Raw genomic sequence first — 57,671 nt, forward strand, 5'->3', positions numbered from 1 at the left:
GGCTGTCCAGGTTGGGTAGGCATAGGCGGCGGTAACCGGCAGGGTTTCGCCGGGAATTATAGCAGCATAACCCCAGCCTGTAGCGGTATATAAAGGTGCAATAATGCCCGCCTTAACAGCAAGCGCTTTCAGTGTACGCATGTGATCATTGCCCAGGTTTGCGTAAGGATTGTCTTTAGAAGCTATCCCTACCCCCTCCTGCGTGGTGCTGCGGTCACGATCGGCAACGGTAAAGTCATAGGGCTGACCGGGATAGGTAAGCCCCCAGGGCGAGGCCGCATGCTGGTATTCATTTTCCAGCTGAACAGCAACAATTGGCCCGCCGTCTTTGTAATACAATCCTTTTAACTGTTTACCTATTTCATTGTACAGCAACTCTACATAATGAAGATATAGTGGATCATTGGTTCTTATAGTTAAAGGTTTGCCCAATAACCAGTCCGGAATTCCCCCATTACGTATTTCCCCGTGGTCAAAAGGCCCTATCCTGACAATTACCTGTATGTTATTGCTGGCACATAGTTCAATAAATTTTCGCAGATCCTTGTCCCCGCTCCAATCAAACTTACCCTCTTTTTCCTCATGTATATTCCAGAAAACATAAGTGGCAACCATATTGATACCGCCCGCTTTCAACTTTTTTATAGACTCATCCCAATACTGATTGGGATACCGGGTATAATGCATTTCGCCCGTAATTGGAATTATCGGGATCCCGCCCCTGGTTATATATTCGCTGTTAACCGTTATGTGTTCTCCATTTGGATTGATCCCTCCCATCTTATCAAGATTTACAGGCTGGCTTTGCAGGCCTTTGCTAATATCTATCATGTAATTAGTTACCTGTGCGTAACCTGAACGGGTAACTATTAGCAACGTAAAAAGCACTAAACAAACCTTCCATATAGGTACACACGGATATCTTTTAATGAAGTAAATATTCATGTTACATAAATTAAATTGTTTATAAATGATTGGCTCCTCCTCGCAAGGGCACAGTAAATAGCGCACGGCTATTACCATGTCCCATAACGCGAAAGGTGTGGAATTGTAAGAAAGTGATAGCAAGCTGCCAATTGTCATTGACAGCTGTGCTATTTTAATTGTACAACGAGGTTATTTTTTCAATATTGATGTCCTCTTTGGGAGCAAACGCTTCGGTATTCATATAACTTTTCAAACTATAAAGTAACTGCCTGGCTTCCGGTCGTTTTTCCTCGCCTGATAGCAAATCTATTCCTGAAACAATGAGTTTGCCCTTTCCTACTTTACATTCAAATACGAGGCCCAGTGGTCTGGCAGTAACCCAATCATCAATAACCCTTACTATTGGCTTTATATCTTTTGAAACGGCATCAAGCTTAATGGCGTTTGAATGTGCCATACCATCCCACCACTGCCAGTTGCTGTATGCTTGTGTAGGAAATTCCTTTAACGCCGGATTTTTAGGATCGCACAGTATGCCTAATGTTACCGGTGGTTGTTGTTTAGTCCAGGCGGTGTTCCAGAATATACTTGAAAAACCAATGGCAATATCACCACCCTTATCTGCCTTAAGCGATCCTTTTTTCAGCGTTAATAAAACCTTTCCACCGTTAGCCAAGGTTTCAACTGCTTTTTCATTGAGCGTTTGCGTTACAACAATTTGCTGATCGGTGGCTGGTAATGCAGCGGGGTAAACAAAAATATCCCATGAGTTTTGATGATCTGCAACATGCACAGTAATGCTAAGCCTCGAAGGTCTTTCAATGGTACTTAAGGCTACATTGATTTCCCCAAGTTTTATTCCGTTTCCGAACTTAATATTGGTTTTATCCAACTTACCCTGAAATAGGACATCGCCATTTTCATTCCTGATGTCCCATGCGGGCACCACATCATTTAATACCGAGGCACCAAATTGTGCTATTTCAACCGGTGCAATTAAATGCTCATTATTCAGATAAACCATTTTGGGTAGCCTTACAAGTGGCACTACCGAATTACAGAATTCACTGTATTCTTTCCCGGTAACATAGCCCTTGTCTCTCCAAAACGGGTTAAGCACACCTACCAGCGCAGTGCCCTGCCCGGGGAAGTCGTATAAACCTAATAATTGGAATCCGCCAAAACCAGGTGTGCGCAGGGCAGCTTCTATATCTGCTTTATAACACAACACCTGTAATTTTCCAGATGCCTGCAAAAAATCTTCGGCCAATGAGCCCATACCATTTTCTTCGAGCTGATCTTTAAATATCTCAAAGTTTTTAGCTTTCAAAACACCATCATACTGGCTTATTTCCTTAAAATCAGGATATACACACCACTGGCCTATTTCATGACTTACAGTAGGGTGCTGCCACTTTTTAATAATATCGGCCCAATCATAGTCAGACCGCGGCGCTTCGCCATTGATGATACTTTTAAGTCCCTGGCCCCATTGTTGTATTCTTGGTAAAGGAGTACTGTTATAATTAGCCTCATCAACTATCGGCCAGCCTGAACCGGTTGTATATAACCTTCTGGGGTCGCGTTTTTTCCAGTATGTTACAAAGTCGGTAAGGTATTTAACCATATTCTTACCTGCGGGTTCATTACCATAGTCCATCATACAAAAAGAAGGGTGATTGCCATAAGCCTTAACAATCCTTCTGCTTTCTTCATAGATGTACTTATCCAACGGTTTCCCGTCGCCAATGGTAGCGCCCTGGTTTGCCCATGATGAACATTCAATATGCAAGTAAAAGCCCATGCGGTCGGCCGCTTCAAAAGCCGCATCCGGCGGGCACCAGGAGTGAAAGCGCAAATGGTTAAGTCCGTACGATTTGCATATTTTAAAAATCCGCATCCACGAATCGAGGTCAGTTGGGGGGTACCCTGTTTTCGGGAATTCGGCACATTCCAGGGAACCCCTTAAAAACGTAGGCTGCCCGTTAATACTGAATTGTGTTCCGTTGGTCGAAAACTCTCTCATACCAAAAGTCACTTCCTGCCGGTCAGCCGCTGTTTGCTTTGAAGAAATGTTTACCTGCATGCTATAGGTATCAGGTGTAAATTCGCTCCATAATAAAGGTTGGTTTCCCATGGGATAGGCTATCTCCACTGTTGCATTTTTCTCAACAAGCCGGGTAACAGATACTTCTTTTAGCTTCTCTGCATCGGGACGATCTGTTGAAGCCAATAACTTGAAACTTACATTTGCCGCTTTACCGGTCATATTGTTAACTGATATCCGCGCAACAACCTGTTTGGCCTTGATATCAGGGTAAAGTTGCACATCGCTGATGGATATGGAAGGCTTTGCACTTAGCAACAAGCGACCCACCATCCCATTCCAGTTACTCTGCGTATGGTCGCTGATGCTGTGTGAGTTCTGGCCTACGTTAAAATCTTTTACCCGGTTATCAACACGCACCGTAATTTGATGCCTGCCGGTCTTCAATAATCCTGAAATATCAAAAACATGGGCTGTAGCAAGGCTATTCTGCATTCCGGCTGGTTTGCCGTCAACCCAAACAGTTGTTTCCCAGTGGCTCCTTTCAATATACAATTCTACATGCTTGTTTTGCCACGATGCAGGTATGTTAACAGTTTTCTGGTACCAGGCTGCCCCTTTATAATATTTATCGGGCTGTAGCCAAAATGGTACCTTAACCTGTCCGGGTACACGGTATTTTGCAAATTGAGGATCACGGAACCAGGTAGAGTCTTCTATACTGCCTGTCCAGGGGGTATTAACAGTAATATCGTCGCCCTTTCCATTGGTGGTCATGGAACCGGGAAGTTTAATTTCTTCTTTTAATTTACGATTATACCATTGTTGTTTCACCCCCTGATCAAGTGAATCAATTTGAAAAGACCAGTTGCCGGACAAATCAATTTGAGCATCGCCATTTACAGCTTTTGCTGAAGATTGTGCCGAGACATGAAAAATAACTGCAATTTGTATAGCAACCAGGCATAGGAATGAAATTAGTTTTTTCATATTAAATAGGTTAGACGCGCATTATCATTTATTAAGTTAATGGTTGATAACTATTTAAAGATAGTACGGGTGTACGGATATTTTAGCATATCATATAACACCTGAATACCTCGGCTGAAATATCCAGGTGCTATTACTTATAAATTCAAAAATGAGAATTACCAGTTAGGATTTTGCTTCATTTGCGGATTGCTATTAATCTCATTTTGCGGAATCGGGAAATAATCAAACTTACCGGCCACAAAAAACTGCTTACCAATCTTATCGCTGTTTTTAATCTCCTGATCCAGTTTACCCCAGCGTTTCAGATCATAAAAGCGTTGGTTTTCACGGGCAAATTCAATCATCCGCTGGTGCATAATCTCGGCCATCATCTGGTCAGGGCTATAGCCACCGGGTAGAGCGGCAAGTTTCGCCCTATCTCTTATTTGTTTTACATAAGGATACGCCTCCTGTACTTTGCCCTCCATAGTCAAAGACTCTGCCAGCAGTAACAGCACATCTGCATAACGGAATGCTCTTTCATTATTACTTGAGGCATAATCAGATGCGCCGCTTGATCCTGTAAGTTCATTAACCTGGTCATAGTTCTGGTATTTTTTGAACATAGAATGATAACCAAATACCAATGCAAAACTGCTAAATGGTTTCCTGTAAAAAGTTGCGCCAGGGTAATCCCAAATTAATGTAGCATACATCCTGGGATCAAAATCATTGGCGGTTGTTTTTTCCTTTTGAAACTCATTAAAAAGCTTGTCGGTAGGACTTACCTCAAACCACCCGCTTACTTCTGCCGGTGCAAACTCCTGTGCTGTAGTAACACCCAGGGCCTGGTTGGCGTTTTCACCAGCCCATGGGTTAGTTCCACCAACGTCTGCCAGTTGTATTTCAAACACCGACTCCTGGTTGTTCTTTTTGGCAGCGATAAAGTTATCGCCGTAATTAGGCATCAGCTGGTACGACATGGCAGTTACCTGCTTTAGCGTAGTTTCGGCATTAGCCCAGGCTTTGGTATAAACATAAGCTTTACCCAAATAGGCCAAAGCCGCGCCTTTGGTTGCCCGGCCAATCCACTGCGAAGGATAAGAAGCAGGCAAATCAACCCCTGCCGCGGTAAAGTCTGAAATCACCTGTTTCCAGATATCAGCTTCGGGAGCTTTGGCATTAAAATAGTTTTCTGTTGTTGCAGGCACCGTCAAAATTAGAGGTACATCGCCAAAATTTATAGCCAGGATAAAATAATTAAGGCCCCTTAAAAACTTAGCTTCAGCTACGTATGCTTTTTTTGCGTTGGCATCCAAAGGTACTTTATCAATGTTAGCCATTATTTGATTCGCCCTGAAAATAGCTCTGTACGATGTGTTCCAAAGGTCATTTGCAGGTCCGTTATCCGGCGTATTGGTAAAGGTTGATAGTTTATATAAATCGGCCACATCGTTCCTGATAAAAAAGTCATCGCCGCGGCCATTGCCCAGCTCAATGCCCCTTACTCCGTAAAAGCCACCGTTTACATCACGCAGTAAGCCATAAGTAGCAGCAAAGGCGCTTTGTACGTCGGTCTCCGTTTTCCAAAAGGTTTCGGTAGTTATTTTATTGGGATTTTGAAGCTCTAATACGCTTTTTTTACAGCCACAAACTATAGCAGCTATACCAAATATGATTATTAAATTTTTCATCATTAAAATTTTAATACTGCTTTGTTAATTATAAGGTTAGTTGAAGGCCAAGTGAAATAGTACGCGCTAACGGATAGGCCACATGTCCAAAATCTACGCCACGGTCAAGAATACTTAATTGAGCACTCGTTGCTCTGCCCAAATCAGGGTTAAAACCAGTATAATCTGTTATTGTAAAAAGGTTATCGGCACTGGCATAGATACGTAAAGAGGTTATTCTCATTTTTTTTGCCAATACGCTATTTAAAGTGTATCCAATTTGCAAAGTCTTCATCCTTAAATAAGAACCATCTTCCAGAAAACGGCTTGATGTACGGTTATTGAAGTTCGGGTCACTGGTGATCGCTCTTGGCACATTAGAGTGGTTGGTAGGGGTCCAGGCGTTAAGCGTTGATTTGGAATAATTAAAGTCAAGGTTTGTGCTTTCCAGATCCTGCCTTAAGCCATTGTATATTTTATTACCCTGGGAGCCCTGAAAAAACATATTGATATCAAAATTGTACATGGACGCGTTGATACCAAAGCCATACTCAAAATTAGGGAAAGGGCTGCCCGCGTTAACTTTATCATTATCGTTTATCTGCCCGTCGTTATTGGTATCCTGGAATTTAACATCGCCGGGAGCCGCATTGGGTTGTATCAGCTTACCATCTTTTTGATAAGCGTCAACTTCAGCTTGTGAATTAAATATGCCAATATCCTTTATCAGATAAAATGAACCTATAGAGCCACCAGCTTCTGTCAGGGTACTTGAAGCGCCATGGTGTGTAGGCTGGCCACCAAAAATTTGCTGCGAACCCGTACCAAGCGATATTACTTTATTTTTTACCGCGCTTATTGTACCAAAGACGCCATAGTTTAATTTGCCTATATGATCATTAAAATTAACACCAACCTCAATACCTTTATTACGCAGATCGCCGGCATTTACTACCGGATTTGATACTGCTCCGGCCGAACCGGGTATAGGAACGTTTAACAAAAGGTCGGAGGTCTTTTTAATAAAATAATCGGCAGTGATATTCAGTTTGTCATTTAAAAACCCAAGGTCTACACCAACGTTTGAAGTTTTGGTGCTTTCCCATTTAATGTTTGGAGAAGCAAATGCTGTTTGAATAGCTCCGAACCATTTTTGCTGATCGGCACCTGTAACATAATTTATATTTGACGCAATGGCAGCACTATACTGATAATCTAAAATTTCCTGGTTACCCAGTACACCATAACTTGCTCTAAATTTCAAAGTTGAAATTGTATTTTTTAGCGGCTCAAAAAAACGCTCATTTGAAATATTCCATCCCAATGCAATAGAAGGATAATCGCCGTAACGGTGAGCGCTTCCAAACCTCGACGAACCATCATGCCTGAAACTGGCCGTTAAAAGATACCGGTTATCATATGAATAAATAAGCCTTGCAAATTGCGATACCAGATTGCTTTCTGTACGGTTACCAGCATTGGTTGCTATACCGGCACCCGCATCTATCTGGTCAATTCCGTCGGGCAGGTCAGTACGGCCCGTAGCAACATAATTATATTTAGTACTTTGATAAGCATAACCAGCCAACGCCTGTAAACTATGTTTGCCAAAATGCTTATCATAGTTCAGCGTATTTTCTAACAACACCATTACCGTTTGATCCTTGTTCAGGTTAATATCATTGGTTGGGTGAGAGAACAACGTGCCTACAGTATATCGCTTAGCGTAATCATAATTACTGGTAAAGCTATTAGTATAACCAAGGTTAAGTTTATAGTTCAAGCCAGGTAAAAGATTTACCTGGGCATACGCGTTAGTTATGATATTGGTAAACTCACGGTTGATGTTCTCCAGATTAAGCTGGGCTACCGGGTTGGCAACGTTAACCACCGGACCATAAGCCCCAGCAAAACCACCTATAGCTGTTGGGTCATAAATTTGAAATACCGGGATCATTTTTGCTGCAGAACCTACAGGATTACCACCCTGACCGCCCCAGCCACCGGGCATGGTAATAAATTTTTCTCTTGACAGTAATACCGTTTCGCCAAATTTCAAACGCCCTTTGGTTGTTTCTGTTTTTACACGTAAGTTATAACGCTTATAACCGGTTACGTCTACAATTCCCTGCTGATCATTGTAACCGCCAGAAACACTGTATTTGGTTAATTCGCTGCCACCGCTTACGAGCATATTATACTGTTGAACAGGAGCCGTTCTGTATATAGCATCCTGCCAATCGGTACCCGCACCTAAAGTTTGCGGATTTTTAGCAATATCAAGCCGTGGTAAGCCTGCATTATCATGGGCCGCGTTACTAACATTAGCCCATTCCTGTGCATTTAAAACGTCAACCTCCTTATCTACTTTTTGCTTACCATAATTTGCGGTAAACTGTACTACAGGTGCACCATTTTTGCCGGCTTTAGTGGTAACCAATACCACACCGTTAGCCGCCCTTGAACCGTATATGGCCGCGGCAGAAGCATCTTTTAATACATCAATTGATTCAATGTCAACCTGGTTAAGGTAGTTGATACTGGCCGTTGGCACACCATCAACAATATATAATGGATCTCCTTTTCCTAATGTACCAACGCCCCTGATCATGATCCGGGTTCCGGCTCCCGGATCACCACCTGCAGACTCAATGGTAACCCCGGGCATTTTACCCTGCAATGATCTTGTAATATCACTCACACCCTGCGCTTTGATATCCGAACCTTTTACAGACGCCGTAGCACCCGTCAAGTCAGATCTTTTGACTGTTCCGTAACCGATAACCACTACCTCGCTTAAAGCAGTTTGCACTTCTTTCAACGCCACATTAATTTCAGTACGGCCATTAATAGGTACTTCTTGTTTGGTAAAGCCTAAAAAGGTAAATTCCAGCGTGGCTTTGTCATCGTTAACCGTTAGGTTGTAGGTACCGTTTATGCTGGTTATCACTCCAACATTGGTCCCTTTTACTTTTACGCTCACTCCCGGGAGTGGGACTCCCTTTTCATCGGTTACCTTCCCGCTGATCTTTACAGCCTGTTGCTTATTGCTGGCATCAGGGGTCTTTTCCCGCAGGATAACCGTATTTTGATTAATGGTATAAGTAATCGGCTGATCGGCAAAGCACTTTTCAAGTACCTGTATAAAAGGCGCGTTATTAACCGATAAGCTTACATGTTTGCTTTCTTTAAGCATTTCTGTTTTATACAGGAAATGATAGCCTGTTTGCTGTCTTAATTTTTCAATAACTTCCTTAAGTGAAGCATCCTTCAAATTTAAACTCACAGTTTGAGCATAAGATGAGGCATTCACCTGGACAATAGTGGTAATTAATAAAATTAGCACGAGTTTCATTACCCTGAAGATTTTAAATGTCATACGGGAAACCGTCCCGCATGGAAATGCGATATTATCTTTATACATTTGAAAAAGGTTTAATTAGATTAGTTGTAGAAGCAATTGATTGTTACCTTTTTAACTGCTTTAGCGAGCAGATTTGATAACCGGGGGCGCTGCAATCGCTCCTGGTTTCTTCAAGTAACTTATTGAGTGGTTCAGTAAGTTTATGGCATTACGGTGATCCTCCTTCCTTCCAGTTTAAAATGAACGGTTCCTGTTAGTTCCAATGATTTCAGCACCTCAGTTACGCTGTCAAAGCGCGAAACTGTGCCACCGAAGTCCCTTTCGTCTATCTTTCCGGTATATATCACCTCAACATCATACCACCGTGAAATCTTTTTCATGATGTCCTGAATGTTTTCATTATTGAACACAAAATAGCCATTTTTCCAGGCTACGGCATCTTCAGTATTAATGCTTTGAATATTAATATTTTGCTGCTCACCAAGTGTTGCCTGTTGCCCCGGTTTTAAAAGTGCCTGTTTATCGCCCGTATTTAGTTTTACCGAACCTTCAAGCAAGGTGGTTTTTATAGCATCATCTTCGCGGTAGGCATTCACGTTAAAATGTGTACCTAATACTTCGATGTTTAACTTATCCGTGGTGACTTTAAAAGGCATGTCCTTATTCTTTGCTACCTCAAAATAAGCCTCGCCTACCAGTTCAACATGTCTTTCTTTACCGGTAAAGACTGTTGGAAATTTCAGGGAAGAGGCTGCATTGAGCCATACTTTAGTCCCGTCTGACAGTACAACCTGGTATTGCCCGCCCCTCGGTGTGGTGAGTACATTAAATAGTGATGCGTTTTTGCCGGTATTGGTGGTACTGGCATCATATACAATTTTCCCGTTACCGGGTTTACCAACCAATGCGTCGCCTTGTTTAGAAAGAGTGCCACTTTTAGCATCATTAAGGTCAATGTCTGTGCCGTCTGAAAGTGTTAGGGTGGCTTTATTAAAGCCCGGCAAAACAGGTCCTTTATTATCTTTTGTGATTGGGGCCAGCCTGTTGAATGCTAAATCATCCTTTTGTTTAACCATCCACAGAAAACCAAGGGCGAAAACAATTGTAGCAGCTGCCGCAACCCAATACCTTTTAAAATGTTTTTTTTTGTGAGTATTGATCTTTGCCCTTAACTGATTTAATATTTCTTGTTTAACTTCTTCTTTATCACCCATTTCGGCACCCCATGGTAAATCTTTTAATTGAAAGTTATCACGGTATTCCTCCAAAAATATCATCTCCTCCGGCGTGCAATTACCGGACATGAATTTCTCGTATAAATCGATGAAATCTTGCTGCGTCATGAATATTATAACTGGTTGTTTTGTGATAGAGACTTTTCGGATACCTAACACACATAAATTTTAAAAAAAATATTTTGCAGTGTATTTTTAGATTAATTGTAAAAAATACATTTTATTTAAAATATAATTCCTTTATATTTACTTAACCATTTATATGCTGCACAATTACCCCGACTGTGACTTGTGGGAGGCAATATTGCTTGATGATACAAAAGCTTTCGAAACGCTTTTTGAGCGTTATTGGAGTGATGTATACAGCACTGCTTTCTCTTATTTAAAGGATAAAGATGCCTGTACAGAGATTGTGCAGGATATTTTTTTAAATATCTGGCAAAAAAGAAACGTATTTAAAATTGACTGCTTTAAAAATTATCTGACCTCTGCGGCCAGGTATCATGTTTATAAACAGTTGAAGGCAAAAAAATCGTCGGCAATACTCTATATTGAAGATTATGACCACATTAAGATACAATCGCACGGTATTGGTCAGGCAGATGAAGAGCTGGAATATATGGAATTACAGCAATCCGTTGAGACATCACTACATGATTTACCAAAACGCTGCCGTGAAATATTTATACTAAGCAGAATAAATAATTTAACCAATGACGAAATAGCTCAACAACTTGGAATATCCAAGCGCACAGTTGAAAATCAAATAACTCACGCACTTAAATTTCTGAGATCATTGTTAAAATATTCGGCTTTGCTAATACTAATGGCTTCAAAATACTTCCTGTGGTAAAGCCTTTACAATTCTTTCTCTTTCATAGGGATGACTTCAACCTTATTGAGAAGTTCAATGGCGTTATTGACCTGAAATTTTTCAAATAATTTCTGACGCATGTTCCTAACCGTATTAGGACTAATGCAAAGTTGTACGGCAATTTCTTTTGTTAACAACCCTTGCCTCATTAAAGGCAATAATTCGCTCTCTCTTTTAGAAAGCTGGGAACCTACCAGCGAATTAGCGTTGTATTCCAGTATCTTTTCGTCATCATCCCCTTTATATATAACCATTTTTACACCCGAAAAAACCGATTCTTCGCTAATGGCGCGTAACAACCTATAATACAGGTTTGCATCACCTTTAAGTAAAAGCGCGGCTCTTTCATCATGAAGGTTCAAATATTTACCCCCCGCGTTTCGTATCCTGTAATTAAATATAATGCGAAATTTGTGATGATCTGAAGCACTTTCCTTTGATAACACATTACCCATCAGCTGGTAACATTTGGTTACATGTTCAAGATCGGCAGGATGCAGGCTTTCAAGGTATTTATTAATCAGCTGCGGATCTGATACGATTCCGGAATCCAACCCCAATAACTTATAATAGTTATCGCTTAAATAAAAAAATCCGGGGTGCTGTGACCTGCAGGTGCAAATTACCCATTGCGGAAATATTTTGTGCAGGTTGATAAGGGTATGCATAATTTCCTCATGAATATCCTGTGCCCGCGGAAAATCACCTCCGATAAAGGAAATAAAATTTGCCTTTTTTACAACGGTAAGCGGTGAATGCATGATGATATGATAATGCCCTATCACAAATTTATCTGTATTTCTCTACTTAAACAAACCCAATATTGGCTATCATTTGCCATTAATAGTACTAATGTACTATTGTCAATTGCCTGTGGTCCAGATAATTTTGGCAGCATGAACTATGGGCTAAATACTTAAAATTTAGCCATATATATTTTTAACTAACCTGTAACAATACTAAAAATGGAAATGCTTTCCCAAAAATCAACCCCAGGTAACAAGAACCTGATGCTTTTACTTGTCTATTTAATATTATGCTTTTACTGCTCGGGCGTAGTGATGATGATTAACTTTTTCAACTACCCCTCCTTTGATCGTATTCACGAAAATTTAAAACCTGTTTTGGAAATTTATAATATGAGGATGATCTTTATATACTATATTCCATCTGTCTTATTGTTTTTGTTCAGCGTTTGGCTCCTCATGCATACATTTAACACTATCCCCCGATGCAAGTGTTGGGCATCCGTATTTCTTTCCGCAACCATAATTACAACCTTGTTTTTTATTTTAATACCTGTACAATCCACTTTAATATCGACCGGATTTAAGGATACGTTAAATAACAAACTAATACCCCTAAGCCTGTATTTTCAGGTTATTCCAACATTATTGCAAGCTCTGCTGGCATTTTGGATAATGAATATTTATTTTAAAGAAGTTAAACTGCTTCGCCGCTGGCTGTTTATGCTGTCTTTCGCATTAGTGTTTTACTTGGTAGGATCAGACTATGTAGAAAAATTTATAAATTATCCGGTGTGGGCTGTTATCGGACAAAAAGACTGGCTCTCTTTCCGCACCGCGGTACCGGCCGTTCAGTTGCTGTTAATATATGTTATTCCGGCGTTCGTTCCCATTTTGTTATTGCTGCTGATGATTTGGTGGAGACCACAGGGAGTTAACCGGGCGCTTATTTTTCTTGCCCTATTGCCTGAACTATGGGCGTTTGTTGTCACCGGTAATTATTTTGTACCTCAAATACAAGGCCCCCTAAGTAAAGCTTATTCTTTATCCTTGATTGAAGAACTGATGAGGAATGATTTCCCGTTAAGGGGCATTCCATTATTAATGCTGCTTGTTATAACGGCGGTCATGTTTATCAAAATAGCTAAACACAACCAGAATTTCATTTAAAAATACGTGCCATGCAATGGCTGGTATTTGGTGCAGATCCTGCCTCTCGGGTTAATAATAAAAAATCACTTTATTAATAAACATGCTTTTTATTGATTTTAGCTTAAGCGATTAGTCTCCGGGTTTTCAGGAAAATTTTTAGTTTTACCGCCTTAAACTAATACATATGGAAAATTTTCAAAAATTAAAGGAAGTGATTGCCGCTGCAGAAGTAGATGCGGCCAGTTTTTATGAAAAAGGTAATAAAGCGGCAGGCACCCGTTTAAGGAATGCTATGCAAGCTTTAAAAGTGTTGGCTACTGATATCCGTAAAGAAGTAACAGAGAAAAAGAACGCACAATAAACATTAAATGTTTTGGGTAAGCCCCGGTCATTACTGACCGGGGCTTTTTTATGGGGTTAACTGCTTGCTCCCAAGACCACATCAGTTTAATAACCGTCAACCTCTATAATAGCATCGGCGAAGGCTTTTGGAGCCTCCTGTGGCACATCATGACCTATGCCATTGAGTATTTTGTGCGAGTACTTGCCTGTGAATTTTTTGGCATAGCCTGCGCCATCGGCGGCTGCACCATCAAAATCACTGCCTATGGTAATGGTTGGTACCGTAACAACAGGGCCTGCAGCAAGGCGTTTTTCCAGCTCATCATATTTTGCTTCTCCTTCGGCAAGGCTCAGTCTCCAGCGGTAATTATGGATCACAATAGCTACATGATCAGGATTATCAAAAGCTTTGGCGCTCCGGTCAAAAGTGGCATCATCAAAGTTCCATTTCGGTGAAGCTATCTTCCATATCAATTTATTAAAATCGTGTGTGTTGGCACTGTAACCCAGTTTGCCACGTTCTGTAGCGAAATAGTATTGGTACCACCAGCCCAGCTCGGCTTTTGGAGGCAAAGGCTGTAGGTTTGCCTGACGGTTGGAAATTATGTAGCCACTCACAGATACAAGGGCCTTGCAGCGTTCGGGCCAAAGCGCCGCTATGATAACGGCAGTGCGTGCACCCCAGTCAAATCCGGCAAGGGTAGCCTTCTGTATCTTCAGGGCATCCATGAAAGCGATAATATCTGAAGCGATAGCCGCTTGCTGACCATTACGAGGCGTCTCGCTCAACAGGAAACGGGTTGTGCCATAGCCACGTAGATACGGGATAAGCACCCTGTAGCCTTTGGCGGTTAGTAAGGGAGCAACATCTGTAAAGCTGTAAATATCGTAAGGCCAGCCATGCAATAAAATAACCACAGGGCCATTTGCCGGACCTACTTCAGCGTAGCCGATATTCAGAACGCCCGCATTGATCTGTTTTATAGGACCAAATGGCTCGGTTACCGTCTTTGAGGTATTGCTATCCGCTTGTTTTGCAACCTGTGCAAATGCCGAACCAAATGTAAATATCTGCAAGAAGCTAATGATCATGACTGCCAATACAAGAAAGCGGTGATGATTTAATTTGAGTTGAGTTTCCATGTGTGATTTATTTCTTTTTTAATGATTTATTTGCTAATTCGATATAAACCTATCCTTTTTCACAGGCAGAAAGTAGTACCAAATGGGTTAAACAGGCATTTGAGTTCTTGAGTTGGACAAACATTGTCCCGAATTACCGGAGCAGCGTTAGAAATTTTCACATTTTTTCAAATAGATTACCGACCCCGAAATTGTAAGATTCATTATTTTTATTTGGATTTATTCTAAATAGATCCTTACTTTGCCCCGAACAATTGCTTTTTCCAGAATCATGAAAAATTGCATCCTTTTTACTCAAAAACAATTGATTCTTAATGAAAAACGACTGTTTTAACAAAAAAAATCCCGGTGCTTGGTCGCCAAACTTCACACCGGGTAATGTTAACCGATCCTTTAATCAATTACACATTCCAACAAAACTATGAAATCTATTTCACTATGCAGATTTACATTTACGCTTAAAAAGTTAATTCCTTCTAATCACTACATCGTTGTTAAGTCGATAACTTTTTTTACATTTTTAATGATCGCACAATACGCCAACGCACAACAGCCATTTGGTTCAATTAAAGGTACCGTAAAAACATCCGATGGAAAACCGGGCGAATCTGTTACCATTACTATACAGGGAACTACCCGCGGTACAACTGTTGATCAAAACGGCGACTTTCAGCTAAATAGGATAAAACCGGGTAACTATACCCTGGTCACCAGCCTCATCGGTCTTTCGCCGCAAAAACAACAAATTACGGTCAAAACCGGCGAAACTTTAACTGTCGATATTATTTTGTCTGAAAGCAGCCAGCGGTTACAGGAAGTAGTTATTACTTCGGGTAAGGTGAATAAATTTACCAAACAGCAAAGCGAAACCGTTGCCAAAATGCCACTACTAAACCTGGAAAATCCGCAGGTTTATACCACGGTAACTAAAGAGCTGTTGCAGGACCAACTGACCGTGCGCTACTCAGATGCGTTGAAGAATGTGCCCGGCGTGATCATGCAACTGGAGAATAACAATGCAGGCAGTACGGTAACTTCCCGGGGATTTTCTACCCAGTCGTATCTGCGGAATGGTGTACCCGGCGATGTGAGCAGCGTAACCTTCGACCCCATTAATATCGAAACTATTGAAGCCATTAAAGGCCCGTCAGGCGCGCTCTATGGCAGCAGCCTGATATCCTTCGGGGGCTTATTCAACCGTGTTACCAAAAAGCCATTTGACACTTTTAAAGGAGAAATTGCTTATACCGGCGGCGGATTTGGTTTAAGCAGGTTCACAGCCGATATTAATACCCCCTTAAACGCCGACAAAACCTTGTTATTCCGGTTGAACACAGGTGGACATCATGAGGGCAGTTACCAGGATGCCGGGTTTTCTTCTTACGTATCTGTCGCACCGTCATTAACCTATAAAATTGATGATAACACTACACTTAATATAGACGGGGAATATACCAACCAAAAAGCCAATAACTTTTACCGCATATTTGTTGATGGCTCCTACGCCACCGGTGCGCACAGCCCAAAAGATCTGAATTTTGACTGGAACAAACGTTTTATTGGCGACGATATCACTATCAGACCCAAACAGGCCAACCTGTTTGCTCAGCTTGATCACAAGTTTTCCAAACAATGGAGTTCCCGTACCAACCTTAGTTTTCTGAGCGGTACAGAGGATGGCATGAGCGGCTATATGGTCATGACCGCTCACAACGATTCGCTGACACGGAATATGAGTTACGAGAACTATTATAACAGTTATGCCACAGATATTCAGCAAAATTTCAACGGTGATTTCCATATTGGCAGCATGCGCAACCGTTTGCTCACCGGTCTGGAGTTCTTTTCCCTGTCTAACCGGTCCAATTCAACCTTTACAACATTCGACAAGCTTAATGCAGCTAACCCCGGGGCTGCTTATACAGACCTTACCGCGCCCGCTTTACTAAGCCGTGTGCAGACCGGCCCTTTCTCGGTGAGCTCATCGCTGCAAAACACTTACAGCGCTTACATTCAGGATGTGCTGAACATTACAGATAACTTTCTGGCAATGGCCAGCATCCGCTGGGATTATTTTGACAACAAGGGCGTAAAAGATGCTTCGGCAGGAAATATCCCCGATGGAGCTTTTCACCAGAGCGCCTTTTCGCCAAAGTTCGGTTTAGTGTACCAGGTAGTTCCTGAAAAAGTTTCCCTGTTTGCCAATTACATGAATGGCTTTCAGAACAACAGTCCCGGTAAACAGCCCGATGGTACCATCAGCAGCTTTAAGCCATCACAGGCCAATCAATGGGAAGCGGGCGCTAAGTTTAATGTATTGGGCGATAAGCTGAGCGGCAGCATCAGCTATTACGATATCAAGGTAAAGGATATATTACGCAGTGATTATCCTGCAAGGCCCGACTTTACGGTGCAAGACGGCAGTCAATACAGTAAAGGTGTTGAATTTCAACTGATCTCTAATCCGTTGCGTGGGTTTAACGTTATTGCAGGTTATGCTTATAACAGCAGTCAGTACAAAAAAGTTGATCCAACGCTTGATGGTTTCCGCCCCGGCAGCGCGGGCCCGGCAAACCTGGCCAACCTGTGGCTAAGCTACCGCTTGCCCGAAGGCAGTCTTAAAGGATTCGGATTAGGCTTTGGCGGTAACTATGCGAGTAAAAACGCGGTAATTAATGACAGTGAAGATCTGTTTGTTTTGCCCTCATACACTACACTTAACGCTTCACTTTCTTATGAAAAGTCGCGCTATGGGATTACCTGCAAAGTTGATAACCTGACCGATAAAAAATACTGGGTAGGATGGGTAACTACTATTCCGCAAATGCCGGCCAGGGTTAGTATAAGCGGAACAATAAAGTTCTGATAATGACGGAACCTAATCCCTGCTGGCGCTGAGGTGGCGGCAGGGATATATTTAAGTTTAAATTATATTTATGTTTTTGAATATCATTGGCATCAATAATTGAAAACATAACAACTTATTAGCGGATAGAACTAACAGCATTATGATTTAGCCGGCGGGCTAAAAGAACGGAACAAAAACAGACAAGATATTAAATGAAAAAACATATTGATAACCTGCACTTAAAGAAAAAAATATGGCACAACTAAAAAATATCAAACGCTGGTTCTGGTGGCACCGCTGGACAAGCCTCATCTGTACGTTGTTTCTGCTGCTGCTCTGCCTGACTGGGCTGCCGCTCATTTTTGGAGAAGAAATAGACAAACTGCTCGATAAAGATCCGCCTTATGCAGTTTTACCAAAAGAAACACCTATGGCCAACCTGGATGGTATGGTGAATGCATCAAAACGGCTTTATCCTAAACAACTGGTTACTTACCTCTTTTTGGATGATGAAGAGCCTCAGGTATTAGTAGGTATGGCACCGACCATGAAACCCGACGATAAACTGGAACATTCTATGCAGTTTGACGCGCGTACGGCCAAACTTTTAAAAGACGAACTCCCATTTACACAACAACCGCAGACTTTTATGGGCCTGATGCTTTCTTTGCATATCGATTTGTTTATGGAGCTGCCGGGAGAACTGTTCCTTGGGCTTATGGGGGTATTGTTTGTTATCTCCATGATTTCGGGTATAGTATTATACGCGCCATTTATGAAAAAGCTTGACTTCGGGACCCTGAGGCAGGACCGTTCCCGCCGGCTAAAATGGCTCGACCTGCATAACCTGCTGGGTATTGCCACCGCTGTATGGCTGTTGGTAGTTGGTATTACCGGTGTTATTAACGAATTATCTACCCCCTTGTTCGGGCTGTGGCAGATCACGGACGTAAAGACAATGCTGGACAAATATCATGGGCAGCCCACACCTAAACAACAGGAGCTTACTTCGGTACAGGACGCTCACGATATTGCCAAAAAGGCCGTACCCGGAATGATCATAACCAGCGTAATTTACCCCGGCAATACTTTTGGCAGTCCTTATCATTATTTATTTTGGGCGCATGGCAATACGCCGTTAACGTCAAGGTTGTTTAGCCCGGTATTGGTTGATGCCCGTACGGGTAAGCTGACAGCTGTTGTAAAAATGCCATTTTACCTGCGCGCGCTGGAAGTTTCCAGACCACTCCATTTCGGTGATTATGGCGGTATGCCATTAAAAATTTTGTGGGCTTTGTTTGATGTTGTAGCTATTGTGGTACTTGTCAGCGGTATATATTTATGGTTCGACCGTCGCAAACTGTACGCGACCTATTTTAAAAACATGGAAACTAATCAAGAAATCAATGCCTGATAAAACCGCTAAAAAAATATGGGGTGCCCCGCTGATGCTAGGTATCATCATCCTGTTTGGACTCTTATCCGCTCTTTTAGGCACCGGTATCTGGTACCCCTTATCCTGGGCGGCTATGCTTATACCACTGGTTGTTATTTCCTGGTTTTTTTGGAAAAGCAAGGTTTCAAATAAAAAGGCGACCTGATTATAATTTTAGCAGCGGGTATCATCAAAAATATGGTGCCAGCCTGTTGTTTTATACAAAAAAAGAGGCCGCATATGCAGCCTCTTTTTATATAATCTGTTCATAGGTACGCTTCAGACTTTAGGTTCCCATCCGGGTTCATAAGTACGGCTCCATAATTTTTGCGCATCGGCATCATTTAAAATATGACCATTTTTAGGGTCGAGATGCAAATCGCGGCCAACACGCCATGATATATTACCCAGTTGCATGGCCATAACGCTCCTGTAACCTAATTCCACATCGCAATTAGGTCGACGGTTGTTACGGATAGAATCCAGAAAATTGGCCACGTGCAAACTATCCATACCCAAACTTGGGCTGGCGGTATTCCTGCCGTCAACCGCGGCTTGCGGGGCAGCGGATTTTACCTGTTTTACCATTTTGCCGCTTAGATCATATATGGTGTAATCTTCGCCATCTGTATCCAGGCTACCGTTTTCGCCATAGAATATTACCCCACGGTCTTCACCTTCTATTTTCCTGCCGTTTGAGCTCCTGTTCTCCCACATCAGCGATACCCGGCCCGGATAATCCATAGTAACTATTTGCGTATCGGGTGTTTGCCAGTCGTCTTTAAACTGATATCTGCCACCTACCGAGCTTACCCGGGTCGGGAAGTCGACACCTAAGCCCCAGCGGGCCACATCAACCTCATGCGTTCCATTGTTTAGGGCTTCGCCGGTTCCCCAGTTCCAAAACCAGTGCCAGTTATAATGAATTAATCCATCCTGATATGGCGTGCGGGGCGCCGGGCCCTGCCACAGGTCATAATCCAGCCAATCGGGTACGGTACCCGGTTTAAGGTAATTTGCTTTACGGTTATTGGTGTACCATGCTTTAGCCAGGTAAACCCTGCCTATAACTCCACCATGCAGCTCCTCAATACACTGTATCATAGCTGGCGAGGAGCGGCGCTGTGCCCCCATCTGCACTATACGGTCATATTTGCGGGCAGCGGCTATGGCTATTTCTCCTTCGCGGGGGTTGTGGCTTAAAGGTTTTTCTACGTACACATGTTTGCCTGCCTGGCAGCCCATTATGGTTAGCGGCGCGTGCCAGTGATCGGGGGTGGCAATATATATGGCATCAATGCTTTTATCCTGTAATACTTTGCGGCAGTCTTTCTCGCCTTTAGGGGCTGCGGCCTGACCTGCTTCGGTTACTTTTTTCTGAATTTTAGGTATTGTTCTTGAATCAACATCGCAAACGGTGCCTATTTCCAGGTTTTTTTGTTTGGCAAAAGTACCAGACATACTGTTGCCGCGCCCGTTGAGGCCTATAATAGCTACATGTATGCGGTCATTGGCGCCAATGATTCTATTATAGCTTTTGGCTGTAAAGCTAAATGCTTTGCCACCAACGGCAAGGCCGGCTGTGGTTACAGCCATTTTTTTGATGAATTCACGTCTTTTTTCCATTGTTTATAATTGAAACATAAAATTAAATGATGATGCGGCCATAGCCGCATCATTGATACAACTATGAATTTTTTGATTAAAGTACCCTGATCTTGATATTTCTGAAGTGGATCACATCTTCGTGTTCCTGTAAAAGAATAGGCGATTGGGTTGCTTCGGCAAAACCCTTTTCATTCTTAAATTTACTTTCGGCTATATGCTTTTTAAAGTCATCGCTTCCGCGTTCATATTCCAAAACCTTTTTACCATTAAGCCAGTGTTCAACATGTTTGCCTTTTGAAATAATACGGATGTTATTCCACTCACCCAGAGGTTTAACTTTTTTGGCTGTAGTATCTGGCGGCATAATATCATATAACGCGGCAAGACGGCGGTCGCCGTTTATACCCAGCTTTGCATCAGGATGATGAGCATCATCAATAATCTGGTATTCGCATCCTAAAGAGGTGTTTTTAATTAAAAAACATTTAATGCCGCTATTGGTTCCCTTTTCCAGTTTAAAATCAATGGAAAATTCAAAGTCTGAAAACTCTTTGGTAGTTACAATATCCCCTCCGCGCCCATCAGCCGGATTAACACTGATCACACCGTTTTCTATTTTCCAGCCTTTGCCCGTAAATGGGGTCCCGTTTGCTTTTTGCCATCCATCAAACGTTTTGCCGTCAAATAATAAGGTCCATCCGTTTTTAATCTCCTTTTTTGTTAGGGAAGGCAGCTGGGCCTTAACTGAAATAACAGAGCAAAATAATCCCATTGCTACAAACAATGCACATTTTTTCATATTCATGGTTTTATGTTTTTTTAGGTTTTTTAAAATTGTATATATCCTTTATTCTGAATGATTTTACCCGGGTTTGATTGCATAACGGTTGTTGGTATAGGGTAAGCAAGCATATTGTCGCTCCAGGTAAAAGGAGCAAACCCGTCTACCGCCTGCTCGGCTATCATTACATCTTTTGCCCGGCCTGTTCTTACGAGGTCAAACCAGCGGTGATTTTCAAAAGCGAGCTCTACCCGGCGTTCTTTTTCAATAGCCAGCAGCAGGGCGTTATCATTTGCAAAATCAGTCAGCGTATAATCTTTCAGCAAATCAGAAGGTGGCGTAATCGCCGGATCGCCTTTAGTGTTTCTTGCCCGCTGCCTTATTTTGTTTACGTATGATATTGCCTTGCTTTTATCTCCCCCGGTGCGCACCAATGCTTCGGCATCTAAAAGGTAAACGTCAGCAAGCCTTAGCTCAATCCAGTTATTGCCGTTATCGCTGCCTGAGGTTGACACATCATAATACTTACGCACATATCTTTCATTTTGCATGGCCCCGTTTTTTGAACTGATCCAGCTATCCCGCATCGATACATATTTCCGCGGATCGCCTGTTTCATAGGCACGTGACATATCACCTGTTGGTGAGTTTACGCCGCCTTTGTCGCCCACCAGCACAACTTCTTTATCAGAAAAACGCGGGGCAAAATCATTGTTCCACGGACTTCCGGTAACTCCGTTAGGGCTGCCTTTCTGGAACTGAATTTCAAATAACGACTCGCTGCTGTTCTTCTTGCCTACATCAAACAGGTCGGCGTAACTTGGCACTAAAGTAGCTCCCGAGGTGTTTATAACCTCTTCGGCCTTTTGAGCGGCAAGGGTGTAGTATTCTGTACCTTTGTTTAGCGGATAACCGGCCATTGTCATGTACACTTTACTGAGCAGGCCTTTAGCACCCCATTTGGTAACACGGCCTATATTATTTCCGGAATAAGAAGCAGGCAGGTTTTCTTCCGCAAATTTAAGGTCGCCTACAATTAAATCATAAGTACTTTGCAGTGACGATCTGTTGAGTTTATAAGCTTCGGCAGGTGTAATTTCCTTATCAACGTTAATAACGCCTAATAACTCATTATTCAGCCCATAACCACCAAAAACCCTGTTCAACCAAAAATACATTAAAGCCCGTACAAATCTTGCTTCTGCTATGTACTGATTCTTTAATTTTTCGTCTTTAAATGTAACATTACCGATACGAGTGGTAACGATATTGCACCGCAGAATAACATTATAACCTAAATTCCAGCAATTGTTCGGATAGCCGTTTTCAGGTAACAGCGGCGAGGCAAATACATCTATACCATTATCATCGGCAGGATTACCGGCCAGCCATGAATAAGTAGTGTTATCGGAGCGTATTTCACCAAGCCTGATAAATGGGTTCCTATATTCATCAAGCAAACCAGTATAGGCCGAAAGCACGGCCTGGTTCATATCGCTTTCTGTTTTGTAAAAAGTTGTAGAATTGAGGTTTGACGGTGGATTAAGATCAATAAAATCTTTTTTACACGAAACGAGCATCAATATGCAACAGGTAGCTATTATTAATTTTTTCATCTTCTTAAATCATTAATTAGAAAGTAAGATTTAAACCTAAAATCAGGCTGCGGGCGGCAGGGTATCCCAGATAATCACCTCCGCGGGTAAGCTTCTCATCTTCACTGCTTGTTTCCGGATCGAAACCAGGGTACTTAGTCCAGGTAAATAAATTCTGGCCGGTTAAATACACGCGTAATCCGTTTATTTTCAAGCCCTTTATCGTGCTCTTAGTAAAATCATACGCCAGTGTAACACTGCGAAGACGCAGGTAAGAAGCATCCGTTACCCAGTTAGATGACGGATCACGCTGCCAACCTGTAGGATTACGGGTGGGACGGAAATGCATGCCATCACCAGGCTCATCAACAGAACGCCAGCGATCTACCTGTTCCAACAGCGCATTCCTATCGCCATGATAAATACCTACCATACGTTTGAAAAAGCTAAATGCATGTGCTCCGTATGAAAAAGAAAGCTGGGTAGCAAGCGAGAAGTTTTTGTAAGAAAAATTATTAGTGAAGCCGCCTGTAAATTTAGGCTGGTTGTTGCCAATGATCGCTTTATCAGTCTGGTCAAGTTTTCCATCACCGTTCACGTCAAGGTAACGGCCATCGCCAACTTTATCACCCGCCAAATGAGGGTATTTATCCAGTTCTGCCTGGCTTGTAAATACGCCCTGGTAAACATAACCGTAAAAACTGCCTATAGGCTGTCCCGGCTCTGTTATAAAAGAGTTATTAGCATTTGGTGCGCTGGCATATATAGGCTGCCCGCCGGGGCCTACTTCCAACACCCGGTTTTTGTTAAACGCGATATTGAAATTGCTCGACCACTTGAATGGTCCGGTTAAGTTGCGGGTGGTTAATAAGAACTCAAACCCTGTGTTCAGCACTTTACCTATATTTTGAATTTGGTTGGGATAACCGGTTATGGTAGGTACAGGTACCTGCAGCAACAGGTCAATCGATTTACTACGGTAATAATCGGCTTCCAGCCTGATACGATCATTAAACAAGCCTATATCAAGCCCATAATTGCTTTGAAGCACTTTTTCCCATCCCAGCTGGTCATTAGGTACGGTAGATGGGTTTACAGTGCTTTGCAAAACACCGCCAGTTGGATAAAATCCCGTATTGAGCAAGCCAATTGCCGAATAATTACCAATACGGTTGTTACCGGCAACACCGTAACTCGCCCTTAATTTTAAATCATTTACGGTATTGGTAATACCCGACATGAAGCTTTCCTGACTAACACGCCAGGCAGCCGATGCCGAGGGAAATACCCCCCATCTATTGTTTTCGCCAAAGCGCGATGATCCGTCACTACGAACTGTAGCCGTAAAAAGATAACGGTCATTATAGGTATAATTGGCCCGGCCGAAATAGGAAATCATGGAATAATCTGTTTTATAATTATTCAGCTGGTACATATTACCGGCATTTAACGTGTGGATATTATCGTTTGGAAAGCCGCGCGCTTCTGCATACATATAATCCCTGCTGTTTTTTTGACTGGAAAAACCACCCAATAAAACCAGATCGTGCTTTTTAGCGAATGTTTTATTATAGGAAAGCGTTTGCTCAATCACCCAATCATAATCGGTATACCGCTCATTATAAGCCCGTGCTGGCCTTGGCGCTTTTGACGCATCCAAATCTACATTTGAAGGCTCATAATCTTCCAGGTTATTATCCTTGATACTGCCGTTGATATTGATGCGGTATTTTAAACCTTCTATCAGGTCCAGCTCCCCATACAACGTTCCTAACCAGCCGTACTTTTTACGGTGGGTGTACACTTGTTCTGCCACGCCTATAGGGTTAGCCACATCGCCGGCAAAAACCTCGGGATTACGCACCATAGATCCGTAAGTGCCATCCGGATTGCGCAAATCAAATATCGGAGGCAGCTGTAATGCAAACTGAAGCGGTGAGTATTTGCCATTCACCTGCTCATCGCCACCTGAACTGTATGCATTTAGGTTTAAACCTATTTTTAAACGGTTGGTTATCTGCGACTCAATATTGTTCCGGAAGTTGAATCGCTTGTAGCCGGTATTGATGATGATACCATCCTGGTTCATAAAACTACCGGAAAAGGCATACTTCGTTTTTTCGGTACCGCCCGTTATAGATACTTCATACTGCTCCATTTTAGCCAGCCGAAACAGTAAATCCTGCCAGTTATTATCGGGCATTTGCGCTACTGAAGCCGGATCTAAAAAGTTGTATTTATAGCCATTGGTGCCGTCGGGTATAACGTACAATGAGCTGGCGCTCGGATATAAATTTCGGCGGCTGTTGGGGTCGTTAATGGTATGCGGCCCGGTATTAGGGTCGCCGCTTATTACCGGCTGGTCAAGCCAGGCCTGGTTGCGGCCATCAACAAACCATTGCACATATTGGTCTCTGTTTAAAACCGGGATGGTTTTTGTCCTGTCCTGATACCCCCGATAAGCGTTAACACTTATAGAAGCCGAACCGGCTTTACCCTTCTTGGTAGTAATGATTACAACACCGTTGGCACCTCTGGACCCATATATGGCTGTGGATGATGCGTCTTTCAGCACCTGCAAACTTTCAATATCTGAGGGATTGACGAGCTGGAAAGCTCCCTCCTCCATTGGATAGCCATCCACTACATATAAGGGTGAGCTGGATTGGGTGATAGAAGCAGTACCCCTTACCCTTACAGCCAGCCCCTCTCCACCGGGAGCACCGTTAGTTTGCTGAACCTGTACGCCTGCCAGTTGACCGGCCATCGCTTCGCCAAAGTTAACTACGGGGCGTTCCTTTAAATTCTCGGTAGACATGCTTGCAATGGCACCGGTCAGATCAGCTTTTTTACGGCTTCCATAGCCCACTACAACTACTTCGCTTAGGTCATTCGTTTTTTCGGCTAACTTAATATTGATGGTTGTACGCCCGCCAACCTTCACCTCCTGCGAATCAAACCCCATAAATGAAAATGCCAGGATTGCCTCTGGTCCTGCTACTTTTATGGAATAGTCGCCGGATATGCTGGTAATAACCGCATTATTAGCACCCTTTTCGGTAACCGTAACACCAGGCAGCGGTTGTCCTTTGTTATCGGTAACCTTACCGGTTATGGTTACGCTTGTACTTTCGCTGCCTCTTATTTTACTGACAGCTTTTTCTTTAATAATTACGGTATTGTCGTCATTAAAAAGAATATCAACATGCTGATTTGCAAAACAGATGCTAAGGAAATCTTTTAGCGATGTTTTGGTTACATGAATGGTAACAGTCTTTAGTTTTTTTATCAGGCTGGCATCGCAGATAAAATTGTAGCCTGTTTGTTTGGTTAGTTGATTGAATACTTCCTGAATAGGGGCATCCTTTACACTGAGATTAACCTCCTGTGCATGGCTCGCAGCATTTACCTGTAAAAAGATGGCCAACAGAAATACAAAAGTAAGGTTCATAATAAGCAGGAATTTTCGAGCATAGCAGGTTTTGTTCCCGCACTTAAGTGCAGTAAATATTTTATACATTTGACTTAGGATTAATGGTATTAATTGACGTTCTCAATTGGTTAAATGATCCTTATTAGCGCCCATCTGCTAATCATACCGGGGGTGGTTGCAACACTCCCGGTTTTTGGATCATGGGTATGTTTTATGGTGCTGTAACTGTTACCCTCCTTCCTTTTATTTTAAAATGTACTTTATCAATCAGTTCAATGTCTCTGAGTAGGTTTGATAAACCTTTGGAGCGTGAATAATTGCCAAAAAAGTTCACATTTTCCATATTTCCATTAAAAGCAACATCTATATCATACCATCTGGCGAGGCGTTTCATGATGCTTTTTATATTTTCATTATTAAATACGAACATGTTGTTTTTCCAGGCCATTACTTCGTATACATCTGCCTGTTTAATAAGCAATGCCTGATCGGGGGCGTTAACCGCCATTTGTCCCGGCTTTAAAATGGCATGGTTGTTTTTGTAGGTCAATTTCACCGAGCCTTCCAGTAAGGTTGTTTTAACGTCGCGGTCATCCGGGTAGGCCTGGATATTGAAATGCGTTCCCAATACTTCTATTTGCTGTTTATCATCAACATTAACCAAAAATGGTTTTTCGTGATTTTTTGCCACTTCAAAATAAGCTTGACCTGTTAATTTAACTTGTCTTTTATTGCCGGTAAATGCCGAAGGATAGGTTATGCTTGAAGCCGCATCAAGCCAAACGTTTGAACCATCGGGTAATACAACCTGGTACTGCCCTCCATTCGGTGTGGTAATGGTGTTATATGCTACCTCATCATTTGACGCTGCCCGATCTGCAGCTTTATAAATTATGCGGCCATCAACCGCTTTGGTAACTGATGAATTACCCTGAACGGCCAGTTTACCGCTCTTAGCATCATCCAATACTATCTTTTTACCATTGGCCAGAGTAAGGATAGCTTTATTAGTAGATCGTGGGGTATCTGCTTTTGGCAAACTACGCCGGGCTAGCTTTGGTGCGGCCGCTTTTTTATGAATAGCCAAATAACTCCCGGCAACGATGAACAATAAAACAGTTGCCGCGATGGCTGCATAGCGAAATCTAAATTTGGGCTGCAAGCGCACTTCTTTTCCGTCGACCTCTGTGGTTTCTGAAGCTGTTATTCTTTCGCGGATATTAACCAGCGAACGGAACATAGCGTCATTTATCAGTCCGGAATCGTTGTTGTAAAACGTACGATCGCCACCACTGTAATGCTCAAACCAGGTTTCTATCTCCAGCTTTTCGGCCGGTGAACACTGGTTGTCAAGATACTTTTTTATTAAATTGATATGGTAATCATCAACCATAATTCAGGCTATTTACTAACATATTGCATGAAATAAAACTTACCGCCATATCAGTTTTATTTTTTTTATGATTTCCATGAAAAATATCTATTTTGCGTAATATCTATCTAACCAGGTAAGCCTCTATTCTTGATTAAACCAGCTACATACAGTGATCATGAACTGCTTATTGCTTTGCATTGCGGAGATAAAAAAGCATTCGAGGCCCTATATTTCCGTTATTTTACCCCCCTTTCCTGTTATGCCTACAAAAAACTGCAAGACGAATACATTGTAGAAGAGTTAGTGCAGGATGTATTTGTAGATCTTTGGAAAAAGCGCGAGGAACTGGATACCGAAGGCGAAGTAGCCGGTTTACTCTATGCCATGCTCCGCAATAAAGCGCTGCATGAGTTGCGTGCCCGGATGATACAATCAAAACATTTTGATGCCTTTGCATTTCTGCACAAGGATGATGTGGCCGACAAATTAATGGATGGATTATATGCACGCCAAATGGAGGAAAAAATGCAGGAGGCAGTTAATAAGCTTTCGCCGCAATGCAAAAACGCTTTTACACTAAGCCGTTATGAGCACCTTTCATACAAGGAAATTGCAGAAAAGATGTCCATATCCATCAATACTGTAGAAAAGCATATTGGCAAGGCTTTACAGCTTTTAAGGCGCGAGTTTGAGGAATATCACCTGCCTATACTAATTTTGATAGGTCTTTTAGAACTTTCTTTACAACGATAATTAAAGTTGTCGATCACCGAAATACATATACAAAAACATTTAACCGAGGGGCGGTTTTACAATCACGCCCCGGTTACATTCTATTTGATCTTCTTTATTCAATTAACGAAGTAACCTGAAACCTTCGCGGATATCATTCACCAGGAGCTCAGGTTGTTCCCAGGCAGCGAAGTGACCTCCTTTGTTATGTCTTTTGTAATAGATCAGGTTGGGATATGCTTTTTCTGCCCAACTTTGTGGAGCCTGGTAGAGTTCGTCAGGAAAAGCGCTCACTACAACCGGGACTTCAACACCTAAGGGAGCTACAAAGGCATGTTTATTCTCCCAATAGATGCGGTATCCGGATACCGCCGTGTTTGTCAGCCAGCACAATGTGATATTGTCAAGAACATCATCACGGGTAAGCCCTTCAGGTTCGCCTGCAAACGAGCGTGAAATCAGGGACAAACTGGGCTGGTCGTGATCAAGAAACATAGTGGCAAGGCCGACAGGCGAATCTGCCGTTGCGAGTAATGTTTGTGGACGCGATCCCATAATTAGAGCATAAGCAACGTGTTTGTATGAAAAGGCCAATTGATCATACGCCTGTTTTTCTTCGGCGGAGAGACCGTCTGGTGCAGGAGCTCCGGCAAATGCCGCATTGTTGATTTCAATTGGAACTGTGCAAGGGAAATTTGTGGCCATGCCCAGTAAATTTTCGGGGGACTGTACAGCCATAATATCCGTAATGAGCCCGCCCCAATCTCCGCCTTGTGCCAGAAATTTTTCGTATCCAAGACGCTTCATCAGTGTTACCCACGCGTAGGCAATGCGGGAAGGGCCCCAACCTGTAGTGCTTGGCCTCCCGGAATATCCATAGCCTGGAATGGATGGAATCACAACATGAAAGGCATCCTCGGCCTTTCCACCATAAGCTGTGGGATCTGTGAGCGGGCCAATGATCTTCAATTGTTCAATGATCGAACCGGGCCATCCGTGCGTTACTATGAGCGGTAAAGCATTCTCATGTTGCGAACGAACGTGAATAAAGTGAATGTCAAGTCCGTCAATTGCTGTTATAAAATGGGGAAAAGCATTCAGTTTTGCTTCCACTTTACGCCAATCATATTCTGTGGCCCAATAGTGTGCAAGCGCCTTCATTGTCGCGAGTGGCACCCCCTGCGTTTGATCGGAAACGGTTTCTTTTTCCGGCCACCTTGTGGCCAAGACCCGGCGTTTTAACTCATCAAGCTCGGCTTGCGGAACTTTGCTTAAATTAAAAGGCCGAATCTCCTCGTCGGATGCTATTGCCGGAGCAATAGTGCTTTCGTTACTTTCCATTGTTTAAATTTTTATATTTATTATTCTATTAATTCTCGTAGAAAATTATGTTCAGCTAAAAAATTGATCAGACTTACTAAAAGGTGTAGTTGCAGTTAAACTATTTTCTACTGATCCCCGAAAGGAACTAAAAGCGGCGCCGGGTATTTCAGTAAAATCATCTAAACGATTCCAGGCATCGATTTTACGAGATATAGCATATTTGGTGATAACAAGGTGATAGAAGGGTGTAATAGATTAGAAGGGTATAATAGCGATGTATTATAGGAATGGTGTAATGTGGTTTGATAGATAACAATCAAAACCCCATATAAAATTCTGAAATATTTACTGAAAAAGCAAGAAAATCCCAGCCCTATTTTATCCTATACTGGCTATCGTTTAGGTACAAAAGCATCCGTACAGTTTAAAACAACAAACCAGGAAAAATGGTATATTTATAAATACCGCTGTGATGTGGTACAACACAACTTTTCCCGGTATGAAAAAAAGAGAAGAAATAGTCTATTTTGATAAAGAATGGAAGGAAATGAGGACCAGTCTTAAATCTTATTTAAAAAAAGAAGAGCAGGCAGACCTCCATCGTTTCAGGGTTCAGGTAAAAAAAATACGCGCCTTTTTGACCTTATCAGACAGTACTGAACATCACCCCAAATTGACAAAATATTTTACCCCCGTAAAACGGGTATTTAAAAAAGCAGGTGAAATAAGGAATGCCTATATAAACCAGGAACTTGGTAAAACACATCAAATAGGCAATTCATCATTTATGAGCAATCAGTATGAGTTACAACGGAGTGCAAGCAAAAAATTCAAATCAAAAAAGAGTGAATACCTGGAAAAGTTAAAAGTAGCGCACAAAACAATAAAAGGTAAAATACAATCAATAAGCAATGTACATATCAGCTTGTTTTACCAAAATCAGCTGCACCAAATTGCAGGATATTTAAATGAACTTAAATTTAATGATGACCTGCATGCGAATAGAAAACAGGTTAAGATATTGCTGTACAATCATAAACTGACACATACAACGCTGAACTTAAGTTTTAATGAGCCTTATATGGAACAGGTACAAACAGCTATAGGCAACTGGCATGATCATATTCTTGCAATGGAATTGTTTTCAAATCACCAGGCAAACGACAAGGTGATAACAGCCAGATTAAAAAAACAGCATACCAAACTTAAAAATCAAATAACTAACCTTACCAAAGATTTTTATAACCGGGCTACAACCGCCGTTGATTTGCCTGTTGAACAATTAAGTTAGTGTTATGGGTGTGGAAATTGAAAGAAAGTTTTTGGTTGATCATGAAAAATGGCACCAGGCGGACAAGCCAAACGGCGTACACTATCAGCAAGGTTATATTTTAAATGACGATAACCGCACCGTGAGGGTAAGGGTTACAGATACCCACGGCTATATTACTTTAAAAGGCAGAGGAACCAGCAATATGAGCCGTACGGAATTTGAATATGAGATACCTGTTGCCGACGCCAAAGCGCTATTAAAGGAATTTGCTAAAAACAGCACCGAGAAGATACGCTACTGCATACCATTTGGCGGCTTTACCTGGGAAGTGGACGAGTTTTCGGGTTCAAATGAAGGACTAATAGTGGCAGAGATAGAGCTTAACGATGAACAGGACAACTTTGAGAAACCCCATTGGATTACTACAGAGGTCACCGACGACGAGCGTTATCTTAACTCCAATTTAGCCACCCGCCCATTTAAAGATTGGCATTAAGCAATCAGGGCAGACAATGCGACGTCTGCAATATCACGCAGCGTTTTCTCATCGGCACCAGTACGGGCAGCTACTTTTATAGATGTGATACTGGCAAAAATAAATCTTGCTAAAGCACAGGCGGAGTTTTTGGTCGAAAATTGGCCACTCTGCTGTCCTTTTTCGATAAGCCTGGTTAAAGCATCTTCAACACTTTGGTTATTTTTATTTACAATATCGCCTATCTCCTTATCCTGCCCGGCAAGTTCAACGGCGGTGTTTACCATAAAACAACCTTTCAACAAACTATCCTCTATGCTTCCTTTAATAAGACCCTTAAAAACTTCATTTACTGTACTTTCCGCGTCTTCGGCTTTGGCCAGCATGGCAAGCATAGCACCGGTTTGAGTTGCCTGGTACTGACACAATGCTTTTTTAAACAGCGTGCGTTTATCGGTATAGGTATTATAAATGCTCGACCGATTTATTCCCAGGCCATCAACCAAATCCTGCGCAGAGGTTCCGTTGTATCCCTTTCTCCAAAATAACTCTGCTGCTTTGTCAAGCAATGCATCTTCATCAAACTCTTTTTTACGTGCCATAATTTTTTCATAACGATTGTTGCCTGATTTACTTAACAGTTGGCAAATAAATCAGGCAAGCAATTATAAACAGACAAACTAGAATCTGAAACGGTTGTTCCAGATTATTACAAAAAAATTTAATACATAACCGCATTTACCGTTAAGCCACCATCAACAGTGATTTCGGTACCGGTAATAAATGATGAATCGTCAGAAGCCAGGAACCTTACCACATTGGCAATTTCTTCTGATTTTCCGAAACGGTTAAGCAATATTCTTGAACTTAAAGCTGCACCAAATCCATCAACCTGCTCCTGCTCTAAACCCAATTTATCGTACAATGGAGTTGTAACCGGCCCTGGAGAAATTGCATTTACACGAATTTTACGTGGAGCCAATTCACGGGCCAATACTTTATTAAATGATAACACAGCCGCTTTACTTGCCGCGTAAACACTGCTATCGGCCACACCCAATACCGCGTTTACAGAAGCGTTAAAGATAACAGAACCACCATCATTTAATAAGGGGATAAATTTTTGAACGGTAAAGTAAACCCCTTTTACATTCAGGTTCATTATCGAATCATAATGCTCTTCTGTAGCGGTTTCAACCGGACTAAAGGTTGCAATCCCTGCATTCAGGAACAGAATATCAACCTTGCCAAATTGTTCTTTTACGGCGGCGGCTAATTCATCTATCTGTTCTATCTTACCCTGGTCAGATACAATGCCTGTTGCGCCAAGCTCTTTAGCGGCTTTTTCCACAGCTACCCTGTTACGGCCTGTAATAACAACTTTTGCGCCTTGTGCTATTAATTCGCTTGCTGCTGCATAACCAATGCCGCTATTACCACCTGTAACTACAGCCACTTTGTTTGTTAAATTATTCATTTTTCAATGTTTAAGATTTGTTGTTTTGATTTGATGACTCAAAGATAAGTATTTTGAAACGATCGTTCCAAAATATTTTTCATAATTATTCCCCTTTAGGATGTAATTGACAATCAAATGATAATGCGCTGTAAAATCCCCTTTATAAGTGGCTGAATATCTTTCAGAAATCCGGACTTTTGGCACGTAAATCATTTAAAAATAATTTGTCACTATTTGATCTAATTGGTATCTAACTAAAATAATTTAAAAAACAGTAAGGGTAAAATCCGGCGTACGTGTTACATCATACACCGTATCGCTTAATTCTATAATTTTGGATGGCAGAGGCTGCTCAGGATTGTAAAAACAAATAAAATTGAATGACTGTAAACCGCAAACTTATAGCCCAATCCTCCACGTTCTTGATAGTTGCATTTTTTTGTACAAGCCTGTACGCCCAAAATAATTTGATGAAAGAGATTAGCATTGGCGACATTAAAGAACAGCGTATGGGTAACGTACTTGATAAAATTGCCAAAAAAGGCAATTTCTATTTCGCTTACAATAACAAAACAATCCCTGCCGACAGTATAGTATCCGTTTCTGGTTACCGGGGCACGCTTTTTAGTCTGCTTGATAAGTTATTGGGTGAAAGCTATGAATTTAAGGAGGTACCCGGATATATAGTACTAAGACATGCCCCCGGCAGGCTGCATTTAACTGCCGAAGTTGATAAGGACCTGGGGTTAGTAAAAGGCTATGTGAACGATGCCTCAAACCAAAAAGAGATAACCCAGGCCAGCGTTTACGAAAAGAACTTATTGGTATCAACCCTTACAGATAATAAGGGTTATTTTGAGCTTAAACTCAAAAACTGGAGCGGATCGCTTTTGCTTACAGTAACTAAAGAAAATTACCGGGACACGTCACTTTATCTATTACCTGTAGTTAATGTAGATTCTAAACATAATAACCGGAAATATAAATATTACCCTGATGACGGCTCGGGGAATGGTGTTGAACACAGCCGCTTTGCCCGTTTCTTTATCAGTTCAAAACAACTGATACAGGGTATGAATCTCGGTAATTTTTTTGCTTCACGCCCTTACCAGGTTTCGCTAATTCCCGGATTAAGTTCGCATGGCATGTATAACAGTCAGATAGTTGATCATGTTTCCTATAACATTTTAGGAGGATACACCGCGGGGATAGATGGCGTTGAAATGGCTGGTTTATTTAACATCAATAAAAAAGACATGACTTTTTTCCAGGCTGCCGGTATATTTAATGTTGTTGGCGGTAGTACCAAAGGTATTCAATTGGCCGGCGCTTATAACAACGTGCTTAATAACGCCAAAGGCTTTCAGGCAGCCGGCCTTATTAACAGGGCGAATAATTTTACCGGCGTACAAATGGCTGGTTTGTTCAATGTCGACCAGCAGGCAAGCGGCTTTCAGGCTGCGGGAGCATTTAACCGGGCCCGGAGCCTTAACAGCGGCATGCAGTTCGCGGCCCTATTCAATACCACTGGGCAATCAAACGGATTTCAGCTTGCCGGTTTCTATAATTGGTCTGCCAATGAAGCGGGTTCGCAATTTGCAGCTCTGTTTAACAGGGCAAAAAAAGTAAAAGGCTTTCAGTTTGCTTTAGTCAATATCGCCGACACCAGCGACTACCCCATAGGTATCATCAATTTTATTAAAAATGGTGAAAAAAGTTTGGCTATAAGTACCGATGAAAGTTTGTTTACCCACCTTGATTTCCGCTCCGGCGGCAGGGTATTATACGGATTGATAGGTGCTGGATATAAGTTTGACAGCACCGAACCTTTATATGCGCTTGATATTGGTTTTGGAGCGCACATTGTTAATCACACGAAGTTTTCTTTAAATATGGAAGGCACATCGCAATTAACTACCAATTTTAAAAGGAAGTTTTATCAAATCAATTCATTTAAAGTGTTGCCTGGTTATAAGTTCAGTAAACTCATAAGGGTATTTGCAGGTCCTTCATTTAACGTAACATCTGCCGACTTAAGCGACGAAGCGAAAATTAACGGATGGCTACTTAACAGGTATATAGGTAGCGACAAATTAACCGCCCTCAGCATTGGAGTAACCGGCGGGCTGCAGTTGGTTTGGTAAAATTCTGTCCCCCCCTCCTGAGGGAGGGAATCGCGCGTTCCCCGGTTTTCTTTTGTTACAAAAAAAGGAGCTGATCATTAAATGATCAGCTCCTTTTTATCTGAAATAAGAAATTTTATTTCAAAATAATACCCCGCCCGGTTTTATCAATATGTATTTCGGGAGTTGTGGATTTAATTACTTCCAATACCTTAGTTAACGAATCTTCATACTTAAAGGTGCTCGTAATCGGAACATTGCGCAGAGCGGTATTTTCAATTTTAATATTGGCCCCATAAGCTTCATTCAGGATATCAACTAACCGCCATAATGGTGTACCATTGGCAACAAAAGTATTGCTCCTGTAATAATTGTATAGCATATCGGTGCTTTTTTCAACTTTAAGCTGTTTGTCTCCATGCTTTACGCTTACCATTTCATTTGGGTTCAGTTGTACCGAATTATTGCTTTTGCTCACTTGTACAATCCCGCTCTCTACAATAACTTCGGTGTTTTGTGCCTCGCTTTTGATGTTAAAGGCTGTACCTATATCCTTTACGGTAATATCATTCACCTGCACAGTAAAAGGTACATGCTCGTTATGTTTAACTTCAAAAAACGCCTCGCCTGTAAGCTTAATCTCTCTCCTTGACTTGAAATTCCCTGTATAACTTATACCGGAGTTTTTATTGAGATGCACTACAGAGCCATCAGGCAGGGTTTCTGTCCTAACCTCATTCAACGTTTTAATACTTACCAATCGCGATGACATGCCGCTCTGCTCATATAAATAATAACCAGCCCAACCTGCGCCAATTAAAACTACAATGGCGGCCGCTATCCGCAACCAGCTTGTATTGTAATTAATGGACCGTATCTGTGCAGGTTCGCCCTTTCCTGTAGTTCTTTTTTCCTTGAATTTTTCCCAGGCTTCGGCCTCGCCCAGCGGGCTCACCTGTGCCAGGCGTTTGCTGGTTTCCAGGATAATTTTTACCTCTTCAAATTTTTTGGCATTAGCTTTACTCACCGCTACCCAGGCCTCAATTTCCTGAGCTTCGGTCGCGGTTGCTTCCCCAAGAATATATTTGATCAGTATATCTTCGCTCATATCCTGTTTCATGACCTAAACATATTAAATAGCATTAATGTAATTAATGGTAAAAATTCTTTCATCTCTTTTCTTAGTATCCGCAGGGCTTTACCCATGTGCGTTTCTACAGTTTTAATTGATATATTGAGCTGGTTGGCAATTTCCTGGTATTTTAGCTCCTCAAACCGGCTCAGGTGAAAAATGGCCCGGCATTTTTCGGGCAGTTTGTTCAGGGCTTTATATAAGTGCCGCTCCAGTTCACTTAATTTTAGTTTACCGGCAGCGTCGTCTGTATGATTTTTCATTGAATACGCAGTTGTGGTTTGATACCTTTGTTGCACTTTTTGCCGCCTTATATAATTAAGGCTATCGTGGTACACCGATTTGTACAGATATGATTTGATGGAATTTTGAATATTTGGCCATTCATTTTTTTCCCACAGTTTAAGAAACAGCGCCTGTACAATCTCTTCCGCAACATCCCAGTCTTTTAGTAAAGAGAAAGCATAAGCATGAAGTTCCCTAAAATGTTTTTTGAACAGCTGCTCAAAAACAGTCTCATTATCATTGACTAAACTGGCCGTCATCTCCTTATTATCCATTATCGGCAATTGGGTTCGGTAAAGTAAATGTGTAATCGATATAAAATGATTTAAAGCGGGCAGCTGCCGTAACTGCTACCCGCGTAATCAAACTTAGTTATTATTGAAATTTAAAACCAACTCCAAGACTAAAGATGCTGGCTTTTTGCCCAAGTTCTTTGTTAAACTTACTTAAACCCAGGCTGTAACGGGCATCAAAAGTGAGGCTGCCTATATCAACCCCTGCATTTAACACACCACCGGCGGTAAAGTCTTTGTATTTAAAGCCGCCCGGAGCTACCGGTTTTTTAAGACTATAATACAAATCGGGACCGGCAGATACCCGGAAGTTCAGATCGGCTGTGTTCACTATTTTGTAACCTACCATTAAAGGCAGGTTTAATTGCCTGAATTTCGCCTCGTATGAATTGGAATTGAAGCGGTATTTGTCGCTGAAAGTAACATAGTTAAGTTCGGGCTGAAAGTAAATATCTTTACCAACCCTGGCAAATACACCTGCATTAAAGCCTATTTTACCTTCCTTATCACTAACAGCGCTCAAGCCCGTTTTTAACGTAGAGAAGTTAACCCCAGCCTTAATACCAAACTCAGGGTCTGATGACTGGGCTTTTACCGAACTAAGGCCTAACGCAAATAAAATGGCCGTCGCGAATAATTTAATTGTTTTCATTTTTTGGTTTTTGATTGTTTTCACTTGATTATTTATGGTTATTGTTGTTTGGTAGTATTACACTGTGGTAAGTGTTTACCCTTACTGTGTTTGTAGAAATAACTGTTTGTGATTGTTAGAAAAGCACCTGTATACCGGCAGTGTAGCCAAAATAAAATCCGTAAAGGTCACGACCGTTGTTTCTGCGCCAGCTGGAAACATAGTGTTCCGTAAGCTTCTGGCCTTCGGGGTTATTGGTATTCACGAAGTTGAATGACGGGCCGCCAAATAGTTCAACCGAGCGGGTAATTTTAAATGCTGGCATCAACCTGAATGATGATTTTGTATAATCCTCGCCCTTAAAGCTTTCAAGTCCACTGCTAACCAGCTCAGTATTTAGTCTGAATGACTGAATTGTTAACACATGCGCGCCTATACCTGCTTCCCAGGCATACTTTTCTTTTTTATTGCTGAAATTATAACCTATGCCGATGATCCCGTAAAGCACTTTCCCCCCCGAACGTAACGTTAACAATGTGGTTTGATGCTCGTCTATGGTTGCAGCTAGACCCTTTTCGCCGTTTTTTGCCAGGTTAATGATGCCTATTTGAGTACCTGCGCTGTCGGCAATGTTTATAAAGGAGATCTGGGCGCCTTTAACTTTTTTAGCTAAGTTCATAAAACCGGCAATCTGGGTGCCTTTCATTTCCCGGGCCATATTCATAAAACCGGCCACTTGTACGGATGAAATGTCGCCTCCTTTGTTCAGGAACCCGGCTATCTGGGCGCCGCTGCCATTGCCCGAGATATTGGAAAAACCCGCAACGGCTACGCCTTTCCCTCCGCCGTACGTATTTATAAAGCCGGCAAACATAGCCCCATTGGCAATTTTGCCAATATGGTTTGAAAAGCCAGCCACCTGTACGCCACTGGCATCATTGTGTACAATATTGGCGAAACCGGCTAAGCTAACTCCTCGCTCGGCCGCGGATACACCTGCTATAAGGTTGAGCGAAAAATTATTGGTATCTCTTGGAGCGCTTGTCCAGTTACTGCTCAGGGGATACACCAATCCTACGTTTGTTCTGGGGCGTTCTTTATTTTGAGCGTAGATATTGGTGCTTGTAAATACTATTAAAAAAAACGTCCAGATTTTTAAAATAGTTAACAGAATACTGTCTTGGTACAAATTAAAGTTCATATATGTATTATTTATTGTGTATTTGCAGCTATAACACGCTGCATGAACTTTACCCTGACTCTGTTTTTAAAAAATTTAAACCTGTTGTCCTTATCTTTGATGATATTGGATATTAACCGGGCCAAACATGGGACACTTATTTGTTAAACGGATATATGAACCCGCTGATAAAGCAGATGGGATAAGGATATTGATTGACCGCCTGTGGCCCCGCGGAGTGAAAAAGGAACGGGCCCAAATAGACAAGTGGATGAAAGGTGTGGCCCCATCAACCGCTTTGCGTAAAGAGTTTCACAGCAACCCACAGGATTGGCCCAAATTTCAGCAGGATTACATAGCAGAGCTCAAAGTGCAGGAAAGCGTTAGGGAGCTGGTGGAACTAATAAAAGAAAGTGAGGCCGTTACCTTATTGTACGCCGCCAATAACGAACAACAGAACCATGCCCGGGTTCTGAAGCAATTTTTGCAAGGGGAATTAAAGCAATGATGTTTTTTAAACATTACATTGAATTCACCCTGCTGTATAATGACGAATCTTATCGTATAAAAACCTTTAAGGGGGAATATGATGACCTGCGCGAACTGATCAACGATCACATACAGCCTCCAAATTTTGGCAGGTGTGACGGGATGGGGCGTTGCGCCACCTGTATGGTAGCGCAACAATCCCGCAACTTATCAAACAAAGTCGAAATTAGTTTATCCTGCCAGCTAAGTATAAGTGATGAACTGGCAAATACGGAGATCCGGATACTGCCTTATATTTCATAAGCACAGTTCCGGAAATGTCTTATTTTGTATCGTGGTCAACAGTAACCGTTTTCCTGCCACGAACCAACATTTTCATGCGCTGGCGTTTGAGGGAAATTTTCACATAGGGCGACTGCGTTTTATCGGCATCTATTTTAAAGGCCGATATAATATCACGGTATGATAGTATGCCTATTACTTTATGATCTGTAGCCGATAATACAGGTAATACTTCTACTTCTGTTTTCGACATGGTCTCCATAGCATAACGCAGGGTATCGGTATTGTTAACAGATGCGTTTACTTCTTTCTTAAGCATTCCTACCAAAGCCGACTCAGGATCAAGCTCATTGCTGTAAATATCCGTTAGCTTTAAGGTGCCGCTAAACTCTCCGTCGTTATTAACCATAATAAAATAGTTATCGTGGATGTTGTTTGTGTTAACCCAGCTCCTTACATCGGCAATAGTGCTGTTAACATTTATTATGGTGCCCTCATCACTGATCACTTGTGAAACATGCATTTTTTGTAGCAGATCAGGTTCAAAAGAATCGGGAGTAAAAATGCCGCGGCGGGCTATCTTTTCGGTCATGATGGTGTTCTCCATCAGGAAAAATGAAACCATGTAAGCTGCCGTACAAGCGCCAAGCAAAGGCAGCAAAGCGTGTGATTGCATAGTAGCTTCCAGCGCGAAGGTGATACTGGTCAAATAAGCTCTTGAAGCTCCCGCAAACATAGCCGACATGCCAATTAATGCCGACATGGGTATATTAACACCTGAATTAGGGAAAAGTATTAATACCAACGTGCCGGTAAGCGCCCCGGCTGCGCCGCCCATGGTTAATAGTGGCGCCAGCGTACCGCCCGAGGTTCCGCTGCCTAAAGCAATAGCCCATGACAAGAATTTCAAAAACAACAAGCTGCAAATAAGCGTTAACGGCCATTTGCCCGATAGTAACCCGGTAATATTATCATATCCTACACCAAGCGTATGCGGGGCAAAAATACCAATGATACCTACCGCTAAACCGCCAATAGCAGGCCACCACATCCAGTGGATAGGTAATTCCTCAAAATAATCCTCAATGATATATACTATTTTGGTAATGCCGAGCGACAAAAAACCAATAATGATACCCATAAAGCTGTAAATGCCCAGGGCCAGGTTTGACGGTGTAACCAGATCGGGCATTGGAAACACCGGGCCCGATTCAAACAGCAAATGATGCCCTGCCGCGCCTGTGATACAGGCCAGCGCCACAGGTAATATAGACTTAGGAGAAAACTCAAACAATAACAGTTCAATAGCCAGAAACACGGCTGCTATTGGCGTACCAAAAATGGCCGACATACCCGCCGTTGCGCCGGATGCTAAAATGATCTTACGTTCGTTTGCTGTTATTTTAAACAACTGTCCGAGCGTTGACCCCAATGCCCCGCCGGTAGCGATGATCGGTCCCTCGGCGCCAAACGGGCCACCTGTACCAATAGCTATAGCTGACGATATGGGTTTTAAAAAGGTAATAGACGGTTTGATATTACTATCATTAACCAATATTTGTTCCATAGCTTCCGGGATACCATGCCCCCTTATCGCTTTTGAACCATAAAAGGCCATAATACCCACTAACACACCGCCTATTGCCGGAATAACCGCAACCCATATACCCAAGTGATTATTTGCAGGGGAATGAAAGCCAAACTCAAATGATCCGTAAAAGGAAATATTAGTAACCAGGTTAATAAGGTAAATTAAAATTTTAGCGATAACACTGATGGCCATAGCCACCGTTACCGATAAACACGATATAAAAACTAAACGTTTTTTTAAAAAACCACTGTTGTTACTGGAATTACCGGCAGGATTTTCCACATTACTTAACGCCGGTGAAATAGGTATCCCTATTTTATTTGTCATTTTTTTCATTTCCTTTAGCGGCTAACCTATGTTTTACTTATTAAATGGCCGGCCATTTTTTTCAAGTGCAAAATTACAGATAATTAGGATTTAAGTAAAGAAATTTTTTGTAATTATATTGTACAAACAATATAAAATAATACAAATTTAATTTTTAATGGTGTATTTTATTACAAAAACAATAAAATGACAAAATACAAGTATTTCAATATTACAAGAATGATACCTTTGCCCAGGCAAACTATTCAGTAAATACGGCTGTTAACCAACATCTATGACAAAAACCTCACATTCATGCGATCTTAATACCTGCTACATGTGCAGAAATTGCATTAACGATTGGATACCCGCTATAGCTACCAATCGCGAAAACTTTACATTAAAAAAAGGGCAGCAATTATTTAAAGAAGGTGATGCCGTTACCGGCATATACTTTATGTACAAAGGTGTTGTAAAAGTGCATAAGCAATGGGACCAGGAAAAAGACCTGATCCTGCGATTTGCAAAGCAAGGCGATATCGTGGGGCACCTGGGTCTGGGCGATACTTTAACCTATCCGGTTTCGGCTACAGCTATCGAACCCGGAATTGTTTGCTACGTTAAAATGGATTTCTTTGAATCATCATTAAATGTAAACAGTCAGCTCACGTACAAATTGATGAAGTTTTTAGCCAATGAGCTGCAGGAATCAGAGAAACGGATGCGCAACCTGGCTCACATGCCGGTAAAAGAACGTATAGCTCAGGCATTACTATCGCTCAGAAGCCAATTTGGCTTAAATGAAGCTGGATTTGTTGATATCGAACTCACCCGCCAGGATATATCATCCTATGCCAGCGTAGTGTATGAAACTTTTTTTAAGGTAACCCAGGAGTTTATACAAAACAATCTGATTGAACTCGACGGCAAAAGCTTCAAACTGTTAAATGAGGCCGCTTTAAAAGAAATAACCTTGAGCCGTAAAAAATAGGAACTCCTCCGAAATCTTTTCTGTATTAGCATTTTTAAACATCGCATTTAATTAATGCTTAAATTGCGCACGGAGGTAAAAAGTGAGTAAATACAGCAAATTAAAACGGTTTCATAATTTTTTAAAGTTTCAAAGAGATTTCAGGGCCAACAGTGTGCAAAAAGTAAAAAGTTATGAAATCATCTTGCTCTGGATACGCAACTATCTTTCACACAGCCACTTTCTTATCTTGTCGGGTATACTGGTTGGTTGTACCGCTGGTTTGGCGGGGGTAATTTTAAAATTACTGGTACACCATATTCACACCCTCATCACCACTAAATTTCAATTCGAACAGCAGATTGTTTTTTATATCATATTCCCGCTATTGGGTATTGTACTCACTACCTTGGTTGTTTTATACATTTATCGTGGCAACGACCGAAAGGGTATTCCCGCAATTTTGTATGAAATTGCCCAAAACTCCAGCCTGGTTTCCCCGGTAAAAATGTATTCGCAAATTGTACAAAGTGCCATTACAGTGGGCCTTGGCGGGTCGGCAGGTTTAGAGAGCCCCATCGCCGTAACCGGATCGGCAATCGGCTCCAATTTTGCCCGGACTTATAAGTTGGACTATAAAGACCGCACCCTTTTATTGGCGGCCGGTGCTACAGCCGGTATAGCTTCGGCATTTAACGCCCCAATAGCAGGCATGATGTTCGCATTTGAAATATTGCTTACCGGTGTTGTATTTACCGATTTTATTCCACTGGTAGTAGCCGCCGTTTGCGGTAGTTTAATATCAAAAGTAATTCTTAATGAAGAGGCCTTGTTTCAATTTGCTACGCGGCATCCATTTAATTATAAAAACATACCATTTTATATAGTACTCGGAATAATTTGCGGCTTTTATGCCCGGTACTTTGTAGTAATATCCCAATGGGTTGAACACCAGTTTAAACATTCAAAAAGAAGTCGTCTGCAAAAAGCGGTAATTGCGGGCTCTTTGCTTTCGTTGCTATGTGTTTTGTTCCCCCCATTATTTGGAGAAGGTTATACAACGGTTAAAGGCTGGGCCACCGGGCAGATAGAGGCTATTATGGCGGTTAGCTTTTTTAAGTACTTCACTTTTCGGCAATGGTTTATTCTGTTGTTTTTAGGATTTATTTGTCTCTTAAAAGCCTTTGCTACCTCACTTACCATTTTCGGGGGCGGCAACGGCGGTAATTTTGCACCGGCCCTGTTTGCCGGCGGAACGCTGGGCTTTTTTGTTGCTACGCTATGCACCCAGTTAGGCATCACTGATGTGCCTGTAACCAATATGGTAATTGTTGGCATGGCCGGGGTAACCAGCGGTGTATTATATGCGCCGCTAACCGCCATATTTCTGATAGCCGAGGCAAGCACAGGTTATGACCTGTTTATACCGCTCATGATTGTTTCGGTAACCTCGTTTCTGATTGCCAAACGCTTTTCGGCCATATCGCCTGATTTAAAATTACTGGCTCAGGAGGGCAAGATATTTACCCGCGAACATGACCAAAATCTGTTATCGTTGTTGCATGCCCCCGAACTGATTGAAAAAAACATACAGGAAATTAATATCAACGCCTCCTTTGGCGAACTGATAGACCTGATAAAAGTTGGAAAAAGAAATTTCCTGGCGGTAACCAATGACGATCACCTGCTAGAGGGCATCATCAGGCTTGATGACATCAGGCCAGTGATGTTTAATAAGGACCAGTATGAGGATCTAAATGTTCAAAAAGTAATGATCTCGCCCCCAGCCTTGATAAATTCAACTGATGATGTAAGACTGATCATTAAAAAATTTGACGAAACCAGCACATGGAACCTCCCGGTTGTTGATGACAGAAAGTTTATAGGTTTCATCTCCAAATCGAGCATATTAAACCGTTACCGCGAATTGCTCAAAGAATATTCAGGATAAATTTAACTGGCCTGCTTGCTCAATAACGGATTTGGATAATTATCACTTTGATCTTCGGCTACGTTATCCAAACACACAAAATCTTTTTCAATTAATAAATAAAGCGGACCATTGGTTTCCTCAAATCCAACCCTGTCAGTAGCTGCCCAATCCCCGGCCATTTGTTTAGGCATAAAAAGTGTGATCTTATTATCATCAAAACTGGCAGATAACCTGCCTTCATCATAAAGCTGCAACGCATAAACAAGCTCACCTGTGCCAAAAATGGTTTTTTCTTCCAGATAACCCTCACTTGAAAAACGTTCAACATCCGTTTTGGTAAGCCGGTACCGTAATGAGTTACCTTTAATCCTTATTTTCATATCCTATATATATGGTGTATAATTATGCAGATAAACCTGCAACCTCTCCTATAATAATAATTGCCGGGTGAGTTAGCTGTTGCGAATCGGCGATTTTCCGAAGATCCTTAACCAGGCCCCGGACTACCTTTTGTTGCGGTAGTGATGCGTGCTGAACAATAGCAGCGGGTGTTTCGCCCCTGTTCTGTGATACGTAAGTTTCGGCTATCGAATCAATTTGTTTCATACCCATATAAATTACCACGGTGGCATTGCTTTGCATAGCCAGTTTTAAATCGGCAGAAAGGGTGCCATCTTTCTTTGTTCCGGTGATGATCCATACCCCCTCGCTCATGGCCCTGTGGGTTAAGGGAATATCCAGGAAGCCGGAGGCCTGCATACTACTTATGCCTGGTATATAATGCGTTTTAATACCTTGTTCCCGCGCATACATAATTTCTTCAAAACCACGGCCAAATATAAAAGGGTCGCCGCCTTTTAGTCTCACCACACTGCCTTTAGTAAAAGCATAGTGTTTTATCATTTCATGAATTGTTTCCTGCGGAGTATAACTGCCATAAGGATGTTTCCCTACATAAATTTTTTCGCAGTCGGGTTTGGCAATATCAAGCAAGGCCTTATTGGCCAAATTATCATATAATATCACATTAGCCTGCTGTAGTATCCTATATCCCTTTACAGTAATCAGTTCCGGGTCGCCAGGACCGGCCCCTAACACAAATAATTCAGGAAATGGAGCTTTGTTATTCATATTATAAACTAAAAATTCAATTAAATCTTAATTATCATCAATTATAATCAATTTAAAACACATAAAATTGATTTAAATCATAAAAAACTCTAAAAAAATCAACATTTGAACCAATAAATATTATCAAAATCATAAAAATTACAAAAATTTCAAATTTAATTGAGTCAAAAAATTGATTTTATGTTTTAATTCGTTAATATTGTTACCATAATGCTTTAAGGTCGCAACTCAAAAGCGTTTGTAAATACAGTTTTTGCTTTAACATTTAAAAAATTAAGATATGTTTCAACCAACCATCGTAGTTGTTGGCAATGGAATGGTAGGTTATAAGTTTTGCGAGAAGCTCATAACTAAATCATCACATTTCAATATCATTGTTTTTGGCGAAGAACCCCGCATTGCTTATGACAGGGTTCACCTCAGCGAATACTTCAACGGCAAGTCGGCAAGCGACCTATCGCTCTCTACCCTCTCCTGGTATGTCGACAACGGTATAAAGTTACATCTTAATGATCCTGTTCAGGAAATAAACCGGACAGAAAAAACTGTTCACTCTCTAAAGGGGCTCACTATCAGTTACGATTACCTGGTACTTGCCACCGGATCATCAGCCTTCGTACCTGATATTCCAGGGGTTGAGAAAGAGGGCGTATTTGTTTATCGCACCATAGACGATCTCGACCTCATTAAAAATTATGCTGCCAACGCCAAAGTTGGGGCAGTAATGGGTGGTGGTCTTTTGGGCCTTGAGGCTGCTAAAGCACTTATTGATCTCGGTATAGAAGAAACACATGTAATAGAATTTGCGCCCCGGTTAATGCCCCGGCAAATAGATTCTGCAGGCAGCGGCATGTTGTTATCCAAATTAAAAAAACTTGGACTAAATATCCACCTCAATAAAAACACCGCGGCTTTTGTTGGCGATCATAAAATAGAAGCGCTCCAATTTAACGATGATACCCGACTACCTGTTGACATGATGGTTATATCTGCCGGTATCCGCCCACGCGACGAGCTGGCAAAATTAGCAGGATTACATACCGGCACCCGGGGCGGCATCATCGTAAACGAAAAAATGCAAACCAGCGATGAGTGCATTTTTGCCATAGGCGAGTGCGCGCTTTACGAGGGGATGATATACGGACTTGTTGCACCCGGCTACGAAATGGCCGACATTGTGGCAACCTATATCACAGGTGGCGAAAAAGGTTTCTACGGGTACGACATGAGCACCAAGCTCAAATTAATTGGCGTTGATGTTGCCAGCTTTGGCGATGCCTTTATTACTGAACCCGATTGCCGTACCATTGTATTTGAAGACACCCACAAAGGAATATACAAACGCATCAATATCACCAACGATGGCAAGCATTTACTGGGTGGCATATTAATAGGCGATGCAGATGCTTACAATATGCTGCTGCAAACCGTAAATAACAAAATAACCCTACCACCCAATCCTGAAGACCTGATATTAGGCTCCCGGGGAAGTGAAGCCAATGAAGGCGCAGGCGTAATGAACCTGCCCGACGAGGCACTGATTTGCTCATGCGAAGCCGTAACCAAATCGGCAATTTGTTCATCTGTTAATGATGGCGCCTGCAGCATTGATGAGATTAAAAAATGCACCAAAGCAGGCACTGGCTGCGGTGGCTGTGTGCCACTGGTGAAAGATCTGGTTGCCGGTACCATGAAAGCTAATGGCCAGTATGTTAAAAATGTAATTTGCGAACATTTCGACTATTCGCGTCAGGAGCTTTTTGACCTAGTGAAGATAAACAAGGTGAAAAATTACGACCTGGCACTCGATCATTTTGGCAAGGGCGATGGTTGCGAAGTTTGCAAACCGGCTGTAGCCAGCATCCTGTCGAGCCTGTGGAATGATGTAATCGTAAAACAGGACACCATTCAGGACAGCAACGATCGCTACTTGGCCAACATACAAAAGGGCGGCACTTATTCGGTTGTACCGCGCATCCCCGGCGGCGAGATCACCCCCGACAAACTGATCGTGATAGGCCAGGTTGCTAAAAAATATGGTTTATATACTAAAATAACCGGCGGCCAGCGCATTGACATGTTCGGCGCGCACATAAATGACCTCCCCGAAATTTGGGAGGAATTAATAGATGCCGGTTTTGAAAGTGGCCATGCCTATGGCAAAGCCCTGCGCACAGTAAAAAGTTGCGTAGGTAGCACCTGGTGCCGCTTCGGACTACATGACAGTGTATCGTTTGCTATTGAAATTGAAGAAAGATATAAAGGCATACGTGCACCGCACAAAATAAAAGGCGGGGTGAGCGGCTGCATCCGCGAATGCGCCGAAGCTCAGTCGAAAGATTTTGGCATCATAGCCACAGAAAAAGGCTGGAACCTGTACGTTTGCGGTAATGGCGGCTCCAAACCACAGCACGCTCAATTACTGGCTACCGATGTTGACAGCGCAACCTGCATTAAATATATAGACAGGTTCCTGATGTTTTACATCAAAACCGCCGACCCACTGACCCGCACCGCTACATGGCTCAATAAAATGGACGGCGGCATGAGCTACCTGAAAAACGTGGTTATCAATGACAGCTTGGGGATTGCTGAAAAATTGGATGAAGAAATGCAGCAACTGGTAGATACCTACCATTGCGAATGGAAGGAAGTTGTAGAAAACCCCAACCTGCGCAAACGCTTTGCCCACTTTATCAACGCACCGGAAGAAAAAGACCCTTCGATAAAATTTGAAACCATGCGGGAGCAGGTAAAAGCACAGTGGTAATATAATTAACTAACCATTAAAAACATTTGCCATACTGAACACAGCGAAGTATCTATTAAACAACATCTATTCATTAAATAGCCCCTTTGTTCCTCAGGATGACAAATTAAAAATATCATTCCTCATAAAAACCAAGAAATATGGAAACCATAACAGACATTGAATGGGTTTTAGCCTGCTACACAGACGATGTTCCCGAAAACGGAGGCGCCTGCGTAAAACATGGTAACGAACAAATTGCTTTATATAACTTCTCGCGCCGCGGCGAATGGTACGCCACTCAAAATTTATGCCCGCACAAGCAGCAGATGGTGCTTTCCCGCGGCATGATAGGCAGCACCGGCGAAGATTGCACACCAAAAGTGGCCTGCCCTTTTCACAAAAAAGCATTTTCACTCATTAGCGGCGAATGCCTGACCGGCGAAGAATATCAAATAAAAACCTACCCGGTAAAAGTTGCCGACGGTAAGGTTTATATAGGAATTGTTTAATTGCCCGACTATGGAAAGAAAGGATCCTGAGCCAATTTTGAAAGTTCATCATAATTGGCAATACGGATACTTTTCCCCGAAAGGCTTATCAATTGTTCGCTTACCAGTTCATTCATCATCCGGAATACTGTTTCGTAAGTAGCTCCGGCGTATGATGCCAGATCCTGCCGGCTCAGGTCAATTCCAATAAAGCCATCGGGTGTTAAGCCAAATTGACCTTGCAGGGAAATAAGCGCTTCGGCAACCCGGCCCTTAACAGACATGTGTGCCAGGTTACGCATTTTACGTTCAGACTGCTTTAGTTCTTCCATAAAAAACATCAGCAACTTGTGAGTAAAATCCGGATTAACCTTTAACGATGCTTCAAAAAATACAACATCTACATAACACACAACAGTTGACTCAAGCGCCGCGGCAGATATGGGATAAGCACTGCCAATACCCAATCCCCTGTGACCAAAAATTGAACCGGCTTTAGCAAAACGCACAATGAGCTCTTTATCCTTGTCCCATTTTTTATAAACCTTTACATTTCCCGAGTATACAAAGTAAATACCGGTAACAGGGTCACCTTCTTTAAATATAACTTCACCTTTTTTTACTTTAAAGTTGATTTTATGAGCCGAAATTGCCGGCCGCCACTCTTTCAAACAGTTTTTACATAAAAAACAGCTCTCTACATCACAAATATTTTGAATTTTTTTCATTTATAACAAATCGGCCTATACAAATTAACACAATTCACAATATCAATCAATAAACACAACAAATAAATGAATTTAAAACATGATATATGTCATTTTATTAGAACATTTTATAATTAAGATAGAAAAATATCAAAAAAACCACATAAAAACACCATTAAATTAAATTTATACCAGCCAAAAATGAATGTAAGTCAGTTTTTACTTTACAAAAATTACATTTTATCAATTTTCATTGAGTTTAAATTTAATAAAATGTTAATAAAATCTTTTTTTAATGATTTAAATCATAAAAATTAATAAATAATATTGAATTTATTGACTAATTAGGCTATTTTAGATATATTTATAAAAAATAACAACCCAATAATTAAGAAAAGTAAAAATTAGCGCCTATGAAAGTGAATTTCTAAACACAAAACATAAAAAAGCCCTGCCGGGAGGTCGCATTCCCAGACAGGGTAAACAGTTTTCATTGCTTTAACAAATAAAAAACTATCTCAAATGTACAAAAATGTATTAAACCAATACACTATTCCTGCCATTGCATTTTTTATTGTTTGTTTTTCTTCTAAAAACGTGAATGCGCAGGTTTCCCTTTCAGGACAATTACGAACGAGGAGCGAATTGCGGGATGGTTATGGCACGTTGCAAACCACCGGTTACAAAGACGCAGCCTTTATATCCCAGCGAACGCGTTTAACGTTTGATTACAAATCAAACAAACTCATTTTTCATACTACTATTCAGGACGTACGCCTTTGGGGGCAGGATGCCTCAACCACAACGCCTGCCGATGGCAATAAATTAGGCTTGCACGAAGCATGGGCCGAAATCATTTTATCAAACAAAAAAGATACATCCTTCAAATCATCACCGCTTGATTATTTTGCTATTAAAATAGGTCGCCAGGAACTGGTTTATGATGATGAACGACTGCTTGGTAATTTAGACTGGACGCAGCAAGGTCGCCGCCATGATGCTATTGTGTTAAAAATGCTTCAAAATGGCTGGCAGCTTGATCTTGGCGCGGCATTCAACCAAAATTCTGATGCTATTAATTATAATGGCACCTATTATACCCCTGCCAATATTCCGGCCATGGTAAAAGACAGCAAGGGTAACCTAGTAAATACACCGGCAAATATGATCCCGCTTATTAATGCTGCGGGCATTAGTGCAAAAAATGGCAGCCTGGCATATTTAAATGCTCCGGGTTCAAATGCATCTACCCAGAATTATAAAGCGCTGGAGTATTTATATGCAGCAAAAAAATTCAACAAAACCAAAATCTCGGGTTTGTTCCTGGCCGATCAGTTTAGTAAATACATTCTGGATTCGGTTAAAAATACTTCGGGAGAAGATGTAGGTTATGTTTATGGTAAACGCTTTAACCAAACCGGAGTAAATACCCGCTACACCACAGGCCTGTTAATAAACCCGGTTTTTGGCAATAAAAATCAGCTGGCGTTAACCGGAGGCTTCTATTACCAGGGCGGGCATGATCGTGAGGGTTTATCATTAAGCGCATACACCATCACTACATCTATCACCTACAAACCAAATTCGTTTAGTTTTACAGGCGGATGGGATTACCTGTCTGGTAACGATGCTTTTTCCACCTCGAAAACCAACCATCGTTTTGACCCGCTGTATGGCACCCCGCACAAGTTTTGGGGCTACATGGATTATTTTTATGCGGTTAGCGGTTCGCCAACCGGTGGTTTAAGCAACCCCTATCTCAAAATAAAGTATGCTTCGGCCAACAACCGCTTTACTACTGAACTGGCCAACCATTATTTTATGCTGGCGCAAGATCAGAAGGATGTTAACGGTAACCCCGTAAGCAAATATCTGGGTACTGAGTTTGACCTCACCACCGGCTACAAGCTTAATAAATTTACAGCCGTTGATCTTGGTCTGTCGTACATGGCGGCAACCCGCAGCATGGAATATGCCAAAAACATCACACCGGGTACAGCAAATTTAAAACCTGTATGGGCCTACCTGCAGATCAATATCAAACCCGAATTTTTTAATAAATAACCCCTCATATTAAAAATTTAGCTACATGAAAAATCAACTCACCAAACTCAATATATTCTCCGTAAAAGGCGTGCAAATGCGCACTTTCCATATTACCTGGCTCATGTTTTTTGTTTGCTTTTTCGGTTGGTTTGGCCTGGCTCCCTTAATGCCAACCATCCGCACCGAACTGCACCTTACCAAAGGGCAGATCGGTAATATCATCATAGCTTCGGTATCAGCAACTATTATAGCACGTTTAATTATAGGTAAACTATGTGATACCTGGGGACCAAGAAAAACTGCTATCAGGCTATTGCTGGTAGGTTCGCTGCCTGTATTTTTGGTAGGCCTTGCCCATGATTATACTACATTTTTATTATTCAGGCTGGCCATTGGGGTTATAGGTGCATCATTTGTAATTACACAGTTCCATACCTCCATGATGTTTGCACCGCAATTAAAAGGTACTGCCAATGCTATCACCGGTGGCTGGGGCAACCTGGGCGGCGGGGTAACCAATATGGTGATGCCTTTAATATTTGCGGCCATAGTTGGTTTTGGATATACCACAGCCGAAGCCTGGCGCTATGCCATGATTGTCCCTGGGGTTTTAATGCTGGTTATCGCTTTTCTATACTCAAAATACACTAAAGACACCCCGAATGGCAATTATGACGAAATTGGTTACAGCCAGGGAAAATCATCAAAAACTGACTGGAGCATTTTGGGTGATTGGAGGATATGGGCTCTTACACTGGCCTATGCCATGTGTTTTGGTATGGAGATCACTTTTGACAACGTAGCTTCCTTACACTTTGTCGATTCATTTCATTTGTCACAAAGTTCTGCCGGCTTTTGGGCAGGCATATTCGGGTTTATGAATTTATTTGCCCGTGCTTTAGGCGGTATTGTGTCTGATAAGGTTGGCAATAAATTCGGTATGCGGGGCAAGGGATTACTGCTTGCGGGAGTTTTACTGTGCGAGGGTGCATTATTGATATTGTTCGCACAATCAGGTTCGTTATTAGCGGCTATCGTTTCTATGTTGTCATTCGCGCTTTTCCTAAAAATGGCTAATGGTGCTACTTATGGTATAGTACCGTTTGTAAATACCAAAAATGTGGGCCTTGTTAGCGGTATAGTTGGTGCAGGGGGCAATTTTGGGGGGATGCTGTTCGGCTTTCTGTTCAAATCCGATTCCATTACTTATGTACAGGCATTTACCTATATAGGCTATACGGTTATCGTGGTAGCGTTAATTGTTTTAGTAACCCGGTTTTACAAACAGTCGGTTCCCAGCACAGAAACCGAAACAGCAATGTCTGGCAGTATGGCATAACATATTATGAGTGTAAAAGCATCTGCATCTAAAAACAGGTTAACCGCCAATGCCGTAACCTCCACCTGCTGTTATTGCGGGGTGGGTTGCGGCGTTGTTGTAAATAAAGAGAAGAACGGCACTATTACCGTGCAGGGTAATACAGAACACCCTGTAAATAAAGGTATGCTTTGCAGCAAAGGGATGAACCTGCATTACACCGTAAATGATAAAAGCGACCGCCTGCTTTACCCGCAAATGCGATACAATAAAAGTATGCCTATGCAGCAGGTAAGCTGGGATGATGCACTTAATCGTACAGCCGCCGTTTTTAAAACCTTTATTGAAAAATACGGACCCGATTCGGTAGCCTTTTATGCTTCGGGGCAATGCTTAACCGAGGAGTATTATGTAGTGAATAAACTCATAAAGGGATTTATCGGCAGCAATAATATCGACACTAATTCGCGCTTATGCATGAGCAGTGCTGTTGCGGCCTATAAAATAGCATTAGGTGAAGATACCGTTCCGCTTTGTTATGATGATATTGAGCTTGCCGATTGTTTTTACATTATGGGCGGAAACCCTGCCTGGTGCCACCCTATTTTGTGGCGAAGGGTTGAAGCGCACAAGGCAGCAAATCCTGATACAAAGATCATCGTGGTTGATCCACGCGTTACCGATACCTGCGCCATTGCCGATCTGCACTTACAGATAAATCCGGGTACCGACATTACGCTCAATCACGCCATTGGCCGCTTGCTGATAGAGAATGGCGATATTGATATTGACTTTATAAACAACCATGCCGAAGGTTTTGAGCAATACAGTACCATTGTTTTTCAAAAAACATTAACAGAATCGGCACAGATCTGCGGGCTGACGGAAAGCAGTATCCGTCTTGCGGCAACATATATTGGCGAAGCCAAAGGCTTTATTACCATGTGGACCATGGGCCTTAATCAGAGCGCCATAGGTGTAAACAAAAACCTGAGCCTCATTAATCTGAACTTAATTACCGGGCATGTTGGTAAACCAGGTTCAGGCCCGTTGTCATTAACCGGCCAGCCCAATGCTATGGGCGGCAGGGAAGTTGGTGGTCTATCCAATTTACTTCCGGCTCATCGTGTTCTTAGCAATCCACTGCACCGCGAGGAAGTTCAAAAATTTTGGGGAGGTAAGCCGATTCAACCCAAACCGGGCCTTACAGCAACAGAGATGTTCGAGGCGCTGAATGATGGCCGGTTAAAGGCTATCTGGATCATGTGTACCAATCCGCTCACCAGCCTGCCTAATGTTCGCCTGGCCGAGGAGGCCTTAAAGAAAGCCAAATTTGTAGTGGTACAGGAAATCAGCAACAAGCCCGAAACTTTAGCTTACGCCGATGTAATATTACCTGCAGCGGCCTGGGCCGAAAAGGAGGGCACTATGACCAACTCTGAACGCCGCATCAGCTACCTTAACAAAGTAATTGACCCGCCCGGTGAGGCTCTGCCCGATGCTGAGATCATTTGCCGTTTTGCCCGTAAAATGGGTTATAAAGGTTTCGATTTTGAAAACGCGGCGGCTATTTATGCCGAACATGTAAAGCTTACAGCCAAAACCAACATTGATATCAGCGGCTTGAATTATGATATTTTAAAGGAGCAAAAAACGGTTCAATGGCCTTATAAAAAGAAAAGCCCGACAAAAGGCACACAGCGTTTATTTACCGATAAGATTTTCTATACCCCATCCGCAAAAGCAGTGATCAGTCCGGTTCCGGATACCTTAACAAGTGAAGCCCCTGATGATGAATATCCGTTTATATTAACCACCGGCCGCATCCGCGATCAGTGGCATACCATGAGCAAAACAGGCAAGGTGAATAAACTTAACCAGCATTATAAACAGGCCTTCTTAGAGATCCACCCGGATGATGCCGCCATATTGCAACTTAATGAGGGCGATATTACCGTTATTACGTCGCGCCGGGGCGAAGTAAGGGTGCAGGCCAAACTAACCGAACAAATAAAACGCGGCGTAGTGTTTTTACCCATGCACTGGGGTAAAATTTTAAATAACGACCTTAACCGGGCCAATAATATTACCAGCGATATGCTGGATCCTGTATCAAAAGAGCCTGATTTTAAATATTGCGCTGTAAATCTTAAAAAATACAAAAAGCCTTTTCAGCGCATTGTAGTAGTTGGCGCAGGAGCTGGGGCTTATGGCTTTGTAAAATCATACCGGGAGCTAAACCCAGATGATGAGATCACCATCTTCAGCAAGGAGAACCACCCTTTTTACAACCGCGTAATGCTGCCCGATTATATCAGCGGTGAGCAGTCATGGGAGCAATTGGTAAAAATGAAAGATTCGGAAGAACCTGAATACAAGATCAGAATGCTTCGTGGCGTGAGCATTGAAAAAATAGACCGCGCCAACAAACAGGTTACCGATTCAAGAGGAATTAAAACACCTTATGATATTTTACTGCTGGCCACCGGTAGCCGGGCATCGGTGCCAAAAAACGTCCCCTCGCTGCCTGGTATATTCACCATGCGCAGCCGCAATGATGCTGACAGCTTTATAAAGCATGTTCCGCAAGGTGGCCATGTGGTTATTGTAGGCGGCGGCTTGCTTGGGCTCGAGATGGCAGCTTCCCTACGCGAAATTGGCATGAGGATTACCATTGTGCAACGCGTATCCCGCTTCCTTAACCGCCAGTTAGATGTGCTGGGCAGCCAGCTATTGGCAGAAGAAATGGCTGATCAGGGTTGTGATATTTATTATGACGATGAGGTGCAACTGTTTTACGGTCGTTCAAAATTGACCGCGGTAGGCTTAAAAAGCGGAAACAAGATAAACTGCGATGCCATGATCCTGGCTATTGGCACTACTCCCAACCTGGAGATAGCTAAAGATTGTGGATTGGAATGCAAACGCGGAGTTATTGTGAACGAACGTATGCAAACCAGCGATCCGGATATATATGCCATTGGCGAAATTGCCGAATTTGAAGGCACGATGTATGGCATCACTGCCGCAGCAGAGCAACAGGCCGAAGTTATGGCCAAATACATGAATGGCGATATTGCCAGTTACTATAAGGGCACGCTGTTCATGAACATCATTAAAATTCATGGTTTCGATTTGTGCAGTATTGGTTTATCCGAATGCCCGGACAACCCGCATTATGAGGAAATAGTGTTTATTGATAAGGCGAAACGCTATTATAAAAAATGCATCATCCATGATGATAGACTGGTAGGCACTATACTTATAGGTGATAAAAGCGAGTTCCAGGAATTTAAGGAATTGATTGCTAATAAAACCGAACTGAGTGAAAAGCGTATTCAGCTTTTACGCAGCGGCAATAAGGCCGAGCCGGTACTGGGTAAACTGGTTTGCAGTTGCAACAATGTAGGCAGCGAAAACATCCAGAATAAAATAGCCGCCGGCTGTAATAACCTTAAAGACCTGTGTAATACCACCGGTGCGGGTACGGGTTGCGGCTCATGCCGGCCAGAAGTAAAACGCCTGCTGGAAGAAATGTTAACTCTTGCAGAGAGTAAATAATAGCAAAAAAAGGGGTGTCACCCTGAGCATCGTCGAAAGGTTGAGCGCAGAGGCCTACACACCATGCTTCGACAAGCTCAGCATGACAACCCTTTTTCAATAATATAATATAGGAGAGGCAAACTATGAAACAAAAAGAAACATGTTGCATCAAAGTAAATTTACCGGGTGGAGTGGTATCGGCCGGTGATTTATATGAGTTATTGCTGATTGCTGAAAATGCGGGAGCCGTAAATATCCGTATTGGAAACAGGCAACAGTTGTTTTTTTGCATTGAGGCCGACCGTTTGGAAGATATGGAGATGGATATGCTCCGCGCCGAGATCAGCTATGAAGTAGATGAGGACGAATTTCCTAATATCATTAGTTCCTATGTGACCGATGCTATCTTTAATACCGAAAGCTGGATAAAAGAAGGTGTTTACAAAGATATTTTTGACCTGTTTAATTTCAGGCCGCAATTAAAGATAAACCTGGTAGACAAACACCAGACCTTCGTGCCTTTTTTTAGTGGCAATTTCAATTTCATCACATCCGACGTAAATAACTACTGGTTCCTGTACATCCGTTTTCCCAAAACAACCGATATATATTGCTGGCCATCGCTGATCTATTCGGAAGACATACCGGTATGGAGCAATATCGCCGAAAAAGTCATTATGAGCCACAAAGACTTGTTTTATGACAAACAGAAAATTGATCATCAAAAATTTTATGATCTGGTTATTGCCGAAAGTGACCTGATCAGCCAGCCCATAACCGAACCATTAAAGCTACCCGACTTTCAGCTACCTTATTATGAAGGCCTTAACCGTTATGTAAATAATAAATACTGGCTGGGTGTTTATCGCCGCAACGAATTGTTTCCGTTGGAGTTTATGAAGGATATTTGTACCCTATGCCTAAAAAATCGTATCGGACAATTATATACCACGCCCTGGAAGTCCTTATTGATAAAAGGCATTAGTGAAGCGGACAGAAAAGAATGGGGCATTGTACTAAATAAATATAGGGTAAACATCAGGCATGCCTCCAACGAACTCAACTGGCAACTGGAAAACCTGAACAGTGAAAGTCTGGAATTAAAACAACAATTGGTAAGGGAATTTGAGGAATATGACCTCCGCACTTTTCGCCTTTGTTTTGCTATAAAAATGCAGCCCAAAACAGGCTTGCCGGGTTCCATCATCATTAAAAAACGCGAAGCTGATGTTTTTGACGTATTACATACCAGCGATTTCAATCCAAACTCAAAGGAATATATTACTTACCGCGAAAAAGTACCGGCGCAGGTCCTGGGCCATTGCCTTATCGAGTTATGCAATTATTTTTACAGTCTTTTAATTGACGACAGCATATTGCTTCCCGCCCAAACCGACGGGACTGCCGACAGTAAAACAGAAAAAGAACCGCATTATATTTATCAGTGCAAAAACTGTTTCAGCATTTATGATAAGGTTTACGGCGATGTGGTAAACGGCATTGCTCCGGGTACTGATTTTGAATTATTGCCCGATTATTGCTGTCCGGTTTGTGATTCATCAAAAGAATGTTTTATACATGTGGATAACAGTGCACCTGTGGCTAAATAAATTATATTTACGCTGAGATATAGCTATGACTAAATTAAGCGACGCCTTT

General features: G+C 42.1%; 44 protein-coding genes (2 of these 44 running past the window's edge). 21 read left to right on the forward strand and 23 right to left on the reverse strand.

The window, feature by feature from the left end:
• From SNE25_RS28170 to SNE25_RS28190, 5 genes are all read right to left on the reverse strand, one after another.
• Positions 1–945: the beginning of a beta-galactosidase gene (locus tag SNE25_RS28170; RefSeq protein WP_321562350.1), read on the reverse strand. The gene continues 1,542 nt to the left of window position 1, outside the view; only the first 945 of its 2,487 coding nucleotides appear in the window; the start codon lies at positions 943–945; its stop codon lies beyond the left edge, outside the window.
• Between the two features lie 154 nt (positions 946–1,099).
• Complete coding sequence (locus SNE25_RS28175) at positions 1,100–3,964, reverse strand: sugar-binding domain-containing protein (RefSeq protein WP_321562351.1); 2,865 nt, start codon at positions 3,962–3,964, stop codon at positions 1,100–1,102.
• Positions 3,965–4,122: 158 nt separating this feature from the next.
• The gene (locus tag SNE25_RS28180; protein WP_321562352.1) at positions 4,123–5,643 is read right to left on the reverse strand and encodes a RagB/SusD family nutrient uptake outer membrane protein; all 1,521 of its coding nucleotides are present in this window, start codon (positions 5,641–5,643) and stop codon (positions 4,123–4,125) included.
• A 25-nt stretch (positions 5,644–5,668) separates the two neighbouring features.
• Positions 5,669–8,974, reverse strand: a complete 3,306-nt coding sequence (locus SNE25_RS28185; RefSeq protein ID WP_321562353.1) for a TonB-dependent receptor — start codon at positions 8,972–8,974, stop codon at positions 5,669–5,671.
• A gap of 209 nt (positions 8,975–9,183) precedes the next feature.
• Positions 9,184–10,326 (reverse strand): FecR family protein, encoded by a 1,143-nt coding sequence (locus SNE25_RS28190; RefSeq protein ID WP_321562354.1) that lies wholly within the window; start codon positions 10,324–10,326, stop codon positions 9,184–9,186.
• A 154-nt stretch (positions 10,327–10,480) separates the two neighbouring features.
• Between SNE25_RS28190 and SNE25_RS28195 the strand changes: the two genes are divergently transcribed.
• Complete coding sequence (locus SNE25_RS28195) at positions 10,481–11,071, forward strand: RNA polymerase sigma factor (protein WP_321562355.1); 591 nt, start codon at positions 10,481–10,483, stop codon at positions 11,069–11,071.
• A gap of 5 nt (positions 11,072–11,076) precedes the next feature.
• On the opposite strand, the gene SNE25_RS28200 is transcribed toward SNE25_RS28195, so the two are convergent.
• The gene (locus SNE25_RS28200) at positions 11,077–11,853 is read right to left on the reverse strand and encodes a LuxR C-terminal-related transcriptional regulator (RefSeq protein WP_321562356.1); all 777 of its coding nucleotides are present in this window, start codon (positions 11,851–11,853) and stop codon (positions 11,077–11,079) included.
• Positions 11,854–12,513: 660 nt separating this feature from the next.
• On the opposite strand from SNE25_RS28200, the gene SNE25_RS28205 reads away from it, so the two are divergent.
• Together SNE25_RS28205 and SNE25_RS28210 are read left to right on the forward strand one after the other, a co-directional pair.
• Positions 12,514–13,008 carry a hypothetical protein gene (locus tag SNE25_RS28205; protein WP_321562357.1) on the forward strand — a complete coding sequence of 165 codons (495 nt, stop codon included), beginning with the start codon at positions 12,514–12,516 and terminating at the stop codon, positions 13,006–13,008.
• 166 nt (positions 13,009–13,174) lie between these two features.
• On the forward strand, positions 13,175–13,351 hold the full coding sequence (locus SNE25_RS28210) for a histone H1 (RefSeq protein WP_321562358.1): 177 nt from the start codon (positions 13,175–13,177) through the stop codon (positions 13,349–13,351).
• A gap of 86 nt (positions 13,352–13,437) precedes the next feature.
• Here the strand turns inward: SNE25_RS28210 and SNE25_RS28215 are convergent, their stop codons facing one another.
• Positions 13,438–14,475 carry an alpha/beta fold hydrolase gene (locus SNE25_RS28215; RefSeq protein ID WP_321562359.1) on the reverse strand — a complete coding sequence of 346 codons (1,038 nt, stop codon included), beginning with the start codon at positions 14,473–14,475 and terminating at the stop codon, positions 13,438–13,440.
• Between the two features lie 523 nt (positions 14,476–14,998).
• Here SNE25_RS28215 and SNE25_RS28220 point away from each other — a divergent pair.
• The 3 genes from SNE25_RS28220 to SNE25_RS28230 all read left to right on the forward strand — a co-directional run bounded on the left by SNE25_RS28220 (position 14,999) and on the right by SNE25_RS28230 (position 18,924).
• On the forward strand, positions 14,999–17,341 hold the full coding sequence (locus tag SNE25_RS28220) for a TonB-dependent receptor (protein ID WP_321562360.1): 2,343 nt from the start codon (positions 14,999–15,001) through the stop codon (positions 17,339–17,341).
• A gap of 235 nt (positions 17,342–17,576) precedes the next feature.
• Positions 17,577–18,737, forward strand: a complete 1,161-nt coding sequence (locus SNE25_RS28225; protein ID WP_321562361.1) for a PepSY-associated TM helix domain-containing protein — start codon at positions 17,577–17,579, stop codon at positions 18,735–18,737.
• The gene (locus tag SNE25_RS28230) at positions 18,730–18,924 is read left to right on the forward strand and encodes a hypothetical protein (protein WP_321562362.1); all 195 of its coding nucleotides are present in this window, start codon (positions 18,730–18,732) and stop codon (positions 18,922–18,924) included. Before SNE25_RS28225 ends, SNE25_RS28230 begins: the two co-directional genes overlap by 8 nt.
• Positions 18,925–19,037: 113 nt before the next feature.
• On the opposite strand, the gene SNE25_RS28235 is transcribed toward SNE25_RS28230, so the two are convergent.
• From SNE25_RS28235 to SNE25_RS28255, 5 genes are all read right to left on the reverse strand, one after another.
• Positions 19,038–20,384 (reverse strand): Gfo/Idh/MocA family protein, encoded by a 1,347-nt coding sequence (locus tag SNE25_RS28235; RefSeq protein ID WP_321562363.1) that lies wholly within the window; start codon positions 20,382–20,384, stop codon positions 19,038–19,040.
• 76 nt (positions 20,385–20,460) lie between these two features.
• A complete protein-coding gene (locus tag SNE25_RS28240) occupies positions 20,461–21,171 on the reverse strand; it encodes a 3-keto-disaccharide hydrolase (RefSeq protein ID WP_321562364.1) in 711 nt (236 codons plus the stop codon).
• A gap of 23 nt (positions 21,172–21,194) precedes the next feature.
• Complete coding sequence (locus SNE25_RS28245; protein ID WP_321562365.1) at positions 21,195–22,763, reverse strand: RagB/SusD family nutrient uptake outer membrane protein; 1,569 nt, start codon at positions 22,761–22,763, stop codon at positions 21,195–21,197.
• 16 nt (positions 22,764–22,779) lie between these two features.
• Complete coding sequence (locus SNE25_RS28250) at positions 22,780–26,193, reverse strand: SusC/RagA family TonB-linked outer membrane protein (protein WP_321562366.1); 3,414 nt, start codon at positions 26,191–26,193, stop codon at positions 22,780–22,782.
• Positions 26,194–26,386: 193 nt separating this feature from the next.
• Complete coding sequence (locus tag SNE25_RS28255; RefSeq protein WP_321562367.1) at positions 26,387–27,568, reverse strand: FecR family protein; 1,182 nt, start codon at positions 27,566–27,568, stop codon at positions 26,387–26,389.
• Between the two features lie 129 nt (positions 27,569–27,697).
• On the opposite strand from SNE25_RS28255, the gene SNE25_RS28260 reads away from it, so the two are divergent.
• Entirely contained in the window at positions 27,698–28,303 is a 606-nt protein-coding gene (locus SNE25_RS28260) for an RNA polymerase sigma-70 factor (RefSeq protein WP_321562368.1), read from the forward strand.
• Positions 28,304–28,405: 102 nt separating this feature from the next.
• Here the strand turns inward: SNE25_RS28260 and SNE25_RS28265 are convergent, their stop codons facing one another.
• Complete coding sequence (locus tag SNE25_RS28265) at positions 28,406–29,623, reverse strand: epoxide hydrolase family protein (protein WP_321562369.1); 1,218 nt, start codon at positions 29,621–29,623, stop codon at positions 28,406–28,408.
• 481 nt (positions 29,624–30,104) lie between these two features.
• Between SNE25_RS28265 and SNE25_RS28270 the strand changes: the two genes are divergently transcribed.
• The gene (locus SNE25_RS28270) at positions 30,105–30,896 is read left to right on the forward strand and encodes a CHAD domain-containing protein (protein WP_321562370.1); all 792 of its coding nucleotides are present in this window, start codon (positions 30,105–30,107) and stop codon (positions 30,894–30,896) included.
• A gap of 4 nt (positions 30,897–30,900) precedes the next feature.
• Positions 30,901–31,374 carry a CYTH domain-containing protein gene (locus SNE25_RS28275; RefSeq protein ID WP_321562371.1) on the forward strand — a complete coding sequence of 158 codons (474 nt, stop codon included), beginning with the start codon at positions 30,901–30,903 and terminating at the stop codon, positions 31,372–31,374.
• Here the strand turns inward: SNE25_RS28275 and SNE25_RS28280 are convergent.
• Together SNE25_RS28280 and SNE25_RS28285 are read right to left on the reverse strand one after the other, a co-directional pair.
• The gene (locus SNE25_RS28280) at positions 31,371–31,955 is read right to left on the reverse strand and encodes a TetR/AcrR family transcriptional regulator (RefSeq protein WP_321562372.1); all 585 of its coding nucleotides are present in this window, start codon (positions 31,953–31,955) and stop codon (positions 31,371–31,373) included. The genes SNE25_RS28275 and SNE25_RS28280 overlap by 4 nt on opposite strands.
• A gap of 119 nt (positions 31,956–32,074) precedes the next feature.
• The gene (locus SNE25_RS28285) at positions 32,075–32,830 is read right to left on the reverse strand and encodes a glucose 1-dehydrogenase (protein WP_321562373.1); all 756 of its coding nucleotides are present in this window, start codon (positions 32,828–32,830) and stop codon (positions 32,075–32,077) included.
• A gap of 452 nt (positions 32,831–33,282) precedes the next feature.
• On the opposite strand from SNE25_RS28285, the gene SNE25_RS28290 reads away from it, so the two are divergent.
• Positions 33,283–34,956 carry a peptidase associated/transthyretin-like domain-containing protein gene (locus SNE25_RS28290; protein ID WP_321562374.1) on the forward strand — a complete coding sequence of 558 codons (1,674 nt, stop codon included), beginning with the start codon at positions 33,283–33,285 and terminating at the stop codon, positions 34,954–34,956.
• 115 nt (positions 34,957–35,071) lie between these two features.
• Here SNE25_RS28290 and SNE25_RS28295 read toward each other — a convergent pair whose 3' ends face one another.
• The 4 genes from SNE25_RS28295 to SNE25_RS28310 form a co-directional block, all read right to left on the reverse strand.
• Positions 35,072–36,055 carry a FecR family protein gene (locus SNE25_RS28295; protein ID WP_321562375.1) on the reverse strand — a complete coding sequence of 328 codons (984 nt, stop codon included), beginning with the start codon at positions 36,053–36,055 and terminating at the stop codon, positions 35,072–35,074.
• A complete protein-coding gene (locus tag SNE25_RS28300; protein ID WP_321562376.1) occupies positions 36,052–36,627 on the reverse strand; it encodes an RNA polymerase sigma-70 factor in 576 nt (191 codons plus the stop codon). The genes SNE25_RS28295 and SNE25_RS28300 overlap by 4 nt, the downstream gene beginning before the upstream one ends.
• Before the next feature lie 100 nt (positions 36,628–36,727).
• Entirely contained in the window at positions 36,728–37,297 is a 570-nt protein-coding gene (locus tag SNE25_RS28305; protein WP_321562377.1) for a porin family protein, read from the reverse strand.
• Positions 37,298–37,412: 115 nt separating this feature from the next.
• A complete protein-coding gene (locus tag SNE25_RS28310) occupies positions 37,413–38,477 on the reverse strand; it encodes an LA_2272 family surface repeat-containing protein (RefSeq protein WP_321562378.1) in 1,065 nt (354 codons plus the stop codon).
• A gap of 127 nt (positions 38,478–38,604) precedes the next feature.
• Between SNE25_RS28310 and SNE25_RS28315 the strand changes: the two genes are divergently transcribed.
• Entirely contained in the window at positions 38,605–38,964 is a 360-nt protein-coding gene (locus SNE25_RS28315; protein ID WP_321562379.1) for a DUF488 domain-containing protein, read from the forward strand.
• Positions 38,961–39,248: a hypothetical protein gene (locus SNE25_RS28320; RefSeq protein WP_321562380.1), complete on the forward strand. Its 288-nt coding sequence runs from the start codon at positions 38,961–38,963 to the stop codon at positions 39,246–39,248. The genes SNE25_RS28315 and SNE25_RS28320 overlap by 4 nt, the downstream gene beginning before the upstream one ends.
• Before the next feature lie 19 nt (positions 39,249–39,267).
• Here SNE25_RS28320 and SNE25_RS28325 read toward each other — a convergent pair whose 3' ends face one another.
• A complete protein-coding gene (locus SNE25_RS28325; RefSeq protein WP_321562381.1) occupies positions 39,268–41,145 on the reverse strand; it encodes a chloride channel protein in 1,878 nt (625 codons plus the stop codon).
• A gap of 316 nt (positions 41,146–41,461) precedes the next feature.
• Here SNE25_RS28325 and SNE25_RS28330 point away from each other — a divergent pair, with 316 nt between their 5' ends.
• Together SNE25_RS28330 and SNE25_RS28335 are read left to right on the forward strand one after the other, a co-directional pair.
• On the forward strand, positions 41,462–42,115 hold the full coding sequence (locus SNE25_RS28330; protein ID WP_321562382.1) for a Crp/Fnr family transcriptional regulator: 654 nt from the start codon (positions 41,462–41,464) through the stop codon (positions 42,113–42,115).
• Between the two features lie 82 nt (positions 42,116–42,197).
• Positions 42,198–44,045 carry a chloride channel protein gene (locus SNE25_RS28335; RefSeq protein ID WP_321562383.1) on the forward strand — a complete coding sequence of 616 codons (1,848 nt, stop codon included), beginning with the start codon at positions 42,198–42,200 and terminating at the stop codon, positions 44,043–44,045.
• Between the two features lie 2 nt (positions 44,046–44,047).
• On the opposite strand, the gene SNE25_RS28340 is transcribed toward SNE25_RS28335, so the two are convergent.
• Together SNE25_RS28340 and cobA are read right to left on the reverse strand one after the other, a co-directional pair.
• Positions 44,048–44,407: a DUF7009 family protein gene (locus SNE25_RS28340; RefSeq protein WP_321562384.1), complete on the reverse strand. Its 360-nt coding sequence runs from the start codon at positions 44,405–44,407 to the stop codon at positions 44,048–44,050.
• A 22-nt stretch (positions 44,408–44,429) separates the two neighbouring features.
• Positions 44,430–45,158 carry a uroporphyrinogen-III C-methyltransferase gene (gene cobA / locus SNE25_RS28345; RefSeq protein WP_321562385.1) on the reverse strand — a complete coding sequence of 243 codons (729 nt, stop codon included), beginning with the start codon at positions 45,156–45,158 and terminating at the stop codon, positions 44,430–44,432.
• A gap of 280 nt (positions 45,159–45,438) precedes the next feature.
• Here cobA and nirB point away from each other — a divergent pair, with 280 nt between their 5' ends.
• Together nirB and nirD are read left to right on the forward strand one after the other, a co-directional pair.
• Positions 45,439–47,928 carry a nitrite reductase large subunit NirB gene (gene nirB, locus SNE25_RS28350; protein ID WP_321562386.1) on the forward strand — a complete coding sequence of 830 codons (2,490 nt, stop codon included), beginning with the start codon at positions 45,439–45,441 and terminating at the stop codon, positions 47,926–47,928.
• A 140-nt stretch (positions 47,929–48,068) separates the two neighbouring features.
• Positions 48,069–48,419 (forward strand): nitrite reductase small subunit NirD, encoded by a 351-nt coding sequence (gene nirD, locus SNE25_RS28355; protein WP_321562387.1) that lies wholly within the window; start codon positions 48,069–48,071, stop codon positions 48,417–48,419.
• Between the two features lie 8 nt (positions 48,420–48,427).
• Here the strand turns inward: nirD and SNE25_RS28360 are convergent, their stop codons facing one another.
• On the reverse strand, positions 48,428–49,126 hold the full coding sequence (locus SNE25_RS28360; protein ID WP_321562388.1) for a Crp/Fnr family transcriptional regulator: 699 nt from the start codon (positions 49,124–49,126) through the stop codon (positions 48,428–48,430).
• A gap of 501 nt (positions 49,127–49,627) precedes the next feature.
• Between SNE25_RS28360 and SNE25_RS28365 the strand changes: the two genes are divergently transcribed.
• From SNE25_RS28365 to SNE25_RS28385, 5 genes are all read left to right on the forward strand, one after another.
• Entirely contained in the window at positions 49,628–51,169 is a 1,542-nt protein-coding gene (locus SNE25_RS28365) for an alginate export family protein (RefSeq protein ID WP_321562389.1), read from the forward strand.
• A 25-nt stretch (positions 51,170–51,194) separates the two neighbouring features.
• Positions 51,195–52,490, forward strand: coding sequence for a NarK family nitrate/nitrite MFS transporter (locus SNE25_RS28370; RefSeq protein ID WP_321562390.1), 1,296 nt, complete (start codon positions 51,195–51,197; stop codon positions 52,488–52,490).
• 6 nt (positions 52,491–52,496) lie between these two features.
• A complete protein-coding gene (locus tag SNE25_RS28375; protein WP_321562391.1) occupies positions 52,497–56,030 on the forward strand; it encodes a molybdopterin-dependent oxidoreductase in 3,534 nt (1,177 codons plus the stop codon).
• A 125-nt stretch (positions 56,031–56,155) separates the two neighbouring features.
• Positions 56,156–57,622 carry a rubredoxin gene (locus SNE25_RS28380; protein WP_321562392.1) on the forward strand — a complete coding sequence of 489 codons (1,467 nt, stop codon included), beginning with the start codon at positions 56,156–56,158 and terminating at the stop codon, positions 57,620–57,622.
• A gap of 25 nt (positions 57,623–57,647) precedes the next feature.
• Positions 57,648–57,671 carry the beginning of a DUF4202 domain-containing protein gene (locus SNE25_RS28385; protein ID WP_321562393.1) on the forward strand. 564 nt of this gene lie beyond the right edge of the window, so 24 of the gene's 588 nt are visible here — the first part of the coding sequence; it begins with the start codon at positions 57,648–57,650; its stop codon lies beyond the right edge, outside the window.

The sequence above is a fragment of the Mucilaginibacter sabulilitoris genome, from assembly GCF_034262375.1.
Lineage (GTDB): Bacteria > Bacteroidota > Bacteroidia > Sphingobacteriales > Sphingobacteriaceae > Mucilaginibacter > Mucilaginibacter sabulilitoris.

Excerpts from the sequence above, each read along its gene's own strand:
- SNE25_RS28340 (WP_321562384.1), bottom strand. The coding sequence starts at position 44,407 with ATGAAAATAAGGATTAAAGGTAACTCATTACGGTACCGGCTTACCAAA.
- SNE25_RS28325 (WP_321562381.1), bottom strand. The coding sequence starts at position 41,145 with ATGACAAATAAAATAGGGATACCTATTTCACCGGCGTTAAGTAATGTG.
- SNE25_RS28280 (WP_321562372.1), bottom strand. The coding sequence starts at position 31,955 with ATGGCACGTAAAAAAGAGTTTGATGAAGATGCATTGCTTGACAAAGCA.
- SNE25_RS28235 (WP_321562363.1), bottom strand. The coding sequence starts at position 20,384 with ATGGAAAAAAGACGTGAATTCATCAAAAAAATGGCTGTAACCACAGCC.
- SNE25_RS28370 (WP_321562390.1), top strand. The coding sequence starts at position 51,195 with ATGAAAAATCAACTCACCAAACTCAATATATTCTCCGTAAAAGGCGTG.
- SNE25_RS28365 (WP_321562389.1), top strand. The coding sequence starts at position 49,628 with ATGTACAAAAATGTATTAAACCAATACACTATTCCTGCCATTGCATTT.
- SNE25_RS28380 (WP_321562392.1), top strand. The coding sequence starts at position 56,156 with ATGAAACAAAAAGAAACATGTTGCATCAAAGTAAATTTACCGGGTGGA.
- SNE25_RS28220 (WP_321562360.1), top strand. The coding sequence starts at position 14,999 with ATGATCGCACAATACGCCAACGCACAACAGCCATTTGGTTCAATTAAA.
- SNE25_RS28185 (WP_321562353.1), bottom strand. The coding sequence starts at position 8,974 with ATGAAACTCGTGCTAATTTTATTAATTACCACTATTGTCCAGGTGAAT.
- SNE25_RS28200 (WP_321562356.1), bottom strand. The coding sequence starts at position 11,853 with ATGCATTCACCGCTTACCGTTGTAAAAAAGGCAAATTTTATTTCCTTT.
- SNE25_RS28290 (WP_321562374.1), top strand. The coding sequence starts at position 33,283 with ATGAAAGAGATTAGCATTGGCGACATTAAAGAACAGCGTATGGGTAAC.
- SNE25_RS28285 (WP_321562373.1), bottom strand. The coding sequence starts at position 32,830 with ATGAATAATTTAACAAACAAAGTGGCTGTAGTTACAGGTGGTAATAGC.
- SNE25_RS28305 (WP_321562377.1), bottom strand. The coding sequence starts at position 37,297 with ATGAAAACAATTAAATTATTCGCGACGGCCATTTTATTTGCGTTAGGC.
- SNE25_RS28295 (WP_321562375.1), bottom strand. The coding sequence starts at position 36,055 with ATGAAACAGGATATGAGCGAAGATATACTGATCAAATATATTCTTGGG.
- SNE25_RS28195 (WP_321562355.1), top strand. The coding sequence starts at position 10,481 with ATGCTGCACAATTACCCCGACTGTGACTTGTGGGAGGCAATATTGCTT.
- SNE25_RS28300 (WP_321562376.1), bottom strand. The coding sequence starts at position 36,627 with ATGGATAATAAGGAGATGACGGCCAGTTTAGTCAATGATAATGAGACT.
- SNE25_RS28255 (WP_321562367.1), bottom strand. The coding sequence starts at position 27,568 with ATGGTTGATGATTACCATATCAATTTAATAAAAAAGTATCTTGACAAC.
- cobA (WP_321562385.1), bottom strand. The coding sequence starts at position 45,158 with ATGAATAACAAAGCTCCATTTCCTGAATTATTTGTGTTAGGGGCCGGT.
- SNE25_RS28375 (WP_321562391.1), top strand. The coding sequence starts at position 52,497 with ATGAGTGTAAAAGCATCTGCATCTAAAAACAGGTTAACCGCCAATGCC.
- SNE25_RS28205 (WP_321562357.1), top strand. The coding sequence starts at position 12,514 with ATGAATATTTATTTTAAAGAAGTTAAACTGCTTCGCCGCTGGCTGTTT.
- SNE25_RS28190 (WP_321562354.1), bottom strand. The coding sequence starts at position 10,326 with ATGACGCAGCAAGATTTCATCGATTTATACGAGAAATTCATGTCCGGT.
- SNE25_RS28175 (WP_321562351.1), bottom strand. The coding sequence starts at position 3,964 with ATGAAAAAACTAATTTCATTCCTATGCCTGGTTGCTATACAAATTGCA.
- SNE25_RS28210 (WP_321562358.1), top strand. The coding sequence starts at position 13,175 with ATGGAAAATTTTCAAAAATTAAAGGAAGTGATTGCCGCTGCAGAAGTA.
- SNE25_RS28250 (WP_321562366.1), bottom strand. The coding sequence starts at position 26,193 with ATGAACCTTACTTTTGTATTTCTGTTGGCCATCTTTTTACAGGTAAAT.
- SNE25_RS28310 (WP_321562378.1), bottom strand. The coding sequence starts at position 38,477 with ATGAACTTTAATTTGTACCAAGACAGTATTCTGTTAACTATTTTAAAA.
- SNE25_RS28320 (WP_321562380.1), top strand. The coding sequence starts at position 38,961 with ATGATGTTTTTTAAACATTACATTGAATTCACCCTGCTGTATAATGAC.
- SNE25_RS28315 (WP_321562379.1), top strand. The coding sequence starts at position 38,605 with ATGGGACACTTATTTGTTAAACGGATATATGAACCCGCTGATAAAGCA.
- SNE25_RS28265 (WP_321562369.1), bottom strand. The coding sequence starts at position 29,623 with ATGGAAAGTAACGAAAGCACTATTGCTCCGGCAATAGCATCCGACGAG.
- SNE25_RS28275 (WP_321562371.1), top strand. The coding sequence starts at position 30,901 with ATGGGTGTGGAAATTGAAAGAAAGTTTTTGGTTGATCATGAAAAATGG.
- SNE25_RS28180 (WP_321562352.1), bottom strand. The coding sequence starts at position 5,643 with ATGATGAAAAATTTAATAATCATATTTGGTATAGCTGCTATAGTTTGT.
- SNE25_RS28360 (WP_321562388.1), bottom strand. The coding sequence starts at position 49,126 with ATGAAAAAAATTCAAAATATTTGTGATGTAGAGAGCTGTTTTTTATGT.
- SNE25_RS28330 (WP_321562382.1), top strand. The coding sequence starts at position 41,462 with ATGTGCAGAAATTGCATTAACGATTGGATACCCGCTATAGCTACCAAT.
- SNE25_RS28240 (WP_321562364.1), bottom strand. The coding sequence starts at position 21,171 with ATGAATATGAAAAAATGTGCATTGTTTGTAGCAATGGGATTATTTTGC.
- nirB (WP_321562386.1), top strand. The coding sequence starts at position 45,439 with ATGTTTCAACCAACCATCGTAGTTGTTGGCAATGGAATGGTAGGTTAT.
- SNE25_RS28215 (WP_321562359.1), bottom strand. The coding sequence starts at position 14,475 with ATGGAAACTCAACTCAAATTAAATCATCACCGCTTTCTTGTATTGGCA.
- SNE25_RS28230 (WP_321562362.1), top strand. The coding sequence starts at position 18,730 with ATGCCTGATAAAACCGCTAAAAAAATATGGGGTGCCCCGCTGATGCTA.
- SNE25_RS28270 (WP_321562370.1), top strand. The coding sequence starts at position 30,105 with ATGAAAAAAAGAGAAGAAATAGTCTATTTTGATAAAGAATGGAAGGAA.
- SNE25_RS28245 (WP_321562365.1), bottom strand. The coding sequence starts at position 22,763 with ATGAAAAAATTAATAATAGCTACCTGTTGCATATTGATGCTCGTTTCG.
- SNE25_RS28225 (WP_321562361.1), top strand. The coding sequence starts at position 17,577 with ATGGCACAACTAAAAAATATCAAACGCTGGTTCTGGTGGCACCGCTGG.
- nirD (WP_321562387.1), top strand. The coding sequence starts at position 48,069 with ATGGAAACCATAACAGACATTGAATGGGTTTTAGCCTGCTACACAGAC.